Raw genomic sequence first — 55,285 nt, forward strand, 5'->3', positions numbered from 1 at the left:
CGTTTCGGGGTGGAGATACCCCCGCCAGAAGCGCCTCAACCGGGCCTTGAATCGCAAGACGAAACCGGTTTCGACCGGTTCGCGCCCGGACGGGACGACGACCCGCTTTCACCCGTCGTTCAACCGGCCACTGAGAACCAGCGAACTCCGCTTGAAACCGGGCAAGAAGCGCTATACCAACCGAAAACGCCTCGAACGGTTCTCCCCCTTTATCTACGACCCTCCCACACGGTAGGATAGCGTTCACCGCCGACGACGCGTCGGCCGCGAACGCAGAGGCAGGCCAACCCGACACAACGGGCGGCTCGATTCCACGCACGTATCGCGGTGGACGGTCCTGTCGGCCATCACGGGGGTGGAGGCCGATTGCGGCGCACCACACCATTACGCTCTCTCCCGATTCCCGACCTCGACGAAGAAGAAGCTTACTCGCAGCCGAAGCCACAGCAACCGACGTAACCGACGACTACTCGTCGCGTAACTCCTCGCTCGCCTGCCGAACCTCGCGCATCACCGACGAGATGCGTTCCTCGGCGTTCAGCTCCTCCTCGACGGAGAGGTCGACGCCCTCGACCTCCAGCAGGAACTTCGCGACCTCCGTCGACTCGTACATCACGTCGTCCAGCTCCTCCGCCGTGAAGAAATCACACATCGCCCCGTAGAGGAACGTCGCCCCCGCCTTCCGGACCTTGTCCTCGAACGACGACCGCGCCTGGTTCACCGCCTGCGGCGTGTACGTGTCCGTCATGAACGGCACCAGCTCCGGGAGGTTCTCCCCGATCTTCGTCATCTCCACGCCCGTCTCCGTCCGGAAGTCCGCGCACAACCGCGCTATCGCCCACTCCCGAGCGGTCACGTACGTGCGCTCCCGGATGAAGTCGTTCACGCGCTCGTACTGCGCGCCGTCCATCTTCGTGAACCGCTCGTACTTCTGGACGTCAGCCGGCACCTCGTCGTCGCTCGGCAGGTTCGACTCGTCCGGCACACCCGGCGACGGCCCGTCGCCACCCGACTGCTCGGTACCACCCGCAGGCCCGCTGTCACCCGAGTGTTCGCTGTCGCCCGCAGGCTCGCCGTCGCTGCTCGCAGCCACCGGTTCACGCCCATCGTCGTCGTCCGCCGTCGCCGGCGGGTTCTCGGTCATACCCGGCCGTTGCCCGGCCCACGCCAAAAAGCGTTCGCCCCCACCGAGACGCGCCCGAACCCCGCGCGAACGCAACTCGGACGGCTTTTAGGGCTGGACGCGGTATCCCGGATATGAGCGATACCGCCGAGCGCGTCGCCCTCGCGTGCCCTTCGTGCGCACCAGCGACGCAGACGGTCCACGAAGTTCTCACCGCGACAGGCGCCCAGTACACCGTCCGCTGCACCGAGTGCGACCACACGCACAAGACCCGCATCGAGGAAGAGACCACGATCGACATCGACGTCATCGTCAGCCAGGACGGCGAATCCTTCAGCTCCAGCGCCGACGTCCCCGCCGAAGAGGAGCTCGCGGTCGGCGAGGAGTTCGTGCTCGACACGCCCGAAGCCCTCATGACCGTCCGCATCACGAGCCTCGAACTCGACGAACAGAAGCGCCGTCAGGTCGCGACCGCCGAGGACGTCGAGACCATCTGGACGCGCGAGGTCGACAACGTCCCCGTGAACGTCACCGTCCACCCGCGCGACGGCACGCACGACGACTCGCGCTCCATCAAGGTGTACGTCCCCGGCGACTTCGAGTTCACCATCGGCGAGACCGAGTCCTTCGGCGAGGACGAGTTCACGATCAAGGGCCTGAACGTCCGCGAGGACGCCGTCGGCTACGACCGCGACAGCCTCGACCACGAGGGCGACAGCGTCGTCGCGAAGGACGTCAAGCGCGTGTACGCCTGGGACGAGAACACCACCGCCTGGTCCGCCTGGTAACCGGAGCGAAGCGCGCTCGACGTCGCCCCGACGCGAACTTTCTTCTCGACGCGAACCAACGCCTAGACCGTGACGCTCAACTTCGCCGAGCGGCGCGACGCCCTCGTCGACCGGCTCGCCGACCGCCGCGACGTCACGCGGCAGTCGACGCTCGACGCGATGTGTGCCGTCCCCCGCGAGGCGTTCGTCCGCGACGGCGACCGCTCGGCGACCTACGAGGACCGCCCGCTCCAGATCGCGGACGGACAGACGATCAGCGCGCCGCACATGGTCGCCATCATGACCGACGCGCTCGCGCTCGACCCCGGGGAGCGAGTGCTCGAGGTCGGGACCGGCTGCGGGTATCACGCCGCCGTCACCGCCGAGGTCGTCGGCGCCGCGAACGTCTACAGCGTCGAGTACAGCGACCACCTCGCCGAAACGGCTCGCGAGACGCTCGCCGAACTCGGGTACGGCGACGTCGACGTCCGCGTCGGCGACGGTCGCGACGGCTGGCCCGAGCACGCGCCGTACGACGCCGCGTACCTGACGTGCGCCGCGAGCGACCTCCCCGACGCGGTCGTCGCGCAGGTCCGCGACGGCGGCCGGCTCCTCGCCCCCATCGGCGACGGCCGACAGCGACTCGTGTACGCCGAGAAACGCGACGGCGGCCTCGACCGCGAGGACCGCGGCGGCGTCCGGTTCGTCACCATGCGGGACTGACCGCCAGCGACTGACCGCCAGCGACTGACCGCCAGCCGCCGCCGCGGACACCCGCGAGCGGCGGACTTACGGCGCACGCGACCGACCGGCGTCGTATGAACGACGACGCACGCGACGCACTCGCGACCGTCGCCACGCTCCGCGCCGCACGCGAGACCGGTGCACTCGACGCGCTCCTCGACGACGCCGACACGCCGAGCGACGTCGCTGCCCGCACCGACCTCGACGCTCGCGCTGCCAGCGTCCTCGTCGACGTCCTCGCAGACCGCGGGTTCTTCGACGCCGTCGACGGCGCGTACGAACCGACGAACCGCGCGCTCGGCCTCCTCACGAAGACCGACCTCCGCTCCATCGGCCCCACGCCACGCGAGATCGACGTGTTCGACGCGTACGCCGCCCTTCCCGAGACCCTCACCGACGACGACCCCGTCGCCGCCGCCCGGGACGCACGTAGCGACGACCACGAACGCAACCGCCTCGGCGCCCACCAGGCCACCCCCGACGCGGCCGTCAGCGCCGCCGTCAGCGCCGCGCAACGAACCGCACCCACGGCCGCGACCGTCGTCGACGTCGGCGGCAGCCCCGGACAGCACGCCACCGAGTTCGCCGCCCGCGGCCACGACGTCACGCTCCGGGACGTCCCAGCCCGCATCGACGCCGCACGCCCACTCCTCGCGCCACGCGACGTCGAACTCGACCCCGGTGCACTCACCGACACCCTCCCCGCGACCGACCTCGTCTTCGCCACCGACCTCACACCACGCCTCGACGACCCCGCCCTCGAGGACTTCGCAGGCACCGCCCACGACGCACTCGTGCACACCGCCGGAACCGAACACCCACCCCACGCACCCGAGCGCGCACTCGTCCTCGTCGAACACCTCCAGGACCACTCCCCACGCACGCCCACGCACCGCCTCGACGCCCTCGCAACCGGCCACCCCGGCGACCACCGCACCGAAGACGCCCTCCGAACCACGCTCGAGACCGCCGGCTTCCAGCGCGTCGACGTCCACGCCATCCCCGGACTCGACGCCCACGCCGTCGCCGCAACCCCACGAAGCACTTAATCCCTCGCACCCGAACCTCCGAGTATGGAGCCCGCGGCGCTGCGAGAGGACATGGTCGACAGCCTCGAACACGACGCCAAGAGCGTCGTCGACACCGACAGCGTCGGCCTCGCCATGCGAACCGTCCCCCGCGAAGCGTTCGTCGACGACGAACGCCGCGCGTACGCCGACCAATCCCTCGAACACCGCGGCACGCGTGTCCTCGCCCCCAGCACCGCCGGCCGCCTCCTCGAAGTACTCGAACCAACCCCCGGCGACGACGTCCTCGTCGTCGGCGCCGGCGTCGGCTACACCGCCGCCGTCCTCGCCGAGATCGTCGGCAGTCGGAACGTCCACGCCGTCGACATCACCCGCCCGATCGTCCACGACGCCCGACGGAACCTCGCCGACGCCGGCTACCCCGAAGTCCTCGTCGACTGCCGCGACGGCGCCCGCGGCCTCCCCGAGTACGCCCCCTACGACCGCATCCTCGTCGAAGCCGCCGCCGTCGACCCACCACGCGCACTCCACGACCAACTCGTACCCGACGGTCGACTCGTCCTCCCACGCGGCCACGGCCCCCGACAGACCCTCACCGCCGTCGCCGCCGACGGCACCGAAACCACGCACGGCCCCGTCGCCTTCCACCCACTCCTCGCCGACGGCGAACAAGCCGGCGCCATCGAACGCAACCGCACCGCCCGCGAAGACGCCGAACGCGCCGCCCGCGCCGCCCAATCACAGACCGGCTGGGAGCAAGACTGGATTGAGTGGGACTGACCGCCCCGCGCACCCCACAGACACCGACCCGCACCTAGTCGTCATCGACCACCAACAGCATCTCGTTCTCCCGATCGTCGACGAACCCACCGCTCGCCGGCGGCTTCACCACCACCTCGACCGTCCCCTGGTCGCGATTCGCAGCCAACGACGTCGACACTGACACCGACGCCCGCCCATCCTCGCCCGTCCGCCCCGTCACCACCCCATCCAGGTCCGCCGACCCCGACGTCAACACCACCGTCGCGTTCTCCACCGGCTCCCCCGCATCGTCCACCACCCGCACCGTCACCGACGACTCGCCCTCCGCCACCACCGCCGGCGTCGGTCGTGCATCCACCTCGTGCACCGCCAACCCACCCACACCAGCGAGCATGTTCATCATCACCGACAGACTCGCCACACCCACCACGAGCGCGATCACGAGCCGAACCGGTAACCCCTCGATAGCACGACCATCACGACCGAACACAGCCAGACGCATACCCCACCCTCGCCGCCCCCTCCCACAAGAACCCACGCACCAACAACCCCCACGACCAAGCGCCAACCGCCCACTTCACGGAGTATCAAACGACCACTTGAGTCTCCGGGAACACTAATACCATCCCACCAGAAGACAAATCCGTCGACGGGACTGCCTGTCATCCACCATGGAGACGCCTGTCGACGATCCCCCCAACGGTGGCACCCTGGTGATGGAAGTACCCCAACGCCACCGCCTCTGACACCTTCCTTTCAGGCCCACGCCCCACAGAGACACCCACAGCGCGACTCACACCCAACGCCATCGCTCACCGAACACGACACCTCTCCCACGAACACGCCCACCGAACGCAGGTAGGAGCGACGAACGACCTCCTCGTTCGTTGCTGAAAGTAGAAAGCGCCCGAGGCGGGATTTGAACCCGCGTCACGACCGTGACAGGGTCGTATGATGGGCCACTACACCACCCGGGCCTACACCACTCACTTTCGCGCGGGGTTATTAATGCGTGTCGATGTGGCATTGGGGCGGTGACCGCTCCCACACTCGATTCTCCTCAACTGAACCGGTCCGTGAGCCGGAACTCGTCAGCCCAGTTGATACGCGACCGTGGTGCACCAGCAGAGGGATCCTCGACGCGCAACCGCATCTCTCCAGTCCCAGTAACCGACATCGGAACCCAATACACCTCGTCCGTCTGCGGGGCGTACACCGCGAACGCGTCAACCTCCCCGGGCTCGTAGGACTGATCGACTCGCCCCTCTTCGTCGACCGTCGAACTGTACAACTTGAACCGAACCGTTCCGTTCACCCAGCTCCCCGTCTTGCACTGCACGCGGAACAACTCGCCATCTTCGTCCACGACGAGATCGTATCGATCACTGTCACCGAACGGTATCGAGACCGTCAGTCCACATCGCATCAACGCGCTCAGTACAATCGATTCGGAGATATCACCACGACGTGACGGATTCATACACTCGCTCGTCGCGTCATGTTCTGAAAACCATCGCCCCATTCGCCTTCCTGTTCAGGGCAGCGTCGTGCCTCTACGAACGAACCACCCGTAGAAGCCGAACCCCGTTCGTCGTCCCATCGAGCGGGAGCTGTCCGCGCAGAGAACGGGCATCGCTCAGGGGTTAGCGTTCGAAGAAGCGCCCGAGGCGGGATTTGAACCCGCGTCACGACCGTGACAGGGTCGTATGATGGGCCACTACACCACCCGGGCTGCACTCTCACGTATCGCGGTTAGACGATTAAGGCTTTCTACTCGGGACGAGTGTGGGTGTGTTCATCGTGGCACAAACGCTTTATATCGGTAGCGTTCTTAGGTAGGGTAAGGTCGGTGGCCCGCCGTTGCCGCCCTCTGCCTCCCGGCGGGTCGCGAGAGTGGCAATGCCGCGCGCGTACTTGGCAAGTGTTAAATGCCTCCCGTCTGTATGAGCCTGTAGTATCTCGTGACAGCAGTTTCTCCCGCCCGCCAGACACACTCATGGTAAATGTAAGCCAACACGAACTCGTGCCAGAGCACACGCTCCTCGAAGAGGACGAACTCGAGGAAGTGCTCGAAGAGTACGATATCGACCGTACCGACTTACCGAAGATCAAGCGGAAGGACCCGGCGCTACCGGACGAGGCGAGCGTCGGTGACGTCGTCAAGATCGTTCGAGATTCGCGAACAACAGACACGGCCGTCGTGTACCGACTTGTTGTAGAGTAAAATAATGGATAGAGAAAATAGACGCGTTATCTCGAAGGAGTATTTCGGGAAGGATCGCCTCGCTGAACATCACTTCCGGTCGTTCAATTCGTTCCTGAACCGGGGGATGCAGCAGGTCGTCGACGAGAAGGAGACGATCGAGACGGACATCGGTGACAAGGAGGGTGAGGAGCCGGTGTTCGTCGAGTTGAGTGACGTTCGCGTCGTCACGCCGCGTGTACGCGAGGCGGACGGTTCGGAGGAGCTCTTGTATCCGCAGGAGGCACGCCTTCGGAACATCACGTACTCCGCGCCCGTGTTCATGGAGATGTCCATCGTGAAGGGCGAGGAGGGCGAGGAGCGCGTCGTCGACAAGACGGAGACGAAGGTCGGTCGGATGCCGATCATGGTCGGTTCCGACAAGTGTAACATCGCTGGGTTCAGCGACGAGGAGCTCATCGAGATCGGCGAGGACCCCGCCGACCCTGGTGGGTACTTCATCGTGAACGGCAGCGAGCGCGTGCTGATGACGAGCGAGGACCTGGCGCCGAACAAGATTCTCGCGGAGTACGACACGAAGTACGGCGACGAGATCCAGGTCGCGAAGACCTTCTCGCAGCGTCGTGGCTACCGGGCGCTCGTCCTCACCGAGCGGACGCGCGATGGGCTGCTCGAGGTGTCGTTCCCGTCGGTGTCGGGGTCGATCAACTTCGTGACGCTCGTGCGTGCACTCGGGCTCGAGTCCGACGAGGAGATCGTCCATCGGGTCAGCGACGACCCGGAGGTCGTGAAGTACATGCTGGAGAACCTGGAGGCTGCGGAAGTGCAGACCGAGGAGGAGGCCATCGAGGCGCTCGGGAAGCGCGTCGCGAGCGGCCAGGGGAAGAACTACCAGCTGAAGCGCGCGAACTACGTCATCGACCGGTACCTGCTCCCGCACCTCCACGAGGAGGGCGTCGAGGAGGAGGAGACGCGCATCAACAAGGCGTACTACCTCTGTCGGATGGCGGAGGCGTGCTTCGAGCTCGCGCTCGGTCGCCGCGAGTCCGACGACAAGGACCACTACGCGAACAAGCGCCTGAAGGTGAGCGGGGACCTGATGAAGGACCTGTTCCGGACGGCGTTGAACAAGCTGGCGCGTGACGTGAAGTACCAGTTGGAGCGTGCGAACATGCGGAACCGGCAGCTGTCCGTGAATACGGTCGTTCGTTCGGACGTGCTGACGGAGCGCCTCGAGCACCCGATCGCGACGGGGAACTGGGTCGGCGGGCGGTCTGGGGTCTCCCAGCTCGTCGACCGCACGGACTTCATGGGCGTCCTCAGTCACCTGCGGCGCCTCCGCAGTCCGCTCAGTCGCTCGCAGCCGCACTTCGAGGCGCGAGACCTGCACGCGACCCAGTGGGGTCGCATCTGTCCGTCGGAGACGCCGGAGGGACCGAACTGTGGGCTCGTGAAGAACTTCGCGCAGGCGATGGAGCTCTCACAGAACATCGAGGACGAACAGGGCTTGAAGCGACAACTCGACTCCATGGGCGTGGAGGGTATCCCGGGGCTGCAGGGCCAGGGGCACGATCAGCCCGCTGACGACTAACATGAGTAAACAGCAACGCGAAGCGAAGGTGTACGTGAACGGTAGTCTCGTCGGGACACATCCCGAACCGCATCAGCTTGCCGACCAGATCCGCGAGGAGCGGCGATTCGGCGACATCTCGGAGATGGTGAACGTGTCCGTGAAGGACCGGACGCGCGAGGTCATCATCAACGCGGACGCGGGGCGTGCGCGCCGGCCGCTCATCGTCGTCGAGGAGGGCGAGCCGCTCATCGACGAGACGGAGATCGAGGCGCTCGAGGACGGCGAGCTCGAGTTCCAGGACCTCGTCGACAACGGTCGCATCGAGTTCATCGACGCGGAGGAGGAGGAGGACATCCTCGTTGCCGTGGACCGCGAGGACGTCACTGCGGACCACACGCATCTCGAGGTCGACCCGCAGCTGATCTTCGGGATCGGTGCGGGGATGATCCCGTACCCCGAGCACAACGCGAGTCCGCGCATCACGATGGGTGCGGGGATGATCAAGCAGAGTCTCGGGCTGCCGAGCGCGAACTACCGGATCCGGCCGGACACGCGCCAGCACCTCCTGCATTACCCGCAGCTGTCGATGGTGAAGACGCAGACGACGGAGCAGATCGGGTACGACGACCGGCCGGCGGCGCAGAACTTCGTCGTCGCCGTGATGTCCTACGAGGGGTTCAACATCGAGGACGCGCTCGTGATGAACCAGGGCTCCGTGGACCGTGCGCTCGCTCGCTCGCACTTCTTCCGGACGTACGAGGGCGAGGAACGCCGGTATCCCGGTGGCCAGGAGGATCGCTTCGAGATCCCGAGTCAGGACGTGCGTGGTGCGCGCGGTGAGGAGGCGTACACGCACCTGGACGAGGACGGTCTCGTGAACCCGGAGACGCGCGTCGGCGAGAACGACGTGCTGCTCGGGAAGACGAGCCCGCCGCGCTTCCTCGAGGAGCCCGACGACATGGGTGGTCTCAGCCCCCAGAAGCGCCGCGAGACGTCGGTGACGATGCGTTCCGGCGAGTCCGGTGTCGTGGACACGGTGACGTTGATGGAGGGCGAGGACGGCTCGAAGCTCTCGAAGGTCTCGGTGCGCGACGAACGCATCCCCGAGCTCGGGGACAAGTTCGCGTCCCGGCACGGCCAGAAGGGCGTCGTCGGTCACATCGCGCCCCAGGAGGACATGCCGTTCACGCAGGAAGGGGTCGTTCCGGACCTCGTCCTGAACCCGCACGCGCTCCCGTCGCGGATGACGGTCGGGCACGTCCTGGAGATGCTCGGCGGGAAGACGGGCGCGCTCGAGGGACGCCGCGTCGACGGGACGCCGTTCACGGGCGAGAACGAGGACGAGATCCGCGGTGGCTTGGAGGACCGCGGCTTCCACTCCTCGGGGAAGGAGATCCTCTACTCGGGCGTGTCCGGGGAGAAGATTGAGGCGGAGATCTTCGTCGGGGTCATCTTCTACCAGAAGCTGTACCACATGGTCTCGAACAAGCTCCACGCGCGTTCGCGTGGCCCCGTGCAGGTGCTCACGCGACAGCCCACGGAGGGGCGTGCTCGCGAGGGCGGCCTGCGCGTCGGGGAGATGGAACGCGACGTCCTCATCGGGCACGGTGCGGCGATGGCGCTCAAGGAGCGCTTGCTCGACGAGTCCGACCGCGAGTTCATCAACGTCTGCGGGGAGTGCGGGATGAGTGCAGTGGAGAACGTCGACCAGCGGCGTGTGTACTGTCCGAACTGCGGTGAGGAGACGGACATCCACGAGATAGAGATGAGTTACGCCTTCAAGCTCCTGCTGGACGAGATGAAGGCGCTCGGTATCGCGCCGCGACTCGAACTGGAGGACGCAGTCTGAACCATGTCGACAGGACAATCACCCAAGGAGATAGGGGAGATCAGCTTCGGGCTGATGGACCCGGAGGAGTACCGCGAGATGAGTGCGACGAAGGTCATCACGGCCGACACGTACGACGACGACGGGTTCCCCATCGACATGGGGCTCATGGACCCGCGTCTCGGCGTCATCGACCCGGGGTTGGAGTGCAAGACCTGCGGGAAGCACAGCGGGTCGTGTAACGGGCACTTCGGTCACATCGAGCTGGCGGCGCCCGTCATCCACGTCGGGTTCACGAAGCTCATCCGACGACTGCTGCGTGGGACGTGCCGCGAGTGCGCGCGGCTCTGTCTCACCGAGGACGAGCGCGAGGACTTCGCTCGCGACCTGAACAACGCGCGGAAGCTCGGGAACGACCTGAACGACGTGACGAAGGCCGCGATCCGGCAGGCGCGCAAGAAGGACCGGTGTCCGTTCTGTGGCGAGGTCCAGTTCGACATCCAGCACGAGAAGCCGACGACGTACTACGAGGTCCAGCAGGTCCTCACGTCGGAGTACTCGCAGGAAATCGCGAGCGCGATGCAGGGCGACGAGGAGGAGGACGTGGCGCCGATGGGTCGCGAGGAGCTCGCCGAAGCCACCGAGATCGACCTGTCGCGTGTCAACGAGATCCTCTCCGGGGAGTTCCGGCCGCGTGAGTCCGACCGGAAGGCCATCGAGAAGGCGCTCGACGTGGACCTCACCGAGGAGGACATGAACAAGCTGATGCCGAGCGACATCCGGGACTGGTTCGAGGACATCCCCGACGAGGACCTCGAGGTGCTCGGCATCAACCCCGACCGCAGTCGGCCGGAGTGGATGATCTTGACGGTGCTTCCGGTACCGCCGGTGACGGCGCGACCGTCCATCACGCTCGACAACGGGCAGCGCAGCGAGGACGACCTCACGCACAAGCTCGTGGACATCATCCGTATCAACCAGCGGTTCATGGAGAACCGCGAGGCGGGGGCGCCCCAGCTCATCATCGAGGACCTCTGGGAGCTCCTGCAGTACCACGTGACGACGTTCATGGACAACGAGATCTCGGGCACGCCGCCGGCGCGACACCGCTCCGGGCGCCCGCTGAAGACGCTCTCCCAGCGCCTCAAGGGCAAGGAGGGTCGATTCCGTGGGTCGCTGTCCGGGAAGCGCGTGAACTTCAGTGCTCGTACCGTCATCAGTCCGGACCCGACGCTCTCGCTGAACGAGGTCGGCGTCCCGGATCGCGTCGCGAAGGAGATGACGCAGACGATGAACGTCACGGAGCGCAACCTCGCGGACGCGCGCCGGTACGTCTCCAACGGGCCGGAAGGTCATCCGGGCGCGAACTACGTGAAGCGACCGGACGGGCGTCGGCTGAAGGTCACGGAGAAGAACTGCGAGGAGCTCTCCGAGAAGGTCGAGGCCGGCTGGGAGGTCAACCGCCACCTCGTCGACGGCGACATCGTCGTCTTCAACCGGCAGCCGTCGCTGCACCGGATGTCCATCATGGCGCACGAGGTCGTCGTGATGCCGTCGAAGACGTTCCGCCTGAACACCGTCGTCTGTCCGCCGTACAACGCTGACTTCGACGGCGACGAGATGAACATGCACGCCCTCCAGAACGAGGAGGCGCGAGCGGAGGCGCGCGTCCTGATGCGCGTCCAGGAGCAGATCCTCTCGCCGCGGTTCGGTGAGAACATCATCGGCGCCATCCAGGACCACATCAGCGGGACGTACCTGCTGACGAACCAGAACCCGCACTTCAACGAGACGCAGGCGCTCGACCTGCTGCGTGCGACCCGTATCGACGAGCTCCCCGACCCGAGCGGCGAGGAAGCGGGCGAGCCGTACTGGACGGGTCGCGACATCTTCTCGGAGCTGCTGCCGGACGACCTCAACATCGAGTTCCGCGGGACCGTCGGCGACGACGTCGTCGTCGAGGACGGGACGCTCGTCGAGGGCACCATCGCGGAGGACGAGGTCGGCGAGTTCGGCGGGCAGATCGTCGACACGATCGTGAAGGTGTACGGGACGACGCGCGCTCGCATCTTCATCAACGAGGTCGCGGCGCTCGCGATGCGCTCGATCATGCACTTCGGGTTCTCGATCGGGATCGACGACGAGACCATCTCGACGGAAGCCCAGGACCGCATCGACGAGACGATCGACGAGGCCTACGACCGCACGGAGGAGCTCATCGAGACGTACGAGAAGGGCGAACTCGAGAGCCTCCCCGGTCGCACGGTCGACGAGACCCTCGAGATGAAGATCATGCAGACGCTCGGGAAGGCGCGTGACAACGCTGGGGACATCGCCGAGGAGCACTTCGACGAGGAGAACCCGGCGGTCGTCATGGCGAACTCCGGGGCGCGTGGGTCGATGCTGAACCTCACGCAGATGGCTGGCTGTGTCGGCCAGCAGGCGGTTCGTGGGAACCGCATCAACCGCGGGTACGAGGACCGCACCCTCAGCCACTACAAGAAGGACGACCTGAGCGCTGACGCGCACGGGTTCGTCGAGCACTCCTACACGGGCGGGTTGACGCCGCGGGAGTTCTTCTTCCACGCGATGGGTGGCCGCGAGGGCCTCGTGGACACGGCCGTCCGGACGTCGAAGTCCGGGTACCTCCAGCGGCGCCTCATCAACGCGCTGTCCGAACTGGAGACGCAGTACGACGGCACGGTCCGGGACACCTCGGACACGATCGTTCAGTTCGAGTTCGGTGAGGACTCGACGAGTCCGGTCCAGGTCGCACACGACGCGGAGAGTGGCGTGGACGTCGAGCAGATCGCGGACCGCATCCTCGACAACGAGTTCGCGGACGCGCAGTCGAAGGCGGAGTTCCTCGGCGACGAGGCCCGTCCGACGAACCTCTCAGAGCACGCGGAAGCGCGTCGTAACCCCGACCTCCTCACGGAGGTGGAGTCGGATGACTGAGTTCGACGTCTCGGCGGACGTGGAAGCGGTCGTCGAGGACCGCGACATTCCGGAGGACCTCCGCGAGGACGTGTATCGCGTCGTCGAGGAGCGGAGTCTGAGCGTGGAGGCGGCCGACGAGATCGCGAAGGCCGTCGAGAACCGCTACCGGGAGACGCGCGTCGAGCCGCTCGACCCGGTCGGGACGGTGAGTGCGCAGTCGATCGGTGAGCCGGGGACGCAGCTGACGATGAACACGTTCCACTACGCGGGCGTCGCGGAGATCGACGTGACGCAGGGACTGCCGCGTCTCATCGAGCTCGTGGACGCGCGGAAGACGCCGGACACGCCGATGATGACGATCTACCTCGAGGACGAGTACGCGGAGAGCCGCGAGCGCGCCCACGAGGTCGTCTGGCAGCTCGAGGCGACGAAGATCCTCGCGCTCGGGGACGTGTCGACGAACGTCGCGGACATGAACGTCTCCATCGACCTGAACCCTGATACGCTCCAGGAGCGCTGGCCGACGGTGGCCGACACCGGCGAGATCGCCGGTGAGATCGCGGAGATCATCGAGGATTCGCTCGGTGTGACGACGATCCAGAAGGGGACGAACGTCCAGTTCGGGCCCGAGGAGCCGAGTTACCGCGACCTCCTCCAGCTCGTCGAGGAGCTCCGCGAGATCACGTTCAAGGGTATCGAGGAGATCTCGCGGGTCGTCATCCGGAAGGAGGACGTCGAGACGCCCGAGGACGAGGAACGCGAGGAGTTCGTGCTGTACACGGAAGGGTCGTCGTTCGGTGACGCCCTGGAGATCGAGGGCGTGGACGCCTCGCGGTCGTCGTGTAACAACATCCACGAGATCCATCGGACGCTCGGTATCGAGGCTGCCCGGGAGACCATCATCGAGGAGACCAACGACACGCTGAAAGAGCAGGGGTTGGACAACGTGAACGTCCGGCACCTGATGTTGGTCGCGGACATGATGACGAACCGCGGCGAGATCGAGTCCATCGGCCGGCACGGTATCAGTGGGTCGAAGGAGTCGGTGCTCGCGCGTGCGGCGTTCGAGGTCACGGTCAATCACCTGCTCGACGCCGCCATTCACGGCGAGGTCGACGACCTGAACGGTGTGACGGAGAACGTCATCGTCGGGAAGCCGATCAAGCTCGGGACGGGTGACGTCGACCTCCGGATGGGGTCGCTGTCGAAGTCGGGCGAGCAAGCGGACTGATGGCGCGGACGCTGTCGGACGAGGCGCGCCGGGTCCTCGGGCTGTTCGAGGACGTCACGGGCGCGACCGGGCTGGATTGCCTGGTGTACGACGACCGCGTGGTCGTCCTGGTCGCCCGCGGTGACATGGGTGAGGCGATCGGGCCGGGCGGCGAGCACGTCGGCGAGTTCGAGGAGCGCCTCGGGCGCGACGCGAAGCTCGTCGAGGACGCGAACACGCCCGGTGATTTCGTCGCGAACGCGCTCGCGCCGGCGGCGGTGTACAACGTCACGGTCAGCGAGAACGGTGATACGGTCGCGTACGTGGAGGTCGACGAGGCCGACACCGGTGTCGCCATCGGTGCGGACGGTCGGAACATCGAGGCGGCGCGGGCGCTCGCGCGACGGCACGTGGACGTCGACGACATCGAGTTGACGTAGGCGAGTCGGTGGACGTCGACGACATCGAGTTGACGTAGGCGAGTCGGTGGACGTCGACGACGTCGAGTCGACGTGGTCGCTCGCGACCGCGAACCCGTCGGCGTGCGTACCTATTTATCCTCGTCGTGCGTGATATCTACGTATGATTCACGAGGGTAGTGTCCGGGGTGAGCGGGCGTGAAACTGGCGATAATCGGGTTCGGGCAGGCTGGGGGGAAGGTCCTCGACGAGTTCATCGCGTTCGACCGACAGACGAAGGGGTCGGTCGTCCGTGGGGCTGTCGCGGTGAACACGGCGAAGGCGGACCTCCGCGGGCTCGAGCACGTACCCGAGGACCGACGGGTGCTCGTCGGGCAGACGCGCGTGAAGGGCCACGGCGTGGGTGCGGACAACGAGCTTGGTGCAGAGATCGCCGAGGAGGACATCGGAGAGATCCAGAGTGCGATCGACGACATCCCGACGCACGAGGTGGACGCGTTCCTCGTCATCGCGGGTCTCGGTGGCGGAACCGGCTCGGGTGGGGCGCCGGTGCTCGCGAAGCACCTCAAGCGCATCTACAGCGAGCCCGTGTACGGCCTCGGTATCCTCCCGGGGAGCGACGAGGGCGGCATCTACACGCTGAACGCCGCGCGGTCGTTCCAGACGTTCGTCCGGGAGGCGGACAACGTCATCGTGTTCGACAACGACGGCTGGCGGCACAGCGGCGAGAGCCTCGAAGGCGGGTACGATTCGATAAACGAGGAGATCGTCCGGCGACTCAACGTCCTGTTCTCGGCGGGCGAGGTCGACGACGGGGATACGGTCGCGGAGAGCGTCGTCGACGCGAGCGAGATCATCAACACGCTCGGGAACGGTGGCGTGTCCAGTATCGGGTACGCGGTCGACCACGTCGACCGTGGCGACTCCGGGTTGCTGTCGCGGTTCTCGAAGAAGCAACTGGACGACGTCGACACGACGAACCGCATCACGAGCCTCGTTCGGAAGGCGACGCTCGGTCGCTTGACGTTGCCGTGTGAGGTTCAGGGCGCGGAGCGTGCGTTGCTCGTCGTCGCTGGGCCGCCCGAGTACCTGAACCGGAAGGGCATCGAGCGCGGGCGGACGTGGCTCGAGGAACAGACCGGGTCGATGGAGGTCCGCGGCGGCGACTTCCCGATGCCCAAGGAGTCCTCGGTCGCGTGCGTCGTCCTGCTGTCGGGCGTGACGAACGTCCCGCGCGTGAAGCAACTGCAGGCGGTCGCGGTCGAGGCGATGGAGAACATCGACGACCTCCGCGAGCAGAGCGACGCGAACCTCGACGCGCTCCTGGACACGGGCGACGAGGAGCTCCCGCCGCTGTTCTGACGCCGTCGGCTCCGTCGAACCGGACGTGGGGGTCGCTGTCGTGGTTCGACGGTCGGTTTTCGACGTTCGGTTGCCGGTACGTTTAGACGGGTCGACGACGAGTTGGTGACGACGAGGATGACTGACCTGCGCGTGCTCGCGGTCGATGGGGTGGCGAGCGTCGCGAGCACGCTCGCCGCACGCGAGGCGTTCGCGGTTGCGGTGGCGACCGACGACCGGTCGCTCGCGAGCGCGCTCGCGGACGAACCATTCCAGTGTATCGTCATCGAGCACGATCCGCCCGCGGTCGACGCCGTCGAGACGACCCGGACCGTCGTGGACGTCAGTGACGCCCCGGTCGTCGTCCGGGACCGGACGAGCGACGCGGCGGTCGCCGGCGAGGTGGTCGCCGCTGGCGCGGCCGGCTACGTGCCGGCGAGCGCGGACTCGGGGACGCTCGCCGAGCGCGTCCAGGACCTCGCCGAGGTACCGAGTCGCCCGGATGGCGCGGCGCAGCGACGATACGAGGCCATCGTCGAGAGCCTCGCGGACCCCGTCTGGGTCGTCGACGAGGACGGCTATAGCGTGTTCGCGAACGAGGCCTACGAGGAGGCGTTCGGGTACTCGAAGGCGAGAGCGATGCGCGGCGACCTCCACTTCGAGGAGACGTTGACGGCGGCGAGCGCCGACCGCATCCGCGAGGTGACGGAGGCGATGATGACGGACGGCCTGGAGCGTGCGACCGTCGCGGTCGAGATGGTGACCGCGGACGGGTCGGTCGTTCCCGTGGAGGACCACTTCGCGCCGCTGCATGACGCAGACGGCGAGTTCCGCGGTGCCGCCGGTGTCGCTCGCGACGTCAGCGACCGCGAACGCCGCGAACGACGCCTCCAGGTGTTGAACCGCGTCCTCCGACACAACCTCGGGAACGACCTGACGACGATCACGGGGTACGCGGCGTTGCTCGCGGCGGACGCCACGACCGACGTGCAACGCGAGCGCGCTCGCACCGTCCAGCACGTCGCCGAACGGCTCGCGGACGCCAGCCGGAAGGTCCGCCAGCTCGGTGCCGTCGTCGACCACGACCCTCGCGACCGGACCGTCGTCGACGTCGTCGCCGCCGTCGACTCCGCGGTCGCGAACGTCCACGGACGCCACGCCGACGCCGACGTGACCGTTGACGCCCCCGAGGTCGCGCACGTGCACGCCCACCGCCACCTCGAACGCGCCATCGAACAGCTCGTCGAGAACGCGGTCGAGCACGGCTCTCCCTGCTCCCGGACGGAGTCCGGGAACAGCGTGGAACACGGTTCCACGAGCGACGGACCGGCGACCGTGCGGGTGTCGGTCGACGACGACCCAGAGACCGGAACGGTCACGGTCAGCGTGGCCGACGACGGCCCGGGGCTCCCCGAGGACGAGCGCGCGGTCGTCCTGGACGACGGCGAGATAACGCCGACCAGGCACGGGACCGGCCTCGGCCTCTGGATCGCGAAGTGGGCGGTCGATTCCGCCGGCGGCGAACTCTTCGCACCCGAGCTCGCCGACGGCGACGGCGGGGTCGTCGCCATCCGACTCGACAGAGCGCGAGTCGACCCGACGTAGGGACGACGGGGTGGGAGACGACCTGACGAGGGGACGGGGCGGGACCGAGAGTCCGCGCCGTGTCAGCGAGCGCTCTCGCGCGGGCTGACGCCGGCTTCGGCGCTACGGCGCGCGCAGAACGCGTCAACGCGCGAACCGAAACGGGCTGAGAGAGCGTTATCGGGGTCGCTAGAGCGACCTCAGGCCGTCACGCCGTCTCGAAAAGGGTGGGCTTAAGTGCCTCCGTAAGATAGCGACTTGTACTATGGCGAACGGCAAGTACGCCGCGCGCAAGCTCAAGAAGGACCGCCAGCAGCAGCGGTGGTCCGACTCGGACTACGCGCGACGAGAGCGTGGACTTCGCAAGAAGTCCGACCCGCTCGAGGGCGCGCCGCAGGGTCGCGGCATCGTCCTCGAGAAGGTAGGTATCGAAGCGAAACAGCCGAACTCCGCGATCCGGAAGTGCGTCCGGGTCCAGCTCATCAAGAACGGGAAGCAGGTCACCGCGTTCTGTCCCGGTGACGGCGCGATCTCGTTCATCGACGAGCACGACGAGGTCACCATCGCCGGTATCGGTGGGGCGAAGGGTCGTGCGATGGGCGACCTCTCGGGTGTCAACTACAAGGTCGAGAAGGTCAACGGCGTGTCGATGATCGAACTCGTCCGCGGGAACGCAGAGAAACCAGTTCGATAATCATGTCGGAAGAGGACACACCCGAACCCGAGAAGCCCGCCGGGACCGACGAGGAGGGCGCGCGCGCCCAGCTCTTCGACCAGTGGGACATCACCGGTATCGAGTACAGCGACCCGTCCACGGAGCGCTACATCACGGTCACGCCGATCGCGCACACGATGGGCCGCCACGCCGGCAAGCAGTTCAAGAAGAGCGAGCTCTCCATCGTGGAGCGACTCGCGAACCGCCTGATGCAGACCGAGGAGAACACGGGCAAGAAGCAGCAGGCCCTGCAGATCGTGCGTGAAGCGTTCGAGATTGTCCACGAGCGCACCGAGGAGAACCCGGTGCAGGTGCTCGTCGAGGCCGTCGAGAACGCGGCACCGCGCGAGGAGACGGTGCGCCTGAAGTACGGTGGCATCTCGGTCCCGAAGGCGGTCGACGTCGCACCGCAGCGACGCGTCGACCAGTCCCTGATGTTCATCGCGGAGGGCGTTCACGGGTCGTCGTTCAAGACGACGACGACCGCGGCGGAGGCGCTCGCCCAGCAGCTCACGGGCGCTGCGAACTACGACGTTCAGACGTACGCGATCAACCAGAAGGAAGAGTCCGAGCGCGTCGCGGCCGCAGCACGCTAATTTCGGTCTTTCTCTCTTCGTTCTCGACGAGTCGAGAGCGGTAGCGTCGTCGCGCGCGGTCGCGTCGTCTACTCGGGGACGCGCCCGAGGTCGACGTCGTCGAACGCGCTCGGTCGTTCGCCGTCGGTGGCGTACACGTAGAGTGCGAGGCGTGCGATGGAGCCGAGCGTCGCGGTGAAGATGTACGCGACGAACAGGAGGGAGGCGGCGACGAGGAGGGCGCCCCCGAAGCCGAGTGCACCGCCGCCGAGGCCGCCGAGGACGACGATGCCGACTGCGAGGATGGCGACGGGGAGCATGAAGAGGATGGTGACGATGCCGACGCCGAACGTCGCGCCGGCGGTCTCGCCCCACGTGTTCTTGAACGTCTCGCCGCTGCGCGCGATGGCGCCGCGGACGCCGACGTCCTCGAACGTGATGACGGGGATGACGAAGTACGTGAGGATGCTCCAGCCGACGCTGATGATGCTCGCGAGGATCTCCGCGAGGAAGTTGTCCTGACTGTCGATGAGTTGGATGATGACGCCGACGGTCGCGGAGACGGCGCTCCACGCGAGGAGCGTGCGTTTGTGCCGCCACGCCGCGCTCATCCCGCTCTTGAACGACGGTTCCTCGCCCCTGAACGCCTTCCGCGTCTCGTGCATGAGCGCGGCGGTCGTGAACGACGCGATGAACGTCGACCCGAAGTAGAGGACGAACAGGAGGGCGTACTGGAGGACGCCGATGTCGCTGCTCGCCAGGAAGAACCCGGGGACGACGAGGAGCGCGACGTACAGCAGGCCCGCGACCGACCCGACGAGCGGGAACACGGCGAGTTCCGGGTCGCCGCGGAGCACGCTGATGCTGTCCTTCGTGAGCGCCCACCCGGTCTTCAGTCGGTCGAAGAATCCCATGAGGATTACACGCCGCGCCTACGGATAAATAAGTACGGGCGAGGGGAGTGCCGCCGTCGCTCGGTCTCGCAGCGAACGAGCGTCGCGCCCGTCGCGCTCGCCGTCCGCGGGAGCCGGATGCCAGCGGGGGAGTGGTTGCGGTCGCGTCGGAGGGGGAGTCGCCGACGGCGGGGGATGGCCGCCGGCGCGCGTCGCGGTCCACGCCGAAGCGAGTCTCTCGTCGTCGAATGGGTCGCTTACGGGAACGCCTATCGTGCAGGGAACCCGCGACCCATGCACTTCTTCGACACCACCAGAAAAGAGCGTTCGCCGAACTGTCACCCGACTCTTTCTAGAATTCGTCGCGGTCGACCGACAGCACCGGCGGCCTGGGGGCCGCCGGATGCTCGTGGAGGAGGTAGCGAGAACGAACCGACGGCCTGGGGGCCGCCGGATGCTCGTGGAGTCCGTTAGTCCGCTGCCTGTTGGCCGCCGAGGGCGTACTCGCGGGTGACGTCGACGAGGGCTTTGCGGTACTCGCTCTCGGTGGGGTCGTCGCCGAGGCCGCGGAAGTGGCGTTTGAAGGAGTCGACGCTGACGCCGGGAGCGTCCTCGCCGGCGGCGTGCGCGAGGTCGTAGAGGCGGTGACCGTCGGTGACGAGCTCGTGGCGTTCGCAGAGTGCGAGCGCGAACGCAGCGTTCACGGCCGTTATCTCGGGGTCTGCGTCGGCCGTGACCGGGGTCAGTCCCGCCCTGGGTGGGGTGCCGTGGTCGCTGATGGCGGCGGCGAGACTCGCCTCGAAGAACGAGACGAGCTTGTCGCTATCGCCGAGACTGCACGTGATGTCGTCGGCGTAGATGTCCTTCATGTGGTTCGCGATCTGATAGCAGTGCGCGACCTTCCGGCGTTCGACGCTGTTGCCAGCGAGCCCGAGGAACAGGGCTTCGTCGGTGCTCTGGAGGTGCGAGGGGTGTTCCTCCTCGTACCTGGCCATGTGCGCGTACTCGTGGAGTGCGAGCTCGCGCGCCATCGCGGACGTCGCGGCTTGCTGGGAGATGTTGAGGACGTGCTTGTCCTCGTAGTGTCCGCTCCACGTGCGTTCGTCCGGGTCGCTCCGGACGTGCACGTGCACGGGGAGGGAGACGTCGTACTCGGTCTCGAAGCGGTCCTGCGCGCCGAGGAACGGAGCGGGTGGCGCACGACCCTGGACACGAACGTCCATGTTACAGTATCACAATGGTTCGGGCGGGTATGAGGGTTGCGGCCCCGGCACTCGCCGAGACGCCCGACGATTCCCCACCCGTGGGCTCGCACGCACCGGTCAGGCGACCTCGGGGATGTCGGCGAGTTCGAGGGTCTCCACGCGCACGTTCACGCCCGAGTCGCTCGACCACGTCCCGGCCGGACTCGTCGACGGCTTCGAGTTCTTCGACACGCCGAGCTTCGGACTCCCGAAGTCCGTGGTCTCGCCGGTCTTGTACAGGTAGAACGTCGCCCCCTCGCTCGTCGACCCCTGATAGCGGCCGTTGAAGTAGTCCGCGCGGTCGAACGCGTCGATCTGGAAGCGGACGTCCGTCTCCGCGCCGATGGCCTGCCCGCCCGTCTGGACGAGCTCGATGTACGACCCGTCGGCGGACAGCGACGCGTCGAACGTCGCCGCCTCGCGCTTCGCCGCGTCCTTCCAGGACGGCGTCGTCACGGTCGTCTCGCCGACGTCGCTCGTGTTCACGGCGAACGTCCCACCGTCGCCGTCCCCCTGGAGGAACGCCTCCATCTCGCTGACGACGCCGTCCTCGGTGGCGAGCGCGGACCCGGAGAACGAACTCAGCGGGAACTCCGACTGCCGGAAGTACCGGCTCACCGTCCGGGACTCCTCGAGCGCGGACGCGTTCGCCATCTCGTCGGCCTCGAGGATGAACAGCGTCTCCCCGTCCCGAGTCTGCTCGCCGACCGGCGCGAACGCACCGCCTCGCACGAGCGCCTCCAGGAGGTCCGTCCCCGAGAGTACCGTCGGCCGGAAGTCGAAGCGGAGTTCGTCGTGGTACGCGTACACCGCTTGCCCGCCGAGGGTGAGTCGCTGGTAGAGCTGGCGGTCCTCGACGTACGTCTCCGGGCCGCGCGAGCTCTCGACGCGCATCCGACCGCTCCCGTCGAGCTTCGTCGTCCGCCGGTTGAACCCCATGTACTCCGTCTCGACGGTCCGGGACTGCCCGGTCGTCCGCTGTCGGTGCTCGAGCACGAGCGCCTCGGTCACGCCGTCGTCGCTGACGCCCGGCGGGTACGTCGCCTCGCCGTCGTCCTCGGTGGTCTCCGATTCCGTCTCGGTGTCGGTCGATGCCTCGGTCGTTCTCGTGGCGCGGTCGGTCGTCGACTCGTCCGCGCTCGTCGTGGCGCTGTCATCGCTCGTGGCCGTCCCGGTCGACTCCGCCTGACTCAACCGCAGGCACCCCGAGAGCCCGAACACGCTCGCAATCCCCCCAGCGGCGAGCACGCGTCGACGCGTCGTGTCCTCCTCGTCCATGATGACGATGTACCGTAGTCGCCGACATAACGCTTCTCGCCGTTCCGGGCCACGAGGCGTGACCGGGTCCCGGTGTCGTTATGCGTTCGGCGGTCGCCACGTCGACGCATGCCCCTGGATTCGCTCGCGGTCGTCGACGCGTTCGACGGTGGCTTCGGTTGGCGGACCGCCGGCGACGACTCGCTCGCACGGACGAGTCACGCGCTCCGCACCGACGACGGCCTCTGGCTGCTCGACCCGCTCGATGCGCCCGGCCTCGACGACGTCATCGCCGAACGCGGCCCCGGAGACGACGCGGCCGCGAGCGTCGCGGGCGTCGCAGTCTGCGCCGGCTGGCACGCACGCGACGCCGCCGCCGTCGCCGCCCGGTACGACGTCCCCGTCACCGTTCCCGCCGGCGTCGACCGCGCGCTCGACCACCTCGAGCAGCCCGCAGGCGTCGACGTCGACGTCCAGCGCGCCGACGACCGCCTGCCGAGCACCGACGTCTCGCTCCACGGCGTCTCGCCGATGGGTGCCTGGACCGAAGCGGTCTGCTGGCGCGACCGCGACCGCACGCTCTACGTCCCCGAATCGCTCGGGACCGCCGACCCGTTCGTCGTCGGCGACGAACGCCTCGGCGTCATCTTCTACGCCCGCCTGCTCCCGCCACGCGACGCCCTCGCCGGCTTCTCGCCCGACCGAGTCCTCGTCGGGCACGGCGACGGCGTGTTCGACGACGCCGCCGCCGCGCTCGCGGACGCCCTCGACGCCTCGCGGCGGCGTTTTCCGCGAGCGGTCGTCGAGAACGGACCGCGAGCGATGCGGAACCTCGTCGCCGCAGCACTCGCCTGACCGCGACGCCCCGCGGCCGGCCGCCACCCCGCCGGCCGCGCCGACGACCACCCTCCCCTCACCCCTCGAACCGTGCGTACCATTGACGCACTGAGGGGTTCTCAGACCCCCGAAAACCGCGGTCTCACGGACTCGACGCGAATCGAAAACAGCATACTTTTACACGCCGTGACGGTATCCAACACCAATGGGCCGACGTAAGAAGATCGTCGAACAGTGCGAACGGCTGATGGACAAACCGGAGAACATCCGGAACATCGCCATCGCCGCGCACGTCGACCACGGCAAGACGACACTCACCGACAACCTCCTCGCCGGCGCCGGGATGATCTCGGACGACACCGCGGGCCAGCAGCTCGCGATGGACACCGAGGAGGACGAGCAAGAGCGTGGAATCACCATCGACGCGGCGAACGTCTCGATGACCCACGAGTACGAGGACACCAACCACCTCATCAACCTCATCGACACGCCCGGCCACGTCGACTTCGGTGGCGACGTGACGCGAGCGATGCGCGCCGTCGACGGTGCGCTCGTCGTCGTCGACGCCGTCGAGGGCGCGATGCCCCAGACGGAGACGGTGCTCCGGCAGGCGCTCCGCGAGGGCGTGAAGCCGGCGCTGTTCATCAACAAGGTCGACCGCCTCATCTCCGAGCTCCAGGAGGGCCCCGAGGAGATGCAGAAGCGCCTCCTCTCCGTCATCAGCGACGTCAACGACCTCATCGCCGGGATGACCGAGGAGATGGACGACGTCGACGACTGGACGGTCAGCGTCGAAGAGGGCACCGTCGGCTTCGGGTCCGCGCTCTACAAGTGGGGCGTCTCGATGCCGTCGATGCAGCGCACCGGCATGGACTTCGGCGACATCATGGAGATGGAGCGCGCGGACAAGCGCCAGGAACTCCACGAGAAGACGCCGCTGTCGAACGTCGTGCTCGACATGGTCTGCGAGCACTTCCCGAACCCCGTCAAGGCGCAGCCGATGCGCATCCCGCGCATCTGGCGTGGTGACGACGAGAGCGAGCTCGCGGAGACGATGCGTCTCGTCGACGAGGACGGCGAGGTCGTCCTCATGGTGACCGACATCGGTATCGACCCGCACGCCGGCGAGATCGCCGCGGGCCGCGTCTTCTCGGGGACGCTCGAGAAGGGCCAGGAGCTGTACGTCTCCGGGACGGCCGGGAAGAACCGCGTGCAGTCCGTCGGGATCTACATGGGTGGCGAGCGCGAGGAAGTGGAGCACGTTCCCGCGGGGAACATCGCCGCCGTCACCGGCCTCAAGGACGCCATCGCGGGGTCGACGGTCTCCAGCGTCGAGATGACGCCGTTCGAGTCCATCGACCACATCAGCGAACCGGTCATCACGAAGTCCATCGAGGCGAAGAACATGGACGACCTGCCGAAGCTCATCGAGACGCTCCGCCAGGTGTCCAAGGAGGACCCGACGATCCAGATCGAGATCAACGAGGACACGGGCGAGCACCTCATCAGCGGACAGGGCGAGCTCCACCTCGAGGTCCAGACCCAGCGTATCGAGCGCAACCAGGGCATCCCGGTGAACACCGGTGAGCCGATCGTCGTGTTCCGCGAGGCCATCCAGCAGAACAGTGGCGAGGTCGAGGGCATCTCCCCGAACCGCCACAACCGCTTCTACCTCGAGATCGAGCCGCTCGCCGACGATATCGTCGAGAGCATCAAGCACGGGAACATCTCGATGGACATGCCCGAACTGGAGCGCCGCGAGGCACTCCAGGAGGCCGGCATGGACAAGGACACGAGCCAGGACGTGGAGACCATCCACCGGACGAACGTCCTCGTCGACGAGACGAAGGGTATCCAGCACCTCAACGAGACGATGGAACTCGTCGTCGAAGGGATGCAGGAGGCGCTCGACGACGGCCCGCTCGCCGCGGAACCCGTCGAGGGCGCACTCATCCGGCTGCACGACGCGCGCCTCCACGAGGACACCATCCACCGTGGTCCGGCGCAGGTCATTCCCGCAGTCCGGAACGCGGTCCACAACGCGCTCGTCAAGGGGAAGGTCCGACTCAAGGAGCCGATGCAGGACGTCCGCATCGACGTCCCGAACGAGCACATGGGTGCGGCCTCCGGCGAGATCCAGGGTCGCCGTGGCCGCGTCGACGACATGTACCAGGAGGGTGACCTCATGGTCGTCGAGGGCGAGGCGCCCGTCGAGGAGATGATCGGGTTCTCCTCCGACATCCGTTCGGCAACCGAGGGTCGTGCGTCGTGGAACACGGAGAACTCCGGGTTCCAGTTCATGGCGGACAACCTCCAGCGCGAGCAGATCATGGAGATCCGCGAGCGCAAGGGAATGAAGCTCGAGCTGTACGAGCAGGTCGACTACATCTAAGCTACCGTCGTTCGCTGGCGGTCCTCTCTCTTCGTTCTTCGTCCCGGAGCGACTGCGTTCGCGGTCGCGTCGATGGAATCGGTAGTTGGTGTGAAGCTGTCGTCGCTGGCTGGTGTGGAGCTGTCGTCGCTGGCTGGTGTGGGGTGCTCGTCGGCGTGAATCGGAACCCACAACGTGGTGCCGGCGCGAGTACGGGTATGGAAGCGATTCGCGTCGTCTGGGGGAGCGGGACTGGCCCGACGGCGATGGCGAGTTACGACGCGGCGCTCGCGGACGCGGGCGTCCACAACTACAATCTGGTGACGGTGTCGTCGATGCTGCCGCCGGGTGCGGACGTGGAGGCAGTTGGGACCGCGGGGGACCTCGGCGAGGTCGGTGGGCGGTTGACGGTCGTGGAGGCGCGGGCGACGGCGACCGACCCCGGGCACGTCTCGGCGGGCCTGGCGTGGGCGCAGTCGCCCGACGGCGGGTTGTTCTACGAGGCGGCGGGCCCGACGGATGCGGCGGACGTCGAGGAGCGCGTCCGGCAGGGTATCGCGGCCGGGGAGGAGTTGCGGTCGGGGTGGGCGTTCGACGACCCGCGGGTTCGCGTGCAGTCGGCGCAGGTCGAGCCGGGCACGCACACGACGGCGGTCGTGCTCGCGGTGTACGGCACCGCGGACGCGCTCGTCTGAGGTGCTCCGTGGTGGCGTCTCCCGCCCTCGCTGGAACTACCTCGACCGAACCTTTTTCACTCGGCTGGCGCGTAGGAGTGGTAGTTCTGCGATGAATGGAAACACGCCGTACGCTGGACTGCCGGGGATCACGCAGGCCGGGAAGCGAAACGCGGAGGACGTGCCGGAGCTGTCGAGGGCGGAGAAGAGCGCGCTCCGACGCGACGTGTCGGCTATCGCGGCCCGGACGCGCGAGTTCCTCCCGAAGGAGTACATCGTCGACGGCGACGTTCATCAGGGTGTTGCGGGACCGCAGGCGCGGATCGCGGTCCAACCGCCGGTCGGGGATCCGGTGAGTGCGGGGTTCACGCCGGAGGTCGAGGACCTGGACCTCGACGAGCCGTTCATCGACGCGGACGAGCAGGCGGAGGTCGCTCGTGGTCTCGCGGCGAGCGCGGCGTTCCAGGTGAAGCAGGCGCTGCAGGGGTCGGTGACGCCGACCGCCCGATAGACGCCCGGGTTCTCGTTCTTCTCGTTCGTTCGACGGCGAGCGACGGCGTTCGGCACCGCCGCGGGTTCAGGCGTCGACGTCGGGTCAGGCGTCGACGTCGGGCTGGTCGTCCTCGAGTGCGGCGACGGTGTCGTCGTCGAGGCCGAACTCGCGGAGTTCGGCGGGCGAGAAGCCGTCGGCGTCCATCGCCATCCCGCTCGTGACGAGCCCCTGGATGCCCTCTTCGACGCTCATGTCGACGTCGAGCACCTCCCCTTCGGGGAAGTGCGCGAGGAACCCGCCCATGACGGGGTTCGGGGCGAGTGGGACGAACAGCGTCCGCATGGCGGCGGTCTCGGTTGCGCCGCGGACGTTCGCGGGCGTGGTCGCGGTCTCGAACGCGATCATGTAACTGCCCTCGGTGGGGTACTGGACGAGTTTCACGGAGCGGAAGTTCTCGGCTTCGCTCTCGATCATCGCGTCGCCCATGCGGCGGAACGCGCGGTAGACGCTCCCGATACCGGGGATGGACGCGAACAGGAAGTCGAAGAGGTCGACGAGCCGTTCGCCGTAACGGTTCCGGGCGACGGTACCGACGACGACGACGACGGCGACGAGGATGAGGAAGGCGGTGATGGCGCCGACGAAGTCCGCGGCGCTCTCGTAGATGCCGACCTCGACGAGGAACGCGACGACGACGTTCTGCTGGACGACCGAGAGCAATCCGAAGTGCGCGAGGACCTTCAGGACTGGTTCGAGGACGCTGAAAATGATGCCGAACGCGGCGTCGAGGACGTACACGGTGACGACGATCGGGAGGAGCGTGACGACGCCAGTGGTGAGGACGTCGAGCGCGTGCTGGTACGCGGACTGACTGGCTTCGCGTGCGGTCTCCACCCCGGACCCCGGAATCCTGTCACTATCTGACATACGACCACGGTCGGTTGGGAGGCACCTAAGCGAGGGGCCTACGCGCGATGGGCGTCGCCCGTCCACCGTGGGATGGTCGAGCGAGGGGTGGTCGGGCGAGGGAGTCGGGCGAAGCGTGGTCGCGTCAGGCAGCTTGGAGGGTGACGGTGACGGTGGTGCCCGTCGGTTCGTTGTCGGCGACGGCGACGGTGCCGCCGTACGCGCTGACGAGTGCGTGGACGAGGTAGAGGCCGAGGCCGTGGTCGAGGCGGTCGACGGTGCTCGCGGTGGCGTCGAACAGCACGGCTTTCCGGTCGTCGGAGATGCCGGGGCCGTCGTCGGCGACGGTGAACGTGACGTCGTCGCCGTCGACCGCGGCGTCGACGGTGACGGTGACGTCGTCGTGGTCGGCGTGCTCGATGGCGTTCGCGATGAGGTTCCGGAACACCGACGTGAGGAGGGCGTTCGCGACGACGTTCACGCTGGGGAGGTCGCCGACGTCGAGGGTCGCGTCGGGGTACGCGGCGCGGGCGCGCTCGACCTCTTCGAGGACGACGCTGCGCGCGGGCACGGGCTCGGTCTCGACGTCGTCGTCGTCCGATTCGATCATCGTGACGACGTCGCGGATGCTCTCGGTGAGCGTGGTGGATTCGTCGACGACGGTCAGGAGCTCTTCGAGTCGGTCCGGGGTCGCGAGCGAGGGGTCTTCGGCGATGAGTTCGAGCCAGCCTTCGAGGACGTTCAGGTCGTTCCGGATGTCGTGGCGGACGATGCGGTTGACGAGCGCGAGCGCCTCGTTCCGGTCTTCGAGGACGCGCTGGCGTTCGCGTTGCGCGGCGGCGGGGAGCGTGATGCCGCTGACGAGCGTCGGGTCGACGTCGCTCCGGTTCCCGACGTCGCGGAGCCAGCGGTAGCTGCCGTCGGCGGCCCGAAGCCGGTACTGGACGTCGTAGGTGTCGCCGTTACCGTCGACGACCGCGTCGAACGCCGCCGCGACCGCGTCGTAGTCGCCGGGATGGACGAGCGCCGCGAAGTCCTGGACGGTCTCGAACGCCGCGGGGTCGTAGTCGGCGAGCGTCGCCTTCCGGTCGTCGAACGCGAACGCGCCCGTCTCGACGTCGTACTCCCACCACGCCACGCCGGCGGCGTCGATCGCTCTTTCACGTGTCGTCTCCCCGCCGGTCGCCCCCTGTCGCTCACCCATACCTATCACTATATGCAAGTATGCGTTACTACTACAATACTACTTCGGCGACTCCAACCCGGACCCGAGCGCCCTACCGCGCCTCGCGGCCGGCGCTCCTGGGGTGCCCGCCGTCAACGGCCGGGGGCCAGCGCCGCGATCGTCTCCGCGACGACCGTCCGCCGGCCTTCGTTGAACGAGTGATTCTCCCCTGGGAGGACGCGCAACTCGGCGTCGGGGAGGGCGTCCGCGAGCGCCTCGGCGGGCTCGGGATAGAAGTGGTCCTCGTCGCCATACAGGAGCGTCACCGGGACGTCGACGCCAGCGACGTCGTCGGGCGCGACGTCGAGCCCGTCCTCGAGGTCACCGAGCGGGACGTCGCGCTGGTCGTCGAGCCCGGACTCGTCGGCGAACACGACCGCCGGCGCCCACCCGAGCACGCGCTCGACGCCATCCGGGAACGCCGTGAACGCGACCCGGCCACCGAAGCTCTTCACGAGCAGCGACACGCGGTCGTCGACGAGGTCGACCGCGGCCGCCAGCTCCGCGTGCAACTCCGCGAGCGTCTTCGCGTCGAGTTCCTCGCCGGTCGTCCACGACTCGTAGCGGAAGGAGGCGACGCCCGCGTTCGCGAGTTCGTACATCGCGATGTCGAAGATGTTCCCGAACGGCCCGTGGCCCGCGCCCGGAACCACGACCACGCAGGTGTCCGCGTCGCCAGCGGGCGGCGTCACGAACCGACCCTCGTGCGTTGCGCCGTCGACCTCGAAGTCCAGTTGCTCGAGCGGCATGGACTCGAACGGTGCCGTGTCCGACACAAATACCCTCGCCGCACTGACGGACTCGCCTGCGAGCACGCCACACACCACGCGAACGCTTACGACGACCGCGTCGCCAGCACGCACATGGTCATCCGCGCCGCCACCCACGACGACGCCGAACTGCTCGCCACCGACTTCTGGTACCCGCTCGCGAAACAGATGGAGCAGTACTCGCCGCTGAACGAACTCCGCGACGGCGTCGCCGAAGACGCCGTCGACGCCTTCGCGGACATGCTGGAGCGCGACGACCGCCGGATCTTCCTCCGCGAAGCCGACGACGAACCCGTCGCCTTCCTCGTCGTCGAACTCGGCGAACGACCCTCGCGCGAACACGGCCGCTACGCGGACATCGTCGACCTCTACGTCAAGGAACCGCACCGCGGCAACGGCCACGGCACCGCACTCGTCGACCACGTCGAAGCCCTCGCCAGCGACCAGGACCGCGACTACGTCACCGTCTCCGCCGAATGGCAGAACGAACCCGCACGCGAGTTCTACCGCGACCGCGACTACGACCAAAAACAGGTGACGTACGCGAAACCACTCGACTGAGCGTCAAACTGCACCGAACAGGTGGAGAGCCGTCACCGAACTCGCGAAGCCGCCGCCTGGCGGCGAGACGATAACACTGAAACGGCCGCCTGGCGGCGGCCGTATGCTCCTGCGACCAGTTACTTCCCCCAGAACGGGTCGCGTTTCCGCTGCTTCTCGAGGTACTGGTTGAGCGCTTCGCGTTCGTCCATCGGGATCTCCTCCTTCAACTCCTGTTCGAGAATCTTCGCGTGCTTCTCGGGGATCTCGATCCAGAGTTCATCGCCTTCCTCGATCTGACGGCCGACGGTCGGGCCGTCGATGGCGAGGCTGACGCGGGAGCCGGCGCGAGCCTCGTCGACGTCCTCGCCGTTCTCCTGGATGCCCTTGAGTTGGCCGACGCGCGTCGGCTCGTTCCCCTCGAACTTCACGACGTTCATGTTGTTCTTGACCGTCCCGGAGAGGATCTCCGTGCCGACGACCGCCGGGTCGTTCTGGCGGAACGTGTGGTCCATGAGGAGCTGGAAGCGCGCGGGTCGCGTGATGTTGTCCAGCACCGTCTCCTGTTGTTCGCGCTCGATCGCCTCGACGTACTCGTCGTACTCCTCGACGAGCTGGTAGATGACGTCGCTCCCGAAGATCTGGACGTCGCTCTCCTCGACGCGCCGGCGCGCGTCGTCGAGCACGTCGACGTTGAACGCGAGGATGGTCTTGTTCGTGTCCTCGTCCGCGGTCGATGCGACCGAGACGTCGCGCGGCGCGACCGCACCGACTTCGGCGCGCACGATAGGTATCTCGGCCTCCTCGAGCGCGTTCGCCATCGCCTCCAGACTCCCGAGCGTGTCCGCCTTCACGACCACGCCCTCCTCGGCGGTCTCGACCGCGATCTCCGCGAGCTCGCTCCGCACCTCGCGCTCGACCTCCTCGACGGGGCGGTCGCGGACGACCCGGATGGGTGCGCCCGACATCGCCTCGTCCAGGTCCGGCGCCGCGACCTTGATACCGGCCGCCGCGACGACCTCGTCGACCTGCTCGAACCGACTCTCGGTGCGTATCTCCGCGAGCGGCCGCGGCTGCAAGAGCGCCCGCACTTCGGTCACGATCGGGTCGTTCTCGCCGCCGACGACGATGACGTCGTCCGCGCGGATCGTCCCGTCGTAGAGCACGATGTCGATGGTCGTCCCGAACCCCTTCTCGTCCTTGACCTCCAGTACCGTACCGACACCGGGCCCGCCGACGTCCACCTGCATCTCGTCCTTCATGTACCGCTGCGCGAGCCCCATCATCACCGTCAGGAGGTCCGGGACGCCTTCGCCAGTCATCGCGCTCACGGGGACGACGCCGACGTTCTGCTGGAAGTTCCGCACCTGCCAGTACATGTCCGCGGAGAACCCGTGGTCGCTGAGTTCACCGACGATCTCGTACAGTTCCTGGTTGAGTTGCTGCTGGACGCGGTCGGACTGGGTCTCCATGGACTGCTGGATGGGGGCGTCCTCGACGGGATTCCAGCCGGGGAGGGTGTCGACCTTGTTCGCGGCGACGACGAACGGCGTCTGCGTGCGTTTGAGGATGTCGAGCGCTTCGATGGTCTGGGGCTGAAAGCCGTCGTTCACGTCGACGACGAGGATGGCGATGTCCGCGAGCGCGCCACCGCGCGACCGGAGGGTCGTGAACGAGTGGTGGCCGGGCGTGTCGATGAACAGGAGTCCCGGAAGGTCGAAGTCGGTCGGGTCAACGAGCGACCCGGCGATGTCAGAGATGACGTCGAGCGGCACCGCGGTCGCACCGATGTGCTGGGTGATAGCACCTGCCTCGCCCTCGATGACCGCGGACCCGCGGACCTTGTCGAGCAAGCTCGTCTTGCCGTGGTCGACGTGACCGAGGACGGCGACGATGGGCGTGCGTAGCGTGTCTGTGCCGGGGTCGCCGGCGTCCGATGAGTCCGACATGGTGACCACCCAGAAGGTATACTCAGAACCTTCTCGCGCCGGCATTTAAGATTGCCGTATGCGTCCGCGTTCGGGCGCCATCACCGTATTCGACGACGTCTTCGTCGCCACGCGACGGTGGCTGCCGTGCGGCTGACGACCCCGTGGCGTTTAATAGCCGTCGTTCGGTACGGGTGGGTATGCCCAATATACTGGCCGAGAACATCTCGGACAAGGCCGTCATGGGGTCTGACGGCACCGAACTCGGCGCGCTGTACAACGTCACGATGGACCTGAAGAGCGGTGAACTCCACGATCTCATCGTCGAGCCCGACGAGGACACGCCGACGCGAACCATCGACTACGACCGGGACGAACAGGGCCGTTTCCGCGTGCCGGTGTCGCGCGTGCAGGCCGTGAAGGACTACATCGTCGTCGACCGCTAGCTCGGATGAAGGTCCTGGATTCTTCTGCGTTCATCAACGAGTATCACTCCGAGGACGACATCGCGACGATTCCGCTCGTCCGCGAGGAACTCACCGACGAGAGCGGGTATCGGTTCGACGCGATGGAGGGCGCGGGGATGCGCATCCACATCCCGGACGCCGGAACCGTCGAGCGCGTGGAGCGCGCCGCGCGCGAGACCGGTGACCTCGCGGAGCTCTCGAATACCGACGTCCGCCTGGTGGCGGCGACGTTCGAACTGGACGCGACGCTCGTCACGGACGACTACGCGATGCAGAACGTCGCCGAGCGACTGGACGTGCGCGTCGAGGTTATCGCGCGCGACGGCATCAGCGAGCAACGCGACTGGAAGTTCCAGTGCGCTGGCTGTGGACGCGAGTTCGACGAGAACAAGGACCGCTGCCCGATCTGCGGGAGCGACCTCACGCGGAAGAACCCGAGCTAGCGCTCGGCGTCGGTCGTCGGTCTCCTGGCGGCGGTGTCCTCAGAGGAGGGTCGGGACGACGAGTCCGGCGGTCTTCTCGATGTAGTCGAACCCGAACAGGATGGCGTTGTAGCTCCCGTGGACGAACGCGGGCGCGAGGAGGTTCTCGGTGCGTTCGTAGACGGTGCCGAGGACGAGCGAGAGCGTGAACACGACCGCGAGCGTCGCGACGAGTTCGCCGGTGGTGCCGCCCGTGGAGTACGCAGGGATGTGGACGAGCGCGAAGATGACGCTCCCGGTCAGGACGGCCGCCCAGCGTGGCGCGTGCTCGTACAGCGACTTCTGGACGATGTTCCGGTACAGGAGCTCCTCACCTGGTCCGATGATGAGGAGACTCAACGGGACCAGCGGGAGCAGGAGCGACGGCTCAGATTCCGCGGCCTGCGTCGTCGAGTGCTGGCTCGTGGAGATGCCGAACGTCTCGAACGCGATCGAGATGACCTGGAGGAGCGCGAACAACGCGACGAGGCCGCCGACCGCCCACGCGACCTCGCGGAGCGTCGGCGTCCGGACGTCGAGGAACGACAGCGACCGGTTCGTGTACGCGAGATAGATACCGGCGGTCATCGTCGTCGCCAGCCCGAGCGCGACCGTCGACACGATCTGCTGGCGCGCCCCCGACAGCGGCGGCTCCCAGACCACGTCGGTGACGACACCGATGAGGACCGTCTGCCAGACCGCGATGGCGAAGATACCGACCGCGCCGACGAACGCCATCGCGAGCGCCGCAGCCACGAACCGACCCGGCGACCACGCTCCGCGCGACTCGACGGACATGCTCGCCCGTAGCGCCTCCGCCGACATAGGCCCTTCCGTTACGCGAGTCCGACTCCCGCGAGCAAGTGGAACCGACGGCCTGGGGGCCGCCGGATGCTGGTGCGAGCAATCAGTTGACCACAGCCGCGGCGAGGGAACGGAACCGGCGGCCTGGGGGCCGCCGGACGCTGGTGCGAGCGGGGAGAGGAAGAACCGGCGGCCTGGGGGCCGCCGGACGCTGGTGCGAGCGGGGAGAGGAAGAACCGGCGGCCTGGGGGCCGCCGGATGCTGGTGCAGTCAGTAAGTCACTCGATAGTCAGTTCGTCCTTGGCGGCGACGGCGTCGGCTTCGTCGTAGTCGCCTTCGCCGAGCAGCCCTCTGGCGGCGTTCTTCCCCCATTCGACGGCGGGCTGGACGAACGTGTCGACGCCGTAGAGTTCGCCGGCGAGCACGCACGCGGCCTCCATGCTGTAGAGGAGCGCGCCGAGTTCGTGCTCGTCGACGCGGTCGAGCTCCACGCGGACGCTCGGGCGGCCGGCGGCGGCGAGGCTCGCCTCGGTCGCCTCGAACTCGGCGTCCATGAGCTCGCCGAGCCCGGTGCCTTCGAGGTACGCGAGCTCCTCGGCGTCGCTCTCGGGGATGTCGTGGTCGTCGCGCTCGGTGGGTCGGACGAGCGTCACGAGCTTGTCGCGCGGGCCGGCGCGGTAGAGCTGGAGCTGGGAGTGCTGGTCGGTCGCGCCGAGCGCTCGCGCCGGCGTCTGCCCGAGGCCGTCCTTGCCCAGGCTCTCCGCCCAGAGTTGCGCGAACCACTCCGCGAACGTCTCCAGGCTCTCGGCGTACGGCATCATCGCGTTCACGCTCGCACCACGGCAGTCGAGCGCGTACGCCATCGCGCCGTACGCGTACCCCGGGTTCGAGTGCAGGCTCGGCCCGAGCTTCGCGCGTTGCTCGGCGGCGCCGGCGACGAGCGCGTCCAGGTCGAGCCCGCAGACGCTCGCCGCCGCCAGGCCCACGGTCGACAGCGCGGAGAACCGCCCCGGGACGCCATCGGGCTGGGGCAGGCTCGGGAGGCCGTGACGGTCCGCGAGCCGCCGCAACGGCCCGTCCTCGCCCGTGGTGACGAACGTGCGGTCGGTCCAGTCGACGCCCGCGTCCCGCATGGCGTCGCGGACGACGAGGAAGTTCGCGAGCGTCTCCGCGGTCGTCCCGGAGCGCGAGACGACGTTCACCGTCGTCGACGCGAGGTCGACGTCGTCGAGGAGTTCGGTCACCCACTCGGGGTCGACGTTGTCGAGGTAGTACGCGTCCACGTCCGATTCGCTGGCGAGCGCGTCCGTGATGGTCGCCGCGCCGAGTGCGCTCCCGCCGATACCGACGTTCAGGAGCGTCCCGGTGTCCGCGAACCCCGCCGTCGTCTCCCGGATCGAATCGAGGTCGACGTCCTCGGGGAGCGCGAGCGCCGCGTACCCGTGCTCGCGGGCGTCGATACCCTGCTCGATGCGGTCGTGTGCGGCCGCGACCTGGTCGTCGAGGCGCGCCAGCGCGTCCCGCCCGATGCCGGGTGACGCGGTGTCGGCGAGCGCGTTCGCGATGTCCACTTGCATGCGCGAACGACCGCTCGGCGGCGACAAGGTTCTTGCCATCACCGCGTGTCCTCTCCGTCGATGCCTCCCTCGTTCTCGCGGCGACGCCTGTTCCTCGTGGTCGCGGGCGCGGCGGCGACCGCCGTCGGTGGACTGGCGGCCGCGGTGCGTCCGACCGTCTCCGCCGGCTGGCTGCTCGACGCCCCGGACGCGATCGTCGACGCGAAGCCCGGTCACTACGTCAGCGACACCGGCCCCGACTGCGGCATCGGCCCCGTCGAGGAGGCGACGACGACGTGGTTCGTCCACGTGGGCGGCGAGGCCGTCGACCCGTCGGAGCTCTACCTGACGCGAGCGAACTCGCCGGAACGGAAGCCGATCGCTCACTGCATGCGCGACGAGGAAGCACCGTTCGAGGCCGGGAGTCGCCTCGTCGTCGACGTCCCCGACGGCTCGACGGTCCACCTCGTGTGGAGTCCGACCGGCACTGGTCCGCTGGCGGCCCTGACCGCGGTCGTCCTCGCGACCGTCCGACTGGCTGGAGAGGACGACGCGTGAGCGACGGCAACCACGCCGCTTTTGCCCGTCTCGCCCCAAGCGTCGAGGGATGACAGAGGACGGCGTCGCGACCGCGGAGGACGCTCGGAGCAGCGACGACGACGCCGGGAGCGACGGCCGCACGTACGGCGGGCTCCTGACGGCGTTCCCGTACGCGCTCCGCGAGAGCGACTCGCGGCTGTTCAAGCTGTACGCGACCGTGAGCGGGCTGCTCTCGACGCTGCTCGCGTTCTTCTTCGCGGCGGCGGTGACGGTCGCGGTGTCGAACACGCTCGGCGCCGGCGGTGGGACGTTCACGTTCGTCCGGTCGTTCTACGTGTTCGTCGCGCTCGCGGTCGTCTCCCCCATCGTCGCCCCGGTCCTGTTCGTCGCGCGCGAGCACCGCCGCGGTCGCGGCGACGCTCGCTTCGACCGCCGGATGGCGCTCCTCGGGTTCGTGTACTTCGTCGCACTCTACGTCGCCGCGGTCATCTCGATGCCGCCCGAGTTCACGCTCGACGGCGAGGTCACCACGCGCCCCGACCCGAGCGGGCTGTTCGCACCACTTATCAGCGTGTTCTACGCGATGCCGCCGCTCTCGAGCATCCTCCCGCCCGCGCTCGTCGGCGTCGCGATGTACCTCCTCGACCGCCAGCACAAGACCTCGAGCACGTGAGCCCGCGCCGCACGCTCGCGAGTGCGTGACGAAACCCGGAAGGCCACCGAGGCGCTACCCGTGGGTATGACGGAGACGACCGCGACCTTCCTCGTGACGGAGGCGGACGCCGAGAGCGCCGTGCTACGCGACGTGGACGCCGGCCAGGTGTACACGCTCGCTGACAACGACCGCGAGTTCGAGCCGGAGATGGTGGTGGGTGCGACCGTGAAGCCGGTGCCGCCGATGGACGTCGTGTACGAACTCGTCGACGTCGACTACGCGCACCACGTCGACGTCGTCGACACGGACCTGTCGCCGACCACGCAGGCGATGGAGACCGCCGAGGACCTCGACGTCGGCGACGTCGAGCGCATCGAACGCGCCGGTACCGGCGAACTCCACGTCCTCTCGGTGCCGCCCGAGGACACCGAGCAGGCCGCACAGGACGTCATCGCGGACGAGGAGACGGTCGCGCGAGCGGGTCGCGTCGGCGCGGTCCGCGTCGAGGTGCGTCGCGACACCGAGACGGGCGTCCTGAACGTCCGCTACCTGCCCGACTGAACGCGACGAGCGGGCGTGTCGCGTCGCTACTCGCTCTCTTCGCTCGCGTACGGCGCGGGGCCGTCCGCGCTCTGAACCTTCCAGCCGCCGCCGACGTCGCAGGCCTCGCGGACCGTGTACTCGATCTCCGTATCGGGGCCCATGCGGTCGCCGCCCTGTACCTCCTCGACGCGCAGCGGGACGTCGTACGTGCTCCCACAGCACCCGATGTCGACGAACTCGATCCACTCGTCGCCGCGTTCGACGTCGTCGTGGACGCGACGCAGCCAGGCGTGGAAGTGGTCGGTATCCACCTGCTGGCGACTCCAGTCAGAGAGGTCCATCGGGTACGAGAGCACCACGCGCGTAGCGGTCGTCATACCTCACGGTACGGGGTCGGCGGACAAAAGCGTGCGTCGCGATGACGCCGGCCGCGCGAAGCCACGCCTGTGAGGGAGTCGGTGTGGCGGTGCGGGAGTCGGGGTGATACGGATGGCGATGATTCCCCGGAGAAATCGTCGGCGTCGGTCGCCGCGAGAGAAAGAGAGATAAGAAGGCTTACTTTCGCCCGCGGCGGACCGGGCGGCATGAGCAAGTTCGAGGTACCGGAGGTCGACTACGAGCGGTACTCGAACCGCCAGCTCGCGGCCATCCCGCTTGTCCTGTTGGCCGTCGCGCTGGTGGTTCTCGCCGCGTTGTGGGTGACCACTGGGACACCGGTGCCGCTGGGTATCGACTTCACAGGTGGGACAGAGTTGACGGTGCAGACCGACACGCCCCGCGGCGAACTCGCGGCGGCGTTCGACGTGCAACCGGCGAACATCCAGGCCGCCGCCGGGACCGCCGAACCACAGTACATCGTGACGTTCGCCGACACGGGCGATAGCACCAACGGGAGCATCCTCGCCGAACAGGCGCGAGCGAACCTGGAGCCGACGTGTTCGGACGTCGAGGAGTGCGCGGTCGTGCAGTCCCGGCAGTCGACGACGCCGCGGTTCGCGTCGTCCGCGCAGAACACCGCACTCGTCGGGATCACCATCGCGTTCGCCGGAATGAGCGTGCTCGCGTTCGCACTGTTCCGGTCGTTCGTTCCGTCCGTCGCGATCGTCATCTCCGCGTTCTCCGACATCGCGATCCCGCTCGCCATCATGGGGCTCGTCGGCATCAACCTCTCGCTGGGCACGGTCGCCGCACTCCTGATGCTCATCGGGTACTCCGTCGACTCCGACATCCTCCTGAACAACCACATCCTCCGGCGCGAGGGCGGGTTCTACGAGAGCACCGCTCGCGCGATGCGGACCGGTGTGACGATGACGCTCACGTCGCTCTCCGCGATGGCGGTGATGGCGGTGACGGCGTGGCTGTTCGGGATCGAGCTGATGGCGTCGATCGGTATCGTGCTCGTCCTCGGGCTCGCGACCGACCTGCTGAACACGTACATGTTGAACTTGAGTCTCCTTCGCTGGTACAAGCTCGGGGAGGTGGGTAACTGATGGCCGACCTCCGTAGCAACTGGCGCGTGGTGCTGCTCGTCGTGATGCTGTCGCTGAGCGCGATCGTGCTGTTCGTGCCGTCGGCGACGCTCAGCGAGGGCGAGGTGACGGGGCCGACGAACCTCCAGTACGGCCTCGAACTGAACGGTGGGACGCGCATCCGGACGCCCGTGACGGGGATGAGCGCGACCCAGTTGGACGTGCAGCGCGCTGACGACGACGTCGTGCGGAACGTCTCCGAGAGCCTCGGTGTCCCGTCGCTCGACGTCGCGGTCCGGGACTGTACGGCGTCGAACGTCGACTGCCGGACCGAGGAGGGGCACGTCGTCGAGGTGTTCAACGACTCCGTGACCGCGGAGCAACTCGTGGACGTGTTGCGCGCACAGGGGATCGCGCGCATCGACGGGTCGCAGGTGACGACCGAGCACGTCCGCGACGACCCGTCGCCGGAGACGTACGCGCGGATGGCGTCGAGCATCCAGAGCAAGCTCGACGCGACCGGCTTGTCCGGTGGGACGGCGACGGTCGCGTCCGCGGCGAACGGACAGCGGTACGTCGTCGTCGAGGCGCCGAACCGCGAGCCGGAGGCCCTCGTCGAACTCCTCGACGAGCGTGGGCTCGTCCAGCTCACGGTCCGGTATCCGGGTAACGAGTCGATGCAGGAGGATGTGCTCGTGGACGCGAACGGCATCCGGACGGTCGACCCGCCGCGGCGGTCGGAGGCCGGGTCCGGCTGGGAGGTCCCCGTGAAGCTCACCGAGCAGGGCGGGACGCGCTTCCAGAACATCCTGAACAGCGTCGGGTTCACGAGCGACCGGAACTACCAGTCGTGTCCGGCGAACGCGACGGCGACGCGCACGCGGAACGACGACGGTTACTGTCTGTTGACGGTCGTGAACGGTGACGTGAAGGGTGCGTTCTCGATGGACGGACGGCTCGCTCAGACCATCCGGAGCGAGCAGTTCGCGAACGACCCGCGGTTCTTCTTCACCGCGGGGAACCAGAGCGAAGCCCAGCGCATCCAGACGAACATCGAGGCGGGTGCGCTCCCGGCGCCGCTCGACCTCGACCAGCGCCAGACGTTCACGCTCGAGGGCGCGCTCGCGGACCAGTTCAAGCTGAACGCGCTCATCACGGCGATCGTCGCGGTGCTCGCGGTGTCGTTCACGGTGTACATCCGGTACGGTAACGCGACGGTCGCGGCGCCGATGGTCGTCACTGCACTCAGCGAGGTCGCGCTCCTGCTCGGGTTCGCGTCGATCGTCGGGCTCCCGCTCGACCTGAGTCACATCGCTGGGTTCATCGCGGTCATCGGGACGGGGGTGGACGACCTCATCATCATCGCGGACGAGGTGATGGCCGAGAAGGTGTCCAGTCAGCGCGTGTTCCAGTCGCGGTTCCGGAAGGCGTTCTGGGTCATCGGTGCGGCGGCGGCGACGACCATCGTCGCGATGAGTCCGCTCGCGGTCCTCAGTCTCGGGGACCTCCGCGGGTTCGCGATCATCACGATTCTCGGTGTCCTCATCGGGGTGCTCGTGACGCGGCCGGCGTACGGTGACATCCTCCGTGCGCTCGTGACGGGCGACAAGTAAGCGCTCGCGGTCGGTTCTTCTCGGTTCGTCCGTCGTGGCGTTCAGAAGTCGTCGAGTCCGGACTGTTCGGCGGCGGCGAGGAGGTCCTCGCACGTGCTCCAGGACGCTCTGGCGAACGCGGGGAGGTCGCCGTGGGCGTCGACGTGATCGGCGAGGAACGCGCGCGTCGTCGGGTCGCTCGGGTAGCCGGAGCCGACGTCGTCGTCGCCGAGGTCGTGCTCGGCGGCGAGCCTGGCGACGTGGGCGTCGCGGGCGACCTTCGCGACGACGCTGGCGGCGGCGACGATCGGGTGTGTCGAATCGGCGCCGTGTTCGGCGGTGACGTCGACGTCGACGGTGGCGTGCTCGGTGACGCGGCGCGCGAACCGCTTCTCGCTGGTATCGCCGGCGTCGACGATACCGGTGTCGCCGTCGTTGGCGACCTGCGAGATGGCGTCGGCCTGGGCGGCGACGGTGAGCGTGTTCATGTCCGTGCTCGGGTCGTCGATGCGTGCGGGCGTGATCTCCGCGACCGCGACGCGGACGCGGTCGTCGGCGCGGAGGTCGGCGTCGATGCGTTCGCGGGCGTCGACGGCGAGTCGCTTGGAGTCGTCGACGTCGTCGGGGAGGCGGTCGGGGTCGTCGACGGCGACCGCGGCCGCGAACATCGACCCGAGGACGGGGCCCTTGCCGGCTTCGTCGGCGCCGAATCGCATACCCCGGGTTCGGTCGGGGACGCACTTCACCGTTCCCGTTTCCCATTCTCTCAACAAAAGGATGGAATAAACTTACTTTCTGGGGTGTTCACGTCCGTACATACATGGGCGTTTTCGATGCGGTGTTCGCGTCGTCGGTCAGGCAGACGGTGCTCGCGGAACTCAGCGAGCGCCCCCGGCAGCGACGCGACCTTCTGGACGACGTGGACGCGAGCAAGTCCGCGGTGTACAACGCGCTGAACGAACTCCGGGACCGCGACCTCCTCCGCGAGGGGCGGTCGCGGCGCTGGGAGACGACGGGGCTGGGCGACCTCGTCGCGGACTACGTCGCCGACCGCGAACGAGCCGGCGAGGTCCTGTCGACGCACGCCGAGTACTGGGTGACCCACGACCCGGACGCGCTCCCGGAGCCGTTCCGCGCGTCCCTCGGCGCGCTCGCGGGCGCCGAAGTACTGGAGTCGCCGGCGTCGGAGCCGTTCCGCGTCCTCAGTCGGGTCGTGGACGTCATCGAGCGCGCGGACCGCGTGGCGCTCGCCACCCCGATATATCACGACCGGTACGCGGCGGCGCTCGAACGGACGGCCGCCGACGCCGACGTCCGGCTCGTGCTCGCGCCGTCGGTCCTCGAGGAGGTCGAGGGCCGCGAGAACGCGGACTGGGACGCGGACAACCCGACGGTTCGCGTCGCGGACCCCGGCGTGACCGTGCTCGTCACCGACGAGACGACCCTGGTCGCGCTCCCGCGCGAGGACGGCACGCACGACCCCGAGGAGAAGCTGCTGGCCCGCTCCGACCGGGCGCGCGACTGGGGCCGTCGGTTCTTCGAGCACCACTGGCGGACCGCGACCCCGGTCGAGGCGCTCGAACCCACCGCACGGCGCTGATCGATGGCCGAATCAGCCGCACGGCACTGCGCGGCGCTCGGATACCGGCTCGCTCGCGACCGCTCGTGGCGACGGGCCGGTTAGCGCTCCTCGACGACGGCGCTACAGCGCAGACAGAGCACGGCCGGCGAGTGGTAGTTGACGTCGGTCGCATCGCAGGCGGGACACCGGTAGTTCGTGTTGTACTCCGTGGAGGCGCGTGCGGCGTGGAGCTTCCCCTCGCGGTCGCGAGCGGCGACGAACTCCGGGACCTTCGACCGCAGGAAGCGCACGCGCCGACCGAGCGCGTCCCCGCCGGTCCCGTGGACGTCGTCCCACGCGACGTCGTCCGGCCGGGAGAGGTGCGTGAGGAGGTCGGTGCCGGCCTGCTGGATGGGGCGGGTCGTCGCGGCCGCCGGGTCGTCGACGGCGGCGTCCGCGTAGGCGTCGCGGGCGCGGTCGAACGCCGCGGCCGCCTCGTCGGGGTCGTCCGCGAGGACGCGACAGACGCCCACGAACTCCTCGCACGCGGCCTCGTCCACGCGCTCGCTCGCGACGTGGTCGCGGGCGTCCGCGGCGACGAGCGCCCCCTGGGCCGCGCGGTTCCGCGCCCGGTCGGTCGCGCCCGCGAGCCGATGGCAGACGCTCGCGCGACAGAGGTCCGCGACCGCCACGCCGACCTCGGTGCGGTCGCCGAACGCGCCGTACCCGAAGCCCTCGTAGCCCGCGAACGTCGCGAACGCCGCCTGCACGTACGCGTCCGCGGCCGCTCGCCAGTCCTCGCGAGCGAGCGCCAACACCGCCCGGTCGCCGTGCGGTCGGTCGGTTCCGTCACCACTGACGCCATCGCCGTCGCCATCGGTCGAGGTCACACTCGTCGTTCGACTGGCGCGGGTACGTACGTTCGGAATCACACGAGGGCGCCGCTGTCCCCTGGTAGCGGTGGCGTCGTCGAGGCGGTCTGGTAGCGGTGGCGTCGTCGAGGCGGTCGACGCGTTACTTGAGGTGGTCGTCGGTCGCGAACGCCTCGTCCTCGCCTTCGACGCTGAGGACGTCGAGCGCGGTGACGACGGCGTCGACGCCGAGCAGCCCGGCGAGACTCGGCTCGGTCCGGCCGTCGTCGCTGCTCACGAGCTCCTTGATGTAGAGCCCGCCCTCGCCGTGGACGTCCACGGTCGCGTGCGTCTCGTCCACCAGCTCCCCGCTCGCGGCGTACACCTGGCGGGTGCGGTCGATGCTCGCGCGCCGGTGGTCGACGCGCTGGGGCGTGTGCTGGGTGATGGTCGCGCCCTCGAGGTCCTCGAGCGCGCCCTCGAGTTCGTCGGCGGTCACGGGCGCGCCGAACTCGACCTCGGCGCGGTACGTCTTCGACGCGTCGAGCTCCTTCACGCGCTCGACCATGTCGTGCTCGGCGAGCGCCAGGTCCTGCACCGCGACCGCGCCGTCCGCCGCGTCGTTGATCTCCTCCTCGAGCGCGTCCACGTCGACGTCGCGCACGCCGGGGTGTTTCACCTCGACGACGAACGGTCGGCCGTCGCCGAGCATCAGCGCGTCGACGTCCTCGCGGCCCGCGCCGTGGAACACCGCCTCCGAGCCGTCCATCGCCTCCAGGACGTGCGGGGCGACGTACCCCTCGACGCTGTCGTCGTAGAGGTAGCCACTTCCGCCGCAGTGGTCGCAGGGCTCCTCGCCGTCGTCGCCGAGTTGCTTCCCGCTCGCGCCACACTCGCGGCACGGCCACTCCGTCTGCGGGATGTCCCGCTCCAGTTTCTTGTACCGCCCGTAGACGAACGCCGGGTTCACCTGGACGTCGACCGCGTGCGTCGACGGGTCGGCGTCCGCCGCGTCCAGGTCGAGGATGGCGAGCACGTCCGGCCGGTCGAAGTCCACCTCGGTCTCGGTGAGACGACCGAAGCGCTTCCCGACCTCGCGGTTGAACTCGGACTTGAACAGTTCGCCCGCGTCCGGCTCCATGCCGGCGTCCTCGCGCAGGAGGCGGTCGTTCTCCTCGACGAGCGGCGGCGCTCGCGTCCCGACCTGGTACGTCGCGAAGTCGACGCCCTCGACGCTCTCGGCGGCGAGCTCGGCGTAGTCGTCGTACTGGCCGGTGAGGCCCTCGCACACCCAGCACGCGTCGCGCTCGGGTGGCTCGTGGGGGTCATCGTCGGCGAGCGCGACGGCGACGCGCAGGCTCTTCCCGCGCTCGTCGTTCGTCAACCCGAAGCTCCGGTCCGCGAACGGCCGGCCGAGGCACGCGTCACAGAGCGGCCCCGTCGCGAGCAGGTCGCGCGCGGTAGCGAGTACGTCCATTGGGAGAACGCAAGCGTTCACGGCGTTAGTTCCTTGCCATCTCGGGCGCGGCGACCGGCCGGGAGTCAACGACCTCGGACGCGGCAGTCGGTGGTGATTCCGCACCGCTTTTCGCGCCCGCGGTCCTCCGCGAGCACATGAGACAGTTCGTCGTCGTCGCACACGACGCCCCCACCGACCCCGACTTCTCGCTTTCCGCGCTCGGGAGCGACGCGGGCCGCATGGACCTGCTCGCACGCTGCCTGAACGCCGGCCTCCTCGCGAGCCACGGCATCCGCGAGGACGCGAAAGTGCACCTCGTCCTCGGCGACGCGTACACCGTCAGCGTCGACGGGGCGACCGTCCGGAACCTCCATCCCGACGAGCGCTCGATCGCCGCACTCGTCCGGAACGCGCTCGAATCACGCGAGGACGCCATCGGCCACCAGCCCGCGACGCCCTCGCCCGGCATCGAGGTGTACCGGATGGGCCTCGAGGCGACGCTCGACCGGCTCGCGCGCGACGGGACGGTCGTCGCGCTCCACGAGGACGGCGAGCCCGCGAACGAACGCGAACCACCCGCGCACCCGGTGTTCGTGCTCTCCGACCACCGCGACTTCACCGACGACGAAGCTGCGACGATAGCCGACGCGGCCGACGTCCGCCTCCGCCTCGGCCCCACCGTCCTCCACGCCGACCACTCCATCACCGTCGCGCACCACTACTGCGACACCGACGGCTACCGCGAGTTCTGACCGCCGTCACGCCACCGCACCGCCCGTCACGTCACCTCGTTTCCACGAACGCGAGGGGCAAAACTAAGGCGCGCGTCGTCCAACCCGTGGCCATGTCAGACCTTCCTTCGGGCGAAGCGGACGGCTCGACGCCAGACACACCGCAGTCCGTCAGGGACGCGCTCGGCGCGCTCGAGGACGACGACGACGTCCAGCTCCGCACCGAGTTCGGCGACGAAGGCCCGCGCGCCGGCGAACGCTACGAGTTCAGTGGGACCGTCGACCGCGCCACCACCGACGCCCTCGGCGCCAGCCAGGCGCTCGTCGACGCCGACGACGGCGAACGCTACCGACTCGCCGAATCCTACACCACCGGCCAGGTGCGCGCCACGCGCCTCACCGCCGGCAACGAGAAGGAGTACGTCGGCGTCGTCACGCGACTCGACGGCAACTGAATCGACTCAGGGCGAGCGACTCGACGGCGACCGAATCGATTCAGGGCGAGTGACTCGACGGCGACCGAATCGATTCAGGGCGAGTGACTCGGTGGCGCCTGAATCGCACGGCGATTGAAGCAGTTCACGAGGGGCGAGTCGACTGTCAGTCGTCGGCGGGAGTGGCGCCCGCTGCCGCGCCGGCGCCGGGCGTCGCGACGGTGTCCTCGTTCGCCGCCACCCAGCGGAGCAGGAGGAACGCGAACACGTACTTCGCGAACACGTCGAGCGCGGAGTACCCCCACGAGGTGACGCCGACGGACTGGACGAGCGCGAGGCCTTCGACGCCGAGCGCCCAGATGATGGGGTACCCGAGCCAGAGGACGACCGTCAGCACGCGGAGCGTCCCGAATATCTCGTCGGTCCCGGCTTGCTTCGCGGCTGCGGGCCACTCGGTCAGGAGCGCGTAGAGGACGACGACGAAGAACGCGCAGCTGACGACGTAGAACAGCCAGCGGAACGCGAGCGAGGACGTGACGAGTGCGGCCGCGAGCCCAGTGACGCACATCCCGATGTCGGCGGCGACGACGGTGAGGAGGCTACTCCTGTCGACGTCCGCGAGCGTGCCGAGCGCGACGAGGATCATCGGCGTGGACAGCGCCCACGTGAGGTACCGGCCCCATTGACTCATCACTTCCTCGCCGGCGAGCGCGTGCCCGGTCGGCATCTCGATGAACCCGACGGTCAGTCCGGACGCGAGCCCGAGGTAGCTCGAGATGGAGACGAGCGGTATCATGAGGGTCGCGCCCCAGATCATCCGGGCGCGAGTGCTCGTGACGTTCCGCCCCATGTACACGAACAGGAGGATGGACGCGCCAGCGAGCGCGATGTTCACCCAGAGCGACGAACTCAACAGGACGTCGTCCTGGATCTGCGAGAACGCGTCCGATTGGGTTGCTTGCAGCACGAGACCAGCCACGTTCCCGGTTATCGCCGATGGCATACGTCCTATATTCGTGAGACAAAACAATAAGTGGTGAGACAGGAGACGCGGCTTTCCGGTTCTCTCGACGACGAGCACCGACCGACGGACACTCCCGAGCGAAGAAGCGCCCGCCCGGCATCGCACCGCCACGGCAACGCCCCCTCGAACTTTCGGAAGTCTTAAAGACACCGCGGCGTCTATCTGTATGTGCGGGCCGGTGGGGTAGCTTGGTATCCTTCGGCCTTCGGGTGGCCGTAACCACGATTCAAATTCGTGCCGGCCCACTACCTTTCCCGCATCTTCAACGACTCCGCAGCGACGGCTGTGTGGATAGCCGCAACCCTGTTCTCACGAGCGAGCCCACGGGCCTCGCGTGATTCGAATCCGAGTCTGGCCCAGGCCGCCCGCACTCTCACTGGCATCGAGTCGCCCGGTTCCGCGGTTCGGGACGGCGCGTCACGAATCCGCTGCGGCGTCGAACTGGCTCTCTGCGGGCGCCACCGTCTTCCAGTCGTAGATGCGGCCGTAGTGCTCGATGGCGTCTCGCGTCGTGGGGCCTTTCACGTCGATCCACCCGCGCCGTGGTCCGGCGTAGTGTCGGGCCTGGCCGTCGCCGTCTCGCAGTCGGCAGTGGATCCCGTCGCCGACGTCGAACACCACGATGGCACCTGACTCCCAGGCGTCGACGCAGCTGTCCTCGGACCGGGTTCTGAACGCCGGGAGCCAGTCGGCGTTCATGGCCCGGAGTCGGCGCGCGAGCGACCGGTGCAGTCGCTCGAACAGGCGGCGTTCGTGGTGGTCGTTCGTCGGGTATCGGTCGCCGGGGGTGGACGTCGCTTCTGAGGAGGCCATGACTGTGCGTGGTAGTCGATTCGACCGGACCGCATCTAAGTCCTCGACTGGTATCTCGGTTCGTTCCTGGCGTCGTATCGAGTCTCGATTCCGACGACGCCACCGGTCCTCGCACCTCCCGTCTCCCGTCGAGGTTCGAGGCGGACGCGGTCACGGCATCGCGTCTCGATTCGGTCGGACCGGGGCGTACACGGCCGCGTCGGCGTCCGCGTTCTCGCTCGCCGGGGGCGACGGCGTCGCGGTTCTTGCCGGTGGTTCGGGTCCGTGGAGCTACTGGGGCGTGTCGTCGCTGTCGGACGCTTCTCGCTGGTCGTGGACGGCTACGCGGATGTCGTGGGCTTCGTCGACGCTGACGTGGTCGAAGGGGTAGGTGGTGCCGTCGGCGTCGATCCGGAGTCGTTGGCGGTTCGAGAGGAACGCCTTGCCGGCGACGTAGATGGTGGCGAGTATGGCGATGGCGGTGGGGATGGTCGCGATGGGGTTGGCGAAGGCGTAGCTGGCGACGGTGGCGGCTGCGGCGAGCGCGCCGAAGCCGACGTAGTCGTCGAGGCGGTCGGTTGGGTCGCTGGCGTGGGAGACGGCGGTGACGGCGTCGACGTCAACGCGGACGAAGCCGTTTGCGTCGTCGTGCTCGAACGCGATGCGGTCGGGGGTGACGACGAGTTCGCCGAGGTCGTCCGCGTAGGCGGCGCGGGTGCGGGCGAGGACGTCCGTGTCGTCGGGGAGGGTACGCATGTCGGCGTGGACTGGTGGCGTCGGCAAAAGCGTGGTCGTCTCACGTCGCTCGTCTCGCGGCGTTCGTCGCTCGTCACTTTCCTCTCCCGTCGCGTCACTCGGGTGCGAGCGGCGCGATGGCGACGTCGCCGGCGAAGTCCGCGAGGACGTCTGTGAACGCGTCGGGGTGCTGGATAGGGGTCCGGTGGTCGCCGTCGATGCGGACGAGGTCGGCGTCGACGCGCTCCGCGAGTTCGCGGGCGTGGGATTCGAACGCTTCGTCGGTGCCGTGGACGATGCGCGTCGGGCCGTCGTACGTCTCGACGATCGGCCAGGTGTCCTGGAAGGCGGAGGCGCGCATGCCGTCGGCGAGCGCGGTGGCGGGGTTGTGGGTGTCGACGTCGTCGGGCGGGCGCTGGTCGTCGCGGACGTCGCCCGTCAGGTCGTCGAGCCAGTTCGTCGCGCGCTCGGAGTGCCCGATGGCGTCGATGACCGGTGAGAGCGCGGTCGAGACTGCGCTCACGGCGAGTCCGGGCACGGAGCGGAAGTCGGTCGCGGCGCCGGCGAGCACGAGGCCGTCGACGCGCTGCTGGTGGGCGACGGCGGCGTGGAGTGCGACGTATCCGCCCAGCGAGTGGCCGGCGACGACGCCGCGTTCGGTCGCCTGGAGGACGGCGCCGACGTCGGCGACGGCGCTCTCGAACGCGAACGACGGGTCGGGGTGCGTGCCGTGTCCGGGGAGGTCGACGGCGACGACGTGGTGGTCGTCGGCGGCGAGCTGGCGGGCGTGAGGCGTCCAGGCGTACCGGGTGGCGCCGGCTGGCGGGAGGAGGACCACGGTCGGGTCTCGCTGGTCGCCGAACGCGCTGGCGTGGTCGAGCACGCGAGGGGCGACGAGCGGGCGCGACAAAAAGCTAGGCGCGGTCGCCGGCGGCGTCGACGAGCGCGCCGACGCGAGCGAGCGCGTCGTCGGTGACCTCGTGGCCGACGCCCTCGGCGATCCGGACGTCGACGTCTGCGTCCCGGTCGCGGAACGCGGCCGCGGTCGCGTCGACGCGCGCCCGGGGAAGGTGGGGGTCGTCGTCGCCGACCGCGAGCAGGACGGGCGTCTCCGCGAACCCGCCGCCCGTCGAGCCCGCGGTGGCTTCGGCGTCGTCCGCGGCCGGGTCGATGTCGATGGCGGCGCCGCTGAGGAGGGCGACGCCGCCGTATCGCCGCGGGTTCGCGAGCGCGTACTCGGCGGCGACGGTCGCGCCCTGCGAGAACCCGGCGAGGACGACGTGCTCGCGGGCGACGCCGAAGTGGTCGACGGCGTGCGCGACGAGGGCGTCGACGACCGCGATCGCCGAGGAGAGGTCGGGTTCGTTGCGCTCGCGGTCGGCGGTCGTGGCGTGAGGGTACCAGCGACTGCGGTGCGCGTCGGGCGCGAGGAAGGTCGCGCCGTGGCGGTACGCGGGGTCGAGGAGGTTCACGACGCCCTGCGCGGTCGCGCCGCGGCCGTGGAGCGCGAGCACGACGACCTCGGTCGCGCCGCGCGGCGCGCCCGCGGTGACGACCGGTTCGCCGCCGTGGGGCGGTGGTGCGCTCGCGGTCGGCGACGGCGGTGCGGTCGGCGTCGCCGCAGTGGAGTCGTCGTCGGACATCGTCACCCGCCTCCGAGCAGCGGCTGGTCGGGGACGGATATCGGTGGCAGCTGGGATTCTATCATCTCGCGGTCGTCCTCGGCCCACGGCGGCAGGACGAGTCGGCGGCCGAGCGCGCTCGCGGGCTCGTCGCCGGTCACGCCGGGCGCTTCGGTCGCGAGCTCGAACAGGATGCCGCCGGGTTCGCGGACGTACAGCGACCGGTAGTAGTGCCGGTCCCGCACCCGCGACACGGAGACGTCGCGCTCGCGGAACAGGTCGTGGTACGCGAACAACGCGTCCTCGTCGGGCACGCGCACCGCGACGTGATGGATTGTGCCGACGCCCTCGCGACCGAACCCGCCGAACTCGCTCGCGTCGCCGTCCCCGTCGGTCTCGCCGGGAGCGTCGTCGCCACCGGTAGTCGCGTCGTCGCCACCGGTAGTCGCGTCGTCGCCACCGGTCGACGCGTCGTCGCCTCCGGTGGTCGCGTCGTCGTGGCCGCGGTCGAGGACGTCGACGACGGTCGCGTGCGCGCCGTCGACGGCGTACCGCACGCGCTGACCGTCCTGCCCGTGGTTCTCGAACCCGAGGGTCTCGAGGACGCTCGCGGTCTGGAACGGGTCGACGGGGAGCGCGGTGACGCCGTGGATGCCCCTGATGGCGACGTCGCCCGGGACGGTTCCGTCGCCGTACGGTTCGACGGGCGAGTCCGCGGCGACGAGCTCCAGTCGCGTCCCGGCGGGGTCCGCGAAGCGGAGGACGACGTCGTCGAATCGCTCTCGCCGGTCGACGTCGACGCCGCGCGCTTCGAGGCGGTCGCGCCAGTACCCCACGGCGTCCGGTGGGATCGCGAACGCGGTGGCGGTGAGCTGGGGCGGGCCGCGTCGTCCCGGCGGCTCGTTCGGGTACGGGAAGCACGTGTAGAGCGTCCCGAGGTCGCCGGTACCGTTCCCGTAGTAGAGGTGGTGGCGGAGCACGTCCTCGTGGTTCACCGTCTGCTTCACGAGCCGGAGTCCGAGGACGTCCGCGTAGAAGTCGACGTTCGCCTGCGGGTTCCCGACCATCGACGTGACGTGGTGGATGCCGGTCGCGTCTGGGAGCATCGTTCGAACTGACGACCGCCATCGACAAAGGGGTACGCGCTCCCAGCGGCCCGCATCGCCGGCACCCGACCGAATGCCGGGCCGCATCGCCGGCATCCGACCGGTCGCCGGGGCGTGGCGTCGCGACCCGACCAATTCCTTCACGCGCGAGCGCCCTGCAAAAGCAAGCATTTGACCGGGGGGGCTGTTGGCCCTGGATACAGATGCCTGACGACCGCGACCAACCGGACGCATCAGTGGACGCCCTCGACGACGTCGGGGCGGACCTCGGTGGCGTCGACGACGCCGACGAGCCCGACATCACGTTCCGCGGCGGCAAGTGGCTGAGCGCGTTCCCGCTCGCCTTCTTCGTCCTCTGGGCGATCGTCCAGAGCGGCGTGCTCCGCATCGGGGACACGACCGGACTCGTCGCGGGGATGCTCGTCGGCCTCATCGGCGGCCTGTTCCTCGTGAAGGGCTCGTGGACGACGTACGCGAACACGATATTCCAGGGGATGACGCGACGCGTCGCCGCGACCGCGGTCGTCGCGTGGCTCTGGGCGGGCATGTTCGCCGCGACCATCCAGACCGGCGGGTTCGTCAGCGGGCTCGTGTGGGCGGCGGACGTCGCCGGCCTCACCGCGGGGCTGTTCCCGGCGGCGACGTTCGTGCTCTGCGCGCTCCTCGCCACCGGGATCGGGACCGGGTACGGCGCCACGGTGGCGTTCAGCGCGCTGTTCTTCCCCGCCGGCGTGCTCCTCGGCGCGAACCCCGTGCTCCTGTTCGGCTCCATCCTCTCGGGCGCGGTCTTCGGGGACAACCTCGCGCCCGTGTCGGACACGACGATCGTGAGCGCGGTCACGCAGGACGCCGACATCGGCGGCGTCGTCGCCTCGCGGTTCAAGTACGCGATCGTCGCGGCCGCGTTCGCGTTCGTCGCGTACCTCGCCGCCGGCCAGGTCATGACGGGCGTCGAGGTCTCCGGGCAGGCGCAGTCGGTGTTCGTCGAGAACAGCGACCCGCTCGGGCTCGTCCACCTCGTCTCGATGCTCGTCGTCATCGGGACCGCCGTGAGCGGTCGACACATCGTGGAGGCGATCTCGTGGGGGCTCGTCGTCGCGGCCACGTTCAACGTCGCGCTCGGGCTCGCGCCCGTCTCCGAGATGCTCGTCTTCCGTGCGTCCGACGACCTCGCGGCCGCGCAGGCCCTCGAGTTCCTCCCGTTCGTCGAACTCGTCGACGCCTCCCAGCAGGGCGTGAGTGCGAGCGTCGGCGGGAGCCTCTACTCGGGCGCCGCCGGGTTCTTCCCGCTCATCGTCCTCGTCCTCCTCATCGTCGCCGGCGCACAGATCATGATCCGCGGCGGCGGCTTCCAGGCGATCCAGGACTGGCTGCTCGAATCGGTCGCGACGTCGGTGCGGCGCGCGGAGACGACGATGGTGCTCGGCACCGCGCTCGTGAACGCGATGATCACGATTAACACCGCCGCCGAGATCGCGATCGCGCCGTACGTCGCGCGGCTCGGCGAGCGCTTCAACGTGAACGGGTATCGGCGCGCGAACATCCTCGACGCGAACACGAGCGCGCTCGGGTACATCTTCCCGTGGTCCGGTGGCCTCCTCGTCGGGTACGCGACCCTGACGGAGCTCCCGACCCAGTACGAGTGGTTCACGCAGGCGATGGTCGTCAATCCGGCCGACGTGTTCCCGTACGTCTTCCACGGCTGGCTGCTCGTCGGCGTGTTCCTGCTCTCCGCACTCACTGGGTTCGGGCTGGAGTACACCACCGACCGCGAGGCCGAGGAGGTGGCGCGCGTATGAGTCTCCTCGAGAAGTACACGAAGGGCTGGGGGTTCCGGACGCGGAAACCGTCGTTCAGCGTCGACGACGAACTGTCGGCGTTCGTCACGGGCGTCGACGACGACGGCACGCCCGTCGTCCGCATCGGCGATACCGTCCTCCGCCTCGAGGACGGCGACCCGGCGCTCGTCGACAAGCGCGTGCGGTGTCGCGTCACCGCGTTCGACGCGGACGCGGCCACCGGAACGGTCGTCTACCTGGAGACGGTCGGCGAGTCCGCGTTCTGAACGCGGCGAACCGCGAGTCGATGCAGGCGACGACGTTCCCCTCGTCGTCTGCGGCACGTTATCGGTCATCAGAATTATCACTCGCCGGATAGTCCGGGTGTGCATGAAGCGACGCGAGGTCCTGGGGGTACTGGGTGTCGCGGGGACCGGCGGGTGTCTCCGGCTCTCGGAAGGGGGAACGACCACGACGGTCGCACGGTCGACGCGGCAGACACAGGCCGCGACCAGCACGAGCACGGACACGGGAACGACGGCGACTCGAACGTCAGAGACCGGGGAGCGCGACCCGGACCTCCCCAGTGGGCTCTCGGCGGACGGCGTCGGGAACTACCTGTTCGACTATCACCTCCGCGAACTCGGGCAGCGGTCGTTCGCGACGAACTGGACGCTGCTCAATCAACGACGGGAGATCGTGAAGTTACGTCGCGAGTACCGCGTCGGCGACGCCGGCGCGGTCGGCTCGTGGACGTTCGACGAGGGTGGCCCGGTAACGATGTTCCGGTCGACGGACGGTGGCTTCTGGCGGGAGGATATCGGTGACGAGTACTCGTACGGCAAGGCTCGCGATGGATACGACATGGAGCGGCTCACGCTCGCTGCGTGGGTGCGGCCGTTCATCGCGGGTGGCGTCTGGAGTGCGCCGTCGCTGGTGCGCCGGGAGTCTCCGGCTCGGTGGGAGACGCAGGTGACCGGATTCGAGGCCGACGCATCCGTCCCGGGGTGGTTCAACGGCGAGCTCGAATCGCTCTCCGGGTCGATGGTCGTCGACGAACGCGGGTTCATCCGGTCGCTCGACGGCGAGATGACCGCGTCGGGGACGAACGTCGGTCGACAGGAGTACGGCGTGCGGTACGCGGTCGATTCTGTCGACGACGTGACGGTGCGCGAACCGGACTGGCTGCCGACCGCGAAGGAACGACGACCGCGCGTCTCGGTGGTGTTGACTGACGACGAGTACGCCGTCCGCCTGACGCACGAGTCCGGGAACCCCATCGAGGCGAACACGAACCTGATCATCTACGACGAAGCTGCGAGGCGGAACGAAATCTCGTACCCGCTCGGGGAACCGATCGAGTCCGGTGAGACGGTGTACCTGTACACGGAGGAGTCGGGCGGGTTCAACGGCCAGCTGTCGCGCGGAACGCCGCCCGCGAGCAGTGATGCGATCCGACTCGACAGCGAGTACACCGCCTGGGCGGACCGAAGCGGCACCGAGTACTTCGGTACCGCTCCCGTCTGAGGCTCGCGCCGCTCCCGTTTCAGTACGTGCCGACGGCGCCGTCCTTCCGCGGTTCGGTGGCGCCCGAGAGCGTCCCCTCTTGGTTCCGGACGAGCTGTGCGCCGCCGAACATCCCGGTGTGGAGGACGCTGGTGTCGTGGCCACGGCGGTTCAGGGCACCGCCCATCGCCTCCGCGAGCCGGGGTTCGAGTGCGAGCGAGCCGTCCTCGCGGTACCGCCAGCGCGGTGCGTCGAGCGCTTTCTGGATGGGCATGTCGTAGTCGACGACGTTCGAGATGATCTGGACGTGGCCCTGTGGTTGCATGTACCCGCCCATGACGCCGAACGCCGCCCAGTCGTCCGCGTCGAATCGCGCGATGGCGGGGACGAGCGTGTGGAACGGGCGCTTCCCGGGTTCGAGCGCGTTCGGGTGGTCGGCGTCGAGCGAGAACGACGCGCCGCGGTTCTGGAGGGCGATGCCGGTGTCGCCGGCGACGAGCCCGGACCCGAATCCGGCGAACCGCGAGTTGATGTAGGAGACGACGTTCCCCTCGTCGTCGGCGACGCAGAGGAGGACGGTGTCGGCGTCCTCGGCGTGCGCGTCCGGGACGCCGAAGGAGACGTCGCTCGGCTCGTCGTCGATGTCCGCGGCGCGCTCTCGCGCCCACGCCTTCGACCCGAGGTCCGGCACGGTCTCGTACTCGGGGTCCGTGATGTAGCGGTGGCCGTCGTGGAACGCGCGCTTGGTCGCCTCCGCGAACGCGTGCACGCGGTCCGGCGAGTCGTGGTCGTGCTCGCCGGCATCGATCGCCTCGGCGACGTTCAGGGCTTCGAGCGCGATGAGGCCCTGGTTGTTCGGCGGGAGCTCGAACACCTCGGCGCCGTTGTACGTCGTGCTCACGGGGTCGAGGAACTCGGGTTCGAACGCCGCGAGGTCGTCGACGGTCATGAACCCGCCCTTGTCCTGGACTTCGCTCGCGATGGCCTCCGCGATCTCGCCCTCGTAGACGACGTCCGCGCCGTCGTCGGCGATGCGCTCCAGCGAGCGCCCGAGCTTCGGGAGCGCGACGTGCTCGCCGACGGCGGGCGCGTGCCCGTTCGGGAGGTACGCGTCGCGAGCGTGCTCGTCCGTGAACAGCTCCTCGGCGTGGCGCCACTGTGCGCTCACTACCTCCGTGACCGGGTAGCCCTCGGTCGCGTACCGGATGGCGGGCCGGAGGTTCTCGCCGAGCGTCCGCCGTCCGAGCTCCTCGGTCGTCGCCTCCCAGCCGCGCGCGGTCCCCGGGACGGTCACCGCGTGCGCGCCCGTGAACGGCATCTCCGCGTCCGCCGGGTCGACGTCGTCGTCGGCGTCCGCCGCGACCGCCTCCCGGACGCGCTCGCGAGTGGCGCCCTGCGGTGCGCCGCCGCAGGACCGCATCGCACCGACGTTCCCGTCCGCGGTCCGGTAGAGCGCGAACACGTCGCCACCGAGGCCCGTCGACGTCGGCTCGACGACGTTCAGCGCCGCAGCCGTGGCGACCGCGGCGTCGAACGCGTTCCCGCCGTCCCGCAGCGTCTCCACGCCCGCCTGCGCCGCGAGCGGCTGACTGGTCGCCACCACGCCCGACTGCCCGTACACGGTCGACCGCCGCGACGAGAACGAATCG

55 protein-coding genes and 3 tRNA genes (1 of these 58 cut by a window edge) are annotated in these 55,285 nt (G+C 68.5%); 33 read left to right on the forward strand and 25 right to left on the reverse strand.

The window, feature by feature from the left end; genetic code table 11:
* Positions 1-466: 466 nt before the first annotated feature.
* Positions 467-1,144, reverse strand: a complete 678-nt coding sequence (locus LI336_RS11755; protein ID WP_227133328.1) for a DUF5806 family protein — start codon at positions 1,142-1,144, stop codon at positions 467-469.
* Positions 1,145-1,257: 113 nt separating this feature from the next.
* On the opposite strand from LI336_RS11755, the gene LI336_RS11760 reads away from it, so the two are divergent.
* From LI336_RS11760 to LI336_RS11775, 4 genes are all read left to right on the forward strand, one after another.
* Positions 1,258-1,911, forward strand: a complete 654-nt coding sequence (locus tag LI336_RS11760; RefSeq protein ID WP_227133329.1) for an HVO_0476 family zinc finger protein — start codon at positions 1,258-1,260, stop codon at positions 1,909-1,911.
* Between the two features lie 69 nt (positions 1,912-1,980).
* Positions 1,981-2,613, forward strand: coding sequence for a protein-L-isoaspartate O-methyltransferase (gene pcm, locus LI336_RS11765; protein WP_227133330.1), 633 nt, complete (start codon positions 1,981-1,983; stop codon positions 2,611-2,613).
* A gap of 95 nt (positions 2,614-2,708) precedes the next feature.
* Entirely contained in the window at positions 2,709-3,683 is a 975-nt protein-coding gene (locus LI336_RS11770; protein ID WP_227133331.1) for a class I SAM-dependent methyltransferase, read from the forward strand.
* Positions 3,684-3,707: 24 nt separating this feature from the next.
* Entirely contained in the window at positions 3,708-4,442 is a 735-nt protein-coding gene (locus tag LI336_RS11775) for a protein-L-isoaspartate O-methyltransferase family protein (RefSeq protein WP_227133332.1), read from the forward strand.
* A gap of 34 nt (positions 4,443-4,476) precedes the next feature.
* On the opposite strand, the gene LI336_RS11780 is transcribed toward LI336_RS11775, so the two are convergent.
* The 4 genes from LI336_RS11780 to LI336_RS11795 form a co-directional block, all read right to left on the reverse strand.
* Positions 4,477-4,926 carry an Ig-like domain-containing protein gene (locus tag LI336_RS11780; protein WP_227133333.1) on the reverse strand — a complete coding sequence of 150 codons (450 nt, stop codon included), beginning with the start codon at positions 4,924-4,926 and terminating at the stop codon, positions 4,477-4,479.
* 402 nt (positions 4,927-5,328) lie between these two features.
* A tRNA-Asp gene (locus LI336_RS11785) sits at positions 5,329-5,401 on the reverse strand.
* An 83-nt stretch (positions 5,402-5,484) separates the two neighbouring features.
* Positions 5,485-5,904: a group I intron-associated PD-(D/E)XK endonuclease gene (locus tag LI336_RS11790; RefSeq protein WP_227133334.1), complete on the reverse strand. Its 420-nt coding sequence runs from the start codon at positions 5,902-5,904 to the stop codon at positions 5,485-5,487.
* A gap of 179 nt (positions 5,905-6,083) precedes the next feature.
* Positions 6,084-6,156 (reverse strand) — tRNA-Asp (locus LI336_RS11795).
* A gap of 264 nt (positions 6,157-6,420) precedes the next feature.
* Between LI336_RS11795 and LI336_RS11800 the strand changes: the two genes are divergently transcribed.
* The 10 genes from LI336_RS11800 to LI336_RS11845 all read left to right on the forward strand — a co-directional run bounded on the left by LI336_RS11800 (position 6,421) and on the right by LI336_RS11845 (position 18,833).
* Complete coding sequence (locus LI336_RS11800) at positions 6,421-6,648, forward strand: DNA-directed RNA polymerase subunit H (RefSeq protein WP_227133789.1); 228 nt, start codon at positions 6,421-6,423, stop codon at positions 6,646-6,648.
* Between the two features lie 4 nt (positions 6,649-6,652).
* A complete protein-coding gene (locus LI336_RS11805) occupies positions 6,653-8,218 on the forward strand; it encodes a DNA-directed RNA polymerase subunit B'' (protein WP_227133335.1) in 1,566 nt (521 codons plus the stop codon).
* A gap of 1 nt (position 8,219) precedes the next feature.
* Entirely contained in the window at positions 8,220-10,049 is a 1,830-nt protein-coding gene (gene rpoB / locus LI336_RS11810) for a DNA-directed RNA polymerase subunit B (protein WP_227133336.1), read from the forward strand.
* 3 nt (positions 10,050-10,052) lie between these two features.
* Positions 10,053-12,986 (forward strand): DNA-directed RNA polymerase subunit A', encoded by a 2,934-nt coding sequence (locus LI336_RS11815; protein WP_227133337.1) that lies wholly within the window; start codon positions 10,053-10,055, stop codon positions 12,984-12,986.
* Entirely contained in the window at positions 12,979-14,199 is a 1,221-nt protein-coding gene (gene rpoA2, locus LI336_RS11820) for a DNA-directed RNA polymerase subunit A'' (RefSeq protein WP_227133338.1), read from the forward strand. Before LI336_RS11815 ends, rpoA2 begins: the two co-directional genes overlap by 8 nt.
* Complete coding sequence (locus tag LI336_RS11825) at positions 14,199-14,618, forward strand: NusA-like transcription termination signal-binding factor (protein ID WP_227133339.1); 420 nt, start codon at positions 14,199-14,201, stop codon at positions 14,616-14,618. Before rpoA2 ends, LI336_RS11825 begins: the two co-directional genes overlap by 1 nt.
* 177 nt (positions 14,619-14,795) lie before the next feature.
* Positions 14,796-15,959: a tubulin/FtsZ family protein gene (locus tag LI336_RS11830; protein WP_227133340.1), complete on the forward strand. Its 1,164-nt coding sequence runs from the start codon at positions 14,796-14,798 to the stop codon at positions 15,957-15,959.
* Between the two features lie 117 nt (positions 15,960-16,076).
* On the forward strand, positions 16,077-17,543 hold the full coding sequence (locus LI336_RS11835) for a sensor histidine kinase (RefSeq protein ID WP_227133341.1): 1,467 nt from the start codon (positions 16,077-16,079) through the stop codon (positions 17,541-17,543).
* A 244-nt stretch (positions 17,544-17,787) separates the two neighbouring features.
* Entirely contained in the window at positions 17,788-18,216 is a 429-nt protein-coding gene (locus LI336_RS11840; protein ID WP_166038610.1) for a 30S ribosomal protein S12, read from the forward strand.
* Between the two features lie 2 nt (positions 18,217-18,218).
* Positions 18,219-18,833, forward strand: a complete 615-nt coding sequence (locus LI336_RS11845; protein ID WP_227133342.1) for a 30S ribosomal protein S7 — start codon at positions 18,219-18,221, stop codon at positions 18,831-18,833.
* A gap of 68 nt (positions 18,834-18,901) precedes the next feature.
* Here the strand turns inward: LI336_RS11845 and LI336_RS11850 are convergent, their stop codons facing one another.
* From LI336_RS11850 to LI336_RS11860, 3 genes are all read right to left on the reverse strand, one after another.
* On the reverse strand, positions 18,902-19,726 hold the full coding sequence (locus LI336_RS11850) for a DUF6159 family protein (RefSeq protein ID WP_227133343.1): 825 nt from the start codon (positions 19,724-19,726) through the stop codon (positions 18,902-18,904).
* A 449-nt stretch (positions 19,727-20,175) separates the two neighbouring features.
* Complete coding sequence (locus tag LI336_RS11855; protein ID WP_227133344.1) at positions 20,176-20,928, reverse strand: DUF5781 family protein; 753 nt, start codon at positions 20,926-20,928, stop codon at positions 20,176-20,178.
* 99 nt (positions 20,929-21,027) lie between these two features.
* Positions 21,028-22,227 (reverse strand): hypothetical protein, encoded by a 1,200-nt coding sequence (locus LI336_RS11860; protein WP_227133345.1) that lies wholly within the window; start codon positions 22,225-22,227, stop codon positions 21,028-21,030.
* Between the two features lie 108 nt (positions 22,228-22,335).
* Here LI336_RS11860 and LI336_RS11865 point away from each other — a divergent pair, with 108 nt between their 5' ends.
* The 4 genes from LI336_RS11865 (at position 22,336) to LI336_RS11880 (ending at position 26,599) form a co-directional block, all read left to right on the forward strand.
* A complete protein-coding gene (locus LI336_RS11865) occupies positions 22,336-23,061 on the forward strand; it encodes a hypothetical protein (RefSeq protein ID WP_227133346.1) in 726 nt (241 codons plus the stop codon).
* A gap of 187 nt (positions 23,062-23,248) precedes the next feature.
* Positions 23,249-25,435, forward strand: coding sequence for an elongation factor EF-2 (locus LI336_RS11870; protein WP_227133347.1), 2,187 nt, complete (start codon positions 23,249-23,251; stop codon positions 25,433-25,435).
* 197 nt (positions 25,436-25,632) lie between these two features.
* Positions 25,633-26,109, forward strand: a complete 477-nt coding sequence (locus LI336_RS11875; RefSeq protein WP_227133348.1) for a pyruvoyl-dependent arginine decarboxylase — start codon at positions 25,633-25,635, stop codon at positions 26,107-26,109.
* A gap of 91 nt (positions 26,110-26,200) precedes the next feature.
* The gene (locus LI336_RS11880; RefSeq protein WP_227133349.1) at positions 26,201-26,599 is read left to right on the forward strand and encodes a DUF5811 family protein; all 399 of its coding nucleotides are present in this window, start codon (positions 26,201-26,203) and stop codon (positions 26,597-26,599) included.
* 84 nt (positions 26,600-26,683) lie between these two features.
* Here LI336_RS11880 and LI336_RS11885 read toward each other — a convergent pair whose 3' ends face one another.
* The 3 genes from LI336_RS11885 to LI336_RS11895 form a co-directional block, all read right to left on the reverse strand.
* Positions 26,684-27,508, reverse strand: coding sequence for a DUF502 domain-containing protein (locus LI336_RS11885; RefSeq protein ID WP_227133350.1), 825 nt, complete (start codon positions 27,506-27,508; stop codon positions 26,684-26,686).
* A 124-nt stretch (positions 27,509-27,632) separates the two neighbouring features.
* Entirely contained in the window at positions 27,633-28,691 is a 1,059-nt protein-coding gene (locus LI336_RS11890; protein ID WP_227133351.1) for a PAS domain-containing sensor histidine kinase, read from the reverse strand.
* A 113-nt stretch (positions 28,692-28,804) separates the two neighbouring features.
* Positions 28,805-29,461, reverse strand: a complete 657-nt coding sequence (locus LI336_RS11895) for an alpha/beta hydrolase (protein ID WP_227133352.1) — start codon at positions 29,459-29,461, stop codon at positions 28,805-28,807.
* A 114-nt stretch (positions 29,462-29,575) separates the two neighbouring features.
* Here LI336_RS11895 and LI336_RS11900 point away from each other — a divergent pair, with 114 nt between their 5' ends.
* Positions 29,576-30,043 (forward strand): GNAT family N-acetyltransferase, encoded by a 468-nt coding sequence (locus LI336_RS11900; protein ID WP_227133353.1) that lies wholly within the window; start codon positions 29,576-29,578, stop codon positions 30,041-30,043.
* A 119-nt stretch (positions 30,044-30,162) separates the two neighbouring features.
* Here LI336_RS11900 and infB read toward each other — a convergent pair whose 3' ends face one another.
* Complete coding sequence (infB, locus tag LI336_RS11905) at positions 30,163-31,971, reverse strand: translation initiation factor IF-2 (RefSeq protein ID WP_227133354.1); 1,809 nt, start codon at positions 31,969-31,971, stop codon at positions 30,163-30,165.
* Positions 31,972-32,150: 179 nt separating this feature from the next.
* Here infB and LI336_RS11910 point away from each other — a divergent pair, with 179 nt between their 5' ends.
* Positions 32,151-32,396, forward strand: coding sequence for a PRC-barrel domain-containing protein (locus LI336_RS11910; RefSeq protein ID WP_227133355.1), 246 nt, complete (start codon positions 32,151-32,153; stop codon positions 32,394-32,396).
* 5 nt (positions 32,397-32,401) lie between these two features.
* A complete protein-coding gene (locus tag LI336_RS11915) occupies positions 32,402-32,860 on the forward strand; it encodes an NOB1 family endonuclease (protein WP_227133356.1) in 459 nt (152 codons plus the stop codon).
* A 39-nt stretch (positions 32,861-32,899) separates the two neighbouring features.
* Here LI336_RS11915 and LI336_RS11920 read toward each other — a convergent pair whose 3' ends face one another.
* Positions 32,900-33,676: a CPBP family intramembrane glutamic endopeptidase gene (locus LI336_RS11920; protein WP_227133357.1), complete on the reverse strand. Its 777-nt coding sequence runs from the start codon at positions 33,674-33,676 to the stop codon at positions 32,900-32,902.
* A gap of 284 nt (positions 33,677-33,960) precedes the next feature.
* Positions 33,961-35,259 carry a phosphoglucose isomerase-related protein gene (locus tag LI336_RS11925; protein WP_227133358.1) on the reverse strand — a complete coding sequence of 433 codons (1,299 nt, stop codon included), beginning with the start codon at positions 35,257-35,259 and terminating at the stop codon, positions 33,961-33,963.
* A gap of 60 nt (positions 35,260-35,319) precedes the next feature.
* Between LI336_RS11925 and LI336_RS11930 the strand changes: the two genes are divergently transcribed.
* The 3 genes from LI336_RS11930 (at position 35,320) to LI336_RS11940 (ending at position 36,994) form a co-directional block, all read left to right on the forward strand.
* Complete coding sequence (locus LI336_RS11930; RefSeq protein WP_227133359.1) at positions 35,320-35,796, forward strand: hypothetical protein; 477 nt, start codon at positions 35,320-35,322, stop codon at positions 35,794-35,796.
* 49 nt (positions 35,797-35,845) lie between these two features.
* Entirely contained in the window at positions 35,846-36,451 is a 606-nt protein-coding gene (locus LI336_RS11935; RefSeq protein ID WP_227133360.1) for a DUF8056 family protein, read from the forward strand.
* Positions 36,452-36,517: 66 nt separating this feature from the next.
* Positions 36,518-36,994 carry a DUF5812 family protein gene (locus LI336_RS11940; RefSeq protein WP_227133361.1) on the forward strand — a complete coding sequence of 159 codons (477 nt, stop codon included), beginning with the start codon at positions 36,518-36,520 and terminating at the stop codon, positions 36,992-36,994.
* Positions 36,995-37,020: 26 nt separating this feature from the next.
* On the opposite strand, the gene LI336_RS11945 is transcribed toward LI336_RS11940, so the two are convergent.
* Positions 37,021-37,353, reverse strand: coding sequence for a DUF7968 family protein (locus tag LI336_RS11945; protein WP_227133362.1), 333 nt, complete (start codon positions 37,351-37,353; stop codon positions 37,021-37,023).
* A gap of 207 nt (positions 37,354-37,560) precedes the next feature.
* Here LI336_RS11945 and secF point away from each other — a divergent pair, with 207 nt between their 5' ends.
* Together secF and LI336_RS11955 are read left to right on the forward strand one after the other, a co-directional pair.
* A complete protein-coding gene (gene secF / locus LI336_RS11950) occupies positions 37,561-38,466 on the forward strand; it encodes a protein translocase subunit SecF (protein ID WP_227133363.1) in 906 nt (301 codons plus the stop codon).
* Positions 38,466-40,058, forward strand: coding sequence for a preprotein translocase subunit SecD (locus tag LI336_RS11955; RefSeq protein WP_227133364.1), 1,593 nt, complete (start codon positions 38,466-38,468; stop codon positions 40,056-40,058). Before secF ends, LI336_RS11955 begins: the two co-directional genes overlap by 1 nt.
* A gap of 41 nt (positions 40,059-40,099) precedes the next feature.
* Here the strand turns inward: LI336_RS11955 and rnhB are convergent, their stop codons facing one another.
* Positions 40,100-40,753, reverse strand: coding sequence for a ribonuclease HII (gene rnhB / locus LI336_RS11960; RefSeq protein ID WP_227133365.1), 654 nt, complete (start codon positions 40,751-40,753; stop codon positions 40,100-40,102).
* A gap of 104 nt (positions 40,754-40,857) precedes the next feature.
* Between rnhB and LI336_RS11965 the strand changes: the two genes are divergently transcribed.
* Positions 40,858-41,637: a helix-turn-helix transcriptional regulator gene (locus tag LI336_RS11965; RefSeq protein ID WP_227133366.1), complete on the forward strand. Its 780-nt coding sequence runs from the start codon at positions 40,858-40,860 to the stop codon at positions 41,635-41,637.
* An 80-nt stretch (positions 41,638-41,717) separates the two neighbouring features.
* On the opposite strand, the gene LI336_RS11970 is transcribed toward LI336_RS11965, so the two are convergent.
* A complete protein-coding gene (locus tag LI336_RS11970) occupies positions 41,718-42,488 on the reverse strand; it encodes a hypothetical protein (RefSeq protein ID WP_227133367.1) in 771 nt (256 codons plus the stop codon).
* A gap of 124 nt (positions 42,489-42,612) precedes the next feature.
* Positions 42,613-43,926 carry a tRNA pseudouridine(54/55) synthase Pus10 gene (locus LI336_RS11975; RefSeq protein WP_227133368.1) on the reverse strand — a complete coding sequence of 438 codons (1,314 nt, stop codon included), beginning with the start codon at positions 43,924-43,926 and terminating at the stop codon, positions 42,613-42,615.
* A gap of 137 nt (positions 43,927-44,063) precedes the next feature.
* On the opposite strand from LI336_RS11975, the gene trmY reads away from it, so the two are divergent.
* Both trmY and LI336_RS11985 read left to right on the forward strand, forming a co-directional pair.
* The gene (gene trmY, locus LI336_RS11980) at positions 44,064-44,660 is read left to right on the forward strand and encodes a tRNA (pseudouridine(54)-N(1))-methyltransferase TrmY (RefSeq protein ID WP_227133369.1); all 597 of its coding nucleotides are present in this window, start codon (positions 44,064-44,066) and stop codon (positions 44,658-44,660) included.
* Between the two features lie 92 nt (positions 44,661-44,752).
* Complete coding sequence (locus LI336_RS11985) at positions 44,753-45,094, forward strand: hypothetical protein (RefSeq protein WP_227133370.1); 342 nt, start codon at positions 44,753-44,755, stop codon at positions 45,092-45,094.
* A 145-nt stretch (positions 45,095-45,239) separates the two neighbouring features.
* On the opposite strand, the gene LI336_RS11990 is transcribed toward LI336_RS11985, so the two are convergent.
* On the reverse strand, positions 45,240-46,076 hold the full coding sequence (locus LI336_RS11990) for a bacteriorhodopsin (protein ID WP_227133371.1): 837 nt from the start codon (positions 46,074-46,076) through the stop codon (positions 45,240-45,242).
* A gap of 193 nt (positions 46,077-46,269) precedes the next feature.
* On the opposite strand from LI336_RS11990, the gene LI336_RS11995 reads away from it, so the two are divergent.
* Positions 46,270-46,342, forward strand: a tRNA-Pro gene (locus tag LI336_RS11995).
* A 172-nt stretch (positions 46,343-46,514) separates the two neighbouring features.
* Here the strand turns inward: LI336_RS11995 and LI336_RS12000 are convergent.
* From LI336_RS12000 to LI336_RS12020, 5 genes are all read right to left on the reverse strand, one after another.
* Positions 46,515-46,910, reverse strand: coding sequence for a hypothetical protein (locus tag LI336_RS12000; protein WP_227133372.1), 396 nt, complete (start codon positions 46,908-46,910; stop codon positions 46,515-46,517).
* Between the two features lie 270 nt (positions 46,911-47,180).
* A complete protein-coding gene (locus tag LI336_RS12005; protein WP_227133373.1) occupies positions 47,181-47,645 on the reverse strand; it encodes a hypothetical protein in 465 nt (154 codons plus the stop codon).
* A gap of 94 nt (positions 47,646-47,739) precedes the next feature.
* On the reverse strand, positions 47,740-48,507 hold the full coding sequence (locus LI336_RS12010; RefSeq protein ID WP_227133374.1) for an alpha/beta fold hydrolase: 768 nt from the start codon (positions 48,505-48,507) through the stop codon (positions 47,740-47,742).
* A 31-nt stretch (positions 48,508-48,538) separates the two neighbouring features.
* On the reverse strand, positions 48,539-49,267 hold the full coding sequence (locus LI336_RS12015) for an alpha/beta hydrolase (protein WP_227133375.1): 729 nt from the start codon (positions 49,265-49,267) through the stop codon (positions 48,539-48,541).
* 2 nt (positions 49,268-49,269) lie between these two features.
* Entirely contained in the window at positions 49,270-50,352 is a 1,083-nt protein-coding gene (locus tag LI336_RS12020; protein WP_227133376.1) for a VOC family protein, read from the reverse strand.
* 203 nt (positions 50,353-50,555) lie between these two features.
* On the opposite strand from LI336_RS12020, the gene LI336_RS12025 reads away from it, so the two are divergent.
* The 3 genes from LI336_RS12025 (at position 50,556) to LI336_RS12035 (ending at position 53,657) form a co-directional block, all read left to right on the forward strand.
* Positions 50,556-52,151 (forward strand): Na+/H+ antiporter NhaC family protein, encoded by a 1,596-nt coding sequence (locus LI336_RS12025; RefSeq protein WP_227133377.1) that lies wholly within the window; start codon positions 50,556-50,558, stop codon positions 52,149-52,151.
* A complete protein-coding gene (locus LI336_RS12030; protein ID WP_227133378.1) occupies positions 52,148-52,417 on the forward strand; it encodes a DUF7513 family protein in 270 nt (89 codons plus the stop codon). The genes LI336_RS12025 and LI336_RS12030 overlap by 4 nt, the downstream gene beginning before the upstream one ends.
* 103 nt (positions 52,418-52,520) lie before the next feature.
* Positions 52,521-53,657 (forward strand): hypothetical protein, encoded by a 1,137-nt coding sequence (locus LI336_RS12035; protein ID WP_227133379.1) that lies wholly within the window; start codon positions 52,521-52,523, stop codon positions 53,655-53,657.
* A 19-nt stretch (positions 53,658-53,676) separates the two neighbouring features.
* Here the strand turns inward: LI336_RS12035 and ggt are convergent, their stop codons facing one another.
* Positions 53,677-55,285 carry the 3' portion of a gamma-glutamyltransferase gene (gene ggt / locus LI336_RS12040; protein WP_227133380.1) on the reverse strand. 17 nt of this gene lie beyond the right edge of the window, so 1,609 of the gene's 1,626 nt are visible here — the last part of the coding sequence; its start codon lies beyond the right edge, outside the window — the gene reads right to left on this strand; its stop codon occupies positions 53,677-53,679.

It is taken from the genome of Halorubellus salinus, from assembly GCF_020567525.1.
Taxonomy (GTDB): Archaea; Halobacteriota; Halobacteria; order Halobacteriales; family Natrialbaceae; genus Halorubellus; species Halorubellus salinus.

What these genes read in the sequence shown, in the direction of transcription:
- LI336_RS11780 (WP_227133333.1), bottom strand. Translation starts at nt 4,926, where the DNA reads ATGCGTCTGGCTGTGTTCGGTCGTGATGGTCGTGCTATCGAGGGGTTA.
- LI336_RS11835 (WP_227133341.1), top strand. Translation starts at nt 16,077, where the DNA reads ATGACTGACCTGCGCGTGCTCGCGGTCGATGGGGTGGCGAGCGTCGCG.
- LI336_RS11875 (WP_227133348.1), top strand. Translation starts at nt 25,633, where the DNA reads ATGGAAGCGATTCGCGTCGTCTGGGGGAGCGGGACTGGCCCGACGGCG.
- LI336_RS12005 (WP_227133373.1), bottom strand. Translation starts at nt 47,645, where the DNA reads ATGCGTACCCTCCCCGACGACACGGACGTCCTCGCCCGCACCCGCGCC.
- LI336_RS11840 (WP_166038610.1), top strand. Translation starts at nt 17,788, where the DNA reads ATGGCGAACGGCAAGTACGCCGCGCGCAAGCTCAAGAAGGACCGCCAG.
- LI336_RS11890 (WP_227133351.1), bottom strand. Translation starts at nt 28,691, where the DNA reads ATGGGTGAGCGACAGGGGGCGACCGGCGGGGAGACGACACGTGAAAGA.
- LI336_RS11790 (WP_227133334.1), bottom strand. Translation starts at nt 5,904, where the DNA reads ATGAATCCGTCACGTCGTGGTGATATCTCCGAATCGATTGTACTGAGC.
- LI336_RS11945 (WP_227133362.1), bottom strand. Translation starts at nt 37,353, where the DNA reads ATGACGACCGCTACGCGCGTGGTGCTCTCGTACCCGATGGACCTCTCT.
- LI336_RS11915 (WP_227133356.1), top strand. Translation starts at nt 32,402, where the DNA reads ATGAAGGTCCTGGATTCTTCTGCGTTCATCAACGAGTATCACTCCGAG.
- LI336_RS11910 (WP_227133355.1), top strand. Translation starts at nt 32,151, where the DNA reads ATGCCCAATATACTGGCCGAGAACATCTCGGACAAGGCCGTCATGGGG.
- LI336_RS11865 (WP_227133346.1), top strand. Translation starts at nt 22,336, where the DNA reads ATGCCCCTGGATTCGCTCGCGGTCGTCGACGCGTTCGACGGTGGCTTC.
- LI336_RS11900 (WP_227133353.1), top strand. Translation starts at nt 29,576, where the DNA reads ATGGTCATCCGCGCCGCCACCCACGACGACGCCGAACTGCTCGCCACC.
- LI336_RS11870 (WP_227133347.1), top strand. Translation starts at nt 23,249, where the DNA reads ATGGGCCGACGTAAGAAGATCGTCGAACAGTGCGAACGGCTGATGGAC.
- secF (WP_227133363.1), top strand. Translation starts at nt 37,561, where the DNA reads ATGAGCAAGTTCGAGGTACCGGAGGTCGACTACGAGCGGTACTCGAAC.
- LI336_RS11825 (WP_227133339.1), top strand. Translation starts at nt 14,199, where the DNA reads ATGGCGCGGACGCTGTCGGACGAGGCGCGCCGGGTCCTCGGGCTGTTC.
- LI336_RS12025 (WP_227133377.1), top strand. Translation starts at nt 50,556, where the DNA reads ATGCCTGACGACCGCGACCAACCGGACGCATCAGTGGACGCCCTCGAC.
- LI336_RS11920 (WP_227133357.1), bottom strand. Translation starts at nt 33,676, where the DNA reads ATGTCCGTCGAGTCGCGCGGAGCGTGGTCGCCGGGTCGGTTCGTGGCT.
- LI336_RS11955 (WP_227133364.1), top strand. Translation starts at nt 38,466, where the DNA reads ATGGCCGACCTCCGTAGCAACTGGCGCGTGGTGCTGCTCGTCGTGATG.
- LI336_RS11935 (WP_227133360.1), top strand. Translation starts at nt 35,846, where the DNA reads ATGACAGAGGACGGCGTCGCGACCGCGGAGGACGCTCGGAGCAGCGAC.
- LI336_RS11885 (WP_227133350.1), bottom strand. Translation starts at nt 27,508, where the DNA reads ATGTCAGATAGTGACAGGATTCCGGGGTCCGGGGTGGAGACCGCACGC.
- LI336_RS11845 (WP_227133342.1), top strand. Translation starts at nt 18,219, where the DNA reads ATGTCGGAAGAGGACACACCCGAACCCGAGAAGCCCGCCGGGACCGAC.
- LI336_RS11985 (WP_227133370.1), top strand. Translation starts at nt 44,753, where the DNA reads ATGTCAGACCTTCCTTCGGGCGAAGCGGACGGCTCGACGCCAGACACA.
- LI336_RS11860 (WP_227133345.1), bottom strand. Translation starts at nt 22,227, where the DNA reads ATGGACGAGGAGGACACGACGCGTCGACGCGTGCTCGCCGCTGGGGGG.
- LI336_RS11760 (WP_227133329.1), top strand. Translation starts at nt 1,258, where the DNA reads ATGAGCGATACCGCCGAGCGCGTCGCCCTCGCGTGCCCTTCGTGCGCA.
- LI336_RS11815 (WP_227133337.1), top strand. Translation starts at nt 10,053, where the DNA reads ATGTCGACAGGACAATCACCCAAGGAGATAGGGGAGATCAGCTTCGGG.
- LI336_RS12020 (WP_227133376.1), bottom strand. Translation starts at nt 50,352, where the DNA reads ATGCTCCCAGACGCGACCGGCATCCACCACGTCACGTCGATGGTCGGG.
- LI336_RS11880 (WP_227133349.1), top strand. Translation starts at nt 26,201, where the DNA reads ATGAATGGAAACACGCCGTACGCTGGACTGCCGGGGATCACGCAGGCC.
- LI336_RS11990 (WP_227133371.1), bottom strand. Translation starts at nt 46,076, where the DNA reads ATGCCATCGGCGATAACCGGGAACGTGGCTGGTCTCGTGCTGCAAGCA.
- LI336_RS12030 (WP_227133378.1), top strand. Translation starts at nt 52,148, where the DNA reads ATGAGTCTCCTCGAGAAGTACACGAAGGGCTGGGGGTTCCGGACGCGG.
- rpoB (WP_227133336.1), top strand. Translation starts at nt 8,220, where the DNA reads ATGAGTAAACAGCAACGCGAAGCGAAGGTGTACGTGAACGGTAGTCTC.
- rnhB (WP_227133365.1), bottom strand. Translation starts at nt 40,753, where the DNA reads ATGCGATTCGGCGCCGACGAAGCCGGCAAGGGCCCCGTCCTCGGGTCG.
- LI336_RS11895 (WP_227133352.1), bottom strand. Translation starts at nt 29,461, where the DNA reads ATGCCGCTCGAGCAACTGGACTTCGAGGTCGACGGCGCAACGCACGAG.
- trmY (WP_227133369.1), top strand. Translation starts at nt 44,064, where the DNA reads ATGAGACAGTTCGTCGTCGTCGCACACGACGCCCCCACCGACCCCGAC.
- LI336_RS12015 (WP_227133375.1), bottom strand. Translation starts at nt 49,267, where the DNA reads ATGTCCGACGACGACTCCACTGCGGCGACGCCGACCGCACCGCCGTCG.
- LI336_RS11755 (WP_227133328.1), bottom strand. Translation starts at nt 1,144, where the DNA reads ATGACCGAGAACCCGCCGGCGACGGCGGACGACGACGATGGGCGTGAA.
- LI336_RS11940 (WP_227133361.1), top strand. Translation starts at nt 36,518, where the DNA reads ATGACGGAGACGACCGCGACCTTCCTCGTGACGGAGGCGGACGCCGAG.
- LI336_RS11850 (WP_227133343.1), bottom strand. Translation starts at nt 19,726, where the DNA reads ATGGGATTCTTCGACCGACTGAAGACCGGGTGGGCGCTCACGAAGGAC.
- LI336_RS11855 (WP_227133344.1), bottom strand. Translation starts at nt 20,928, where the DNA reads ATGGACGTTCGTGTCCAGGGTCGTGCGCCACCCGCTCCGTTCCTCGGC.
- LI336_RS11925 (WP_227133358.1), bottom strand. Translation starts at nt 35,259, where the DNA reads ATGCAAGTGGACATCGCGAACGCGCTCGCCGACACCGCGTCACCCGGC.
- LI336_RS11975 (WP_227133368.1), bottom strand. Translation starts at nt 43,926, where the DNA reads ATGGACGTACTCGCTACCGCGCGCGACCTGCTCGCGACGGGGCCGCTC.
- LI336_RS12035 (WP_227133379.1), top strand. Translation starts at nt 52,521, where the DNA reads ATGAAGCGACGCGAGGTCCTGGGGGTACTGGGTGTCGCGGGGACCGGC.
- rpoA2 (WP_227133338.1), top strand. Translation starts at nt 12,979, where the DNA reads ATGACTGAGTTCGACGTCTCGGCGGACGTGGAAGCGGTCGTCGAGGAC.
- infB (WP_227133354.1), bottom strand. Translation starts at nt 31,971, where the DNA reads ATGTCGGACTCATCGGACGCCGGCGACCCCGGCACAGACACGCTACGC.
- LI336_RS11805 (WP_227133335.1), top strand. Translation starts at nt 6,653, where the DNA reads ATGGATAGAGAAAATAGACGCGTTATCTCGAAGGAGTATTTCGGGAAG.
- LI336_RS11770 (WP_227133331.1), top strand. Translation starts at nt 2,709, where the DNA reads ATGAACGACGACGCACGCGACGCACTCGCGACCGTCGCCACGCTCCGC.
- LI336_RS11800 (WP_227133789.1), top strand. Translation starts at nt 6,421, where the DNA reads ATGGTAAATGTAAGCCAACACGAACTCGTGCCAGAGCACACGCTCCTC.
- LI336_RS12000 (WP_227133372.1), bottom strand. Translation starts at nt 46,910, where the DNA reads ATGGCCTCCTCAGAAGCGACGTCCACCCCCGGCGACCGATACCCGACG.
- LI336_RS11930 (WP_227133359.1), top strand. Translation starts at nt 35,320, where the DNA reads ATGCCTCCCTCGTTCTCGCGGCGACGCCTGTTCCTCGTGGTCGCGGGC.
- LI336_RS11775 (WP_227133332.1), top strand. Translation starts at nt 3,708, where the DNA reads ATGGAGCCCGCGGCGCTGCGAGAGGACATGGTCGACAGCCTCGAACAC.
- LI336_RS11965 (WP_227133366.1), top strand. Translation starts at nt 40,858, where the DNA reads ATGGGCGTTTTCGATGCGGTGTTCGCGTCGTCGGTCAGGCAGACGGTG.